This is a genomic window from Chromohalobacter sp. 48-RD10, from assembly GCF_029889785.1.
Taxonomy (GTDB): Bacteria; Pseudomonadota; Gammaproteobacteria; order Pseudomonadales; family Halomonadaceae; genus Chromohalobacter.
The window spans coordinates 1-49,343 of the sequence record NZ_JARANX010000015.1 but is presented as its reverse complement, the minus strand read 5'-3'; the positions used below and the strand labels follow the sequence as shown (position 1 = coordinate 49,343).

The following is a 49,343-nucleotide window of genomic DNA, read 5'->3' as shown; positions in this document are numbered from 1 at the left end:
TGCGAGAGTAGGTCATCGTCAGGCATTTATTTCGAACCCCGGCCATTGGTCGGGGTTCATTCATTGAGGGCCTTCCCCATGGAGAGTCCCGGATGGCCGGCCCCGTCATCGTCAGGCATTTATTCGAAAACCCCCGCTTCGAAAGAGGCGGGGGTTTTGTCGTTTGGGGCCTGAAAAACAATGGGTTTGACTCCGACGAATGAAAAGCTACTACGTCGAGTATCGTCCAGGCGCCGATAAAACCCGCCAATGTTGCGTATGTACGTTATATTCCTCCCCCTTTGGTCGTGTCGCTCCCTGATTCTCTTGATGCGCAGGGGAAGCCATCGCATCATTCAGAAAGAATCGTGATGATAACCAACAAATATCCGCAGCGCCTTCTGTCGAATTGGGAAGCAGCGGCAGGGAGCGTCTCTCACTATGACAATGAATCATACGACAGTAGCTGTCATCGATGACGACGTCGAAATTCGTGAGTTGTTGCAAACTTACCTTGAGCAGCATGGTTTCAAGGTCGTGTTGGGGAGCGATGGCGATTCCTTATCGACCTTGATACGTAATGAAGATCCCGACTTGCTGATACTCGACATCATGATGCCGGGAGAGGATGGCTTGTCGCTTTGTCGTGATCTTCGCCGCCACAGCAACTTGCCTATCATCATGTTGACCGCCAGCGTGGATGAGACCGATCGTATTCTCGGGCTCGAACTAGGGGCCGACGACTACCTGGCTAAGCCCTTTAACCCGCGTGAGCTACTGGCACGCATCAAGGCGATATTGCGCCGTGTCAAACCGTTGCCGGCTGTGGCGACACGTATTATAAGGTTTGGACCTTGGTCCTTAGACCGAATTACGCGTGAGTTGATCGATGGTGCGGGCAATCGGAGTCATTTATCGGGTGCAGATTATCAGCTGCTAGGTGTGTTTCTTGATCACCCCGAGCAGGTTCTGTCTCGCGAGCGCCTGTTCGATTTGAGTCGGGGACGTCGTGCTCCGCCTCTGGATCGATCCATCGATGTACACGTCTGCCGCTTGCGTCAGCGCCTGGGAGAAGATGCCCAGCATTCGCAATTGATCCGCACCGTACGCGGGGCAGGTTATGTCCTGGCCACTCCCGTGGAATCGGTAATGTGAAGCGGTGGTGGCGTCCACGAACCCTAAGGGGCCGCTTCGTATTGATCATGTTGCTAGGCGTTTTAGGCGCGCAGATTGCCAGCTATGGCATCTGGAGTTGGCAGGAAAACCGTGAGCGCCTGGCGAGGCTCGATACCCTATCGCGTCATCTCGCCGAGAGTCTGGCCACCACCGTACGTTACTTCAATTCCTTGCCGTATGAGTATCGGCATATCGTGCTCGATCAATTGCGCGATATGGGGGGAACCCGCTTCTTCGTCAGTGTCAACGACCACCGTATCGTCTTGCCAAGTACCAATGGAGGCAACGCGCGTGAGATGGTGGCCGCTACTTTGCGAGATGGGCTCGTGCAAGCGCTTGGGCAGCGCGAAATGTACATCGGATTTTCACGGCCCAGCGATCTGCGTGTGTTCAATAATGAAGTCCCCCTTGCGGAGCTCCCCGCCCATTGGGCACACCGTAGCTTGGCTATCACACCATTATCGACGCCCATTCTCGTCGTGCAAATGCCACTCGAAGGGGGCAATTGGCTGTTTGTCGCGACGTCCCTTCCCATGGCGGAGTCTCTTGAAGACGCCACTTGGCTATCCGCTGATCGACTTTTCGTCTCCGTCGTCGTATTGCTGACGGTCATCGCCCTATCGTTGTGGGGAATACGTTGGTCGACACGACCGCTCTCGATCCTGGCCAAGGCGGCGAGACGTCTGGGGGACGACCTTGAATCGCCGCCCCTTGCCGAACGCGGGCCACGTGAATTGCGTGATACGGCGGCGGCGTTCAATCGCATGGGTGAACGAATTCGTCATCAGGTCGAGGAGCGTGAACGCTTATTTTCCGCCATTTCGCACGACCTCAAAACACCCATCACACGCTTACGCCTGCGCGCCGAGATGCTTGACTCATCCGTTCAGCGCGAGGCGTTCGTACGCTCCCTCGATGAGATGGACCAATTAGTGAAGGGGGTCTTGGCGTCGGTGAAGGGGCTGGATCTCCATGAGACGGCCACTGCGATCGACGTGGATGTACTGGTGAAGGACATCATGGAGGATCTCGCCGTGCATGAAGCGGCGTCGATGCACCTTGAAGGGCACGCAGGATGGTTATCGGCCAAACCGCTGGCCTTCAAGCGTTGCTTGGCCAATCTCATCGAGAACGCCATTTTTTATGCGCAGTATGTGAATATCGCACTTCAACGGGATAGCGAGCATATTGTCATCGGCATCAGTGACGATGGGCCGGGCATTCCCCAGGCACAGCGAGAGCGTGTCTTCGAGCCCTTCGTGCGGCTCGAGCCTTCCCGGAGTCGTCACACGGGCGGTAGTGGTCTGGGGCTTGCCATTGCTCGGCATATCGTGCGTGCCCACGGTGGGGAGATCTACTTGAGCGAATCCGCTGAAGGCGGGTTGAGTATCCGGCTAAGCCTACCCTTGGCGCATTAAGCTTCCGGAGAAGGGAAGCGGCGTTGAATATTACAGAGCTGCAATATGTCGCCAAGACTTTGTAAGACTCGGAAACCCAAACGCATGTTGGCATGCGCTACGCTCGAAACCAGGGATCGGGGGCGTTCGATCCGCTGGCTCATAGTCGCCAACGAGGGACTGACGTAATAACGAAAACGGCCGCGGATGGCGCCATTCCTTCGAGTGTGAGCAGTGCTGGGCTTCGGGCCTTCTGTCTTCCTTCCTTGCCCCGTCGACGCTTCACTGGCCGCTCCCGAGACTGGTAAGACACGAGGACCCCCCTCGTGATTGAGCGACCCATGTCGCGATAACAACCATAAGGAGTTACGTCATGAAAACGATCCATGCGCTCGCAGCAGGTGCTTTGCTGGCTGCTGCCGTGGGACAGGCCAATGCTGCTGAAATTGAGGTTCTCCATTGGTGGACCTCGGGAGGCGAAGCCAAGGCTGCCAAGCTTCTCAAGGAAAAACTCGAGGACAAGGGACATACCTGGAAAGATTTCGCGGTTGCCGGCGGGGCCGGCGATAGTGCCATGACGGTACTCAAATCACGCGCACTCTCTGGAAACCCTCCCGCTGTGGCACAGATCAAGGGCCCGTTGATTCAAGAGTGGGGCGATATGGGGTTCCTGGGTAATATCGATAAAGCCGCCGAAGCCGATGGGTGGGACGACTTCCTTCCCGAGGAAATCGTCGCCGCCGATAAAGTCGACGGTCACTATGCCGCAGTCCCCGTCAATATTCACCGTATCAACTGGATCTGGGCCAACCCCGAGGTCCTGGAAGACTCCGGCGTCGATCACGTGCCGCAGACCTGGGACGAGTTCTTTGACGCTGCCGACAAGATTCGCGAGGCGGGCTACATTCCGCTCGCTCACGGTGGACAACCCTGGCAGGATGCGACTGTTTTCGAAGTGGTCATGATGGGGATCGGGGGCGGCGATTTCTATCGCAAGGCGTTCGTCGACCTGGACCCTGAAGCGTTGACCAGTGACACCATGATCGAGTCGCTCAAGACCTTCAAGAAGCTACGCGGCACGATGGACGACAACATCGCCGGCCGTGACTGGAACATCGCTACATCGATGGTCATCAATGGCAAGGCGGCCATGCAGATCATGGGTGACTGGGCTAAGGGTGAGTTCACCGCCGCAGGCATGATGCCGGGCGAGGACTACGAATGCGTTGCCCCGCCGATGACCGAAAGCATGTTCTCCTACAACACCGATAGCCTGGCCATGTTCGATGTCGACGATGAAGGTCAGCAACAGGCCCAACGGGATCTGGCGAGTATCGTGCTGTCGAAGGACTTCCAGGTCCAGTTCAATCAAGCCAAAGGCTCGATTCCGGTGCGCTTGGACGTCTCCCTCGACGATTTCGATGCCTGCGCCAAGGCGTCGCGTGAGGCCTTTGATGTCGCCATGGACGAAGATGCGCTGGTGCCCAGCCTGGCACATGGCATGGCGGTGTCGGACAGCCAGCAAGGTGCGGTGTTCGATGTCATCACCAACTTTTTCAATGATCCTGACATGAAGGCCGAGACCGCCTCGGAGCGACTGGTCAGCGCCATACGCGCGGCCGAGTGAGGTGAGTCTTTGCTCGCTGCCGAATCTTGAATCGGTAGCGAGCAATCGTGTCTTTTCAAAAGGATATCGTCGATGCCATCAAATGTATCTGCGCCTGCTTCCGGAGAGCGACGACACCGACGCTCTCTGGCGGGCCATATTGAACGTGTATTGCCCCGTCTGGTAATAGCACCCTCGCTCGGGGTGGCGTTGTTTTTCGTCTATGGCTACATGCTCTGGACGTTTCTGCTGTCATTGACCAACTCGCGGATGTTGCCGCAATACGATTTCGTGGGGTTCGCGCAGTACGCACGACTCTTTGCCAATGAACGCTGGCACGTGGCGGCCACCAACTTGGTGGTGTTCGGTGGCTTGTTCATCGTGAGCTGTCTGGTGATAGGGCTACTGCTCGCGATTTTTCTCGATCAACGTATCCGACAGGAAGGTACGTTGCGCACGATTTACCTGTATCCGATGGCACTCTCCCTGATCGTGACCGGTGTCGTCTGGCGCTGGTTGCTCAATCCGGGATTGGGGATCCAGGCGATGGTGCGTGGCTGGGGGTTCGAAGACTTCACCTTCAACTGGCTCGTCGATAGCGACATGGCGATTTACACCCTGGTGATTGCCGCCGTATGGCAAGCGTCCGGGTTCGTGATGGCCTTGTTCCTGGCCGGTCTAAGGAGTATCGACGACAGCCTCTTTCAGGCAGCGGCGTTGGATGGCGCCAGTTTGCCGCGTATCTACACGCGCATCGTCCTGCCGAGTCTGCGTCCTGTGGTGTTCAGCGCGGTGATGATTCTCGCCCATATCGCCATCAAGAGTTTCGATCTGGTCATGGCGCTGACGGGAGGCGGCCCCGGCTACGCGACCGACCTGCCGGCCACTTTCATGTATGCACACACCTTTACACGAGGACAGATCGGCCTGGGGTCGGCGAGCGCGATCATGATGCTATGCGGCGTGTTGGCAATCTTGGTGCCGTATCTGTATTCCGAATTGCGAGGGCAGCGACATGGCTAACATGGTACGTCGACATACGACCTCGGCACGGCTCTGGCGAACTGGGTTATATACGCTACTGATCGTGGCGGCGCTGGTGTATCTATTACCGCTCGTGGTCATGCTTCTGACATCGCTGAAGCCCCTAGATGACATTCGTGCCGGTGGCCTCTTGTCGCTACCCAGCACGATCTCCTTCGAGGCCTGGAGCAAGGCGTGGGGATCGGCCTGCACCGGTATGCGCTGTAATGGCATGTCGGGCTACTTCCTCAATTCGATAGCCATCGTCGTCCCTGCCGTGGCGATTTCCTCTTTCGTGGGCGCGCTCAATGGTTACGTGTTGACCAAATGGCGGTTTCGCGGCGCGAACCTGTGTTTTGCACTGCTGCTGTTCGGCTGCTTCGTGCCGTTCCAGGTGGTGCTGATGCCCATGGCGAGGACGTTGGGCTGGTTGGGGCTGGCCAGTTCCACCAGTGGCTTGGTGCTTGTACATGTGGTGTATGGCATCGCGTTCACGACGCTTTTCTTCCGTAACTATTACGTGTCGATACCCGATGAAATGATCGCCGCCGCCAAGCTCGATGGAGCGGGGTTCTGGCGTATTTTCTGGCGTATTCTGCTGCCGGTATCGGGTCCCATCATCACCGTGACGGTCATCTGGCAATTCACTCAGATCTGGAATGATTTCTTGTTTGGGGTGTCGTTCGCGGGCTTCGACTCGCAGCCGGTGACGGTGGCACTTAACAATATGGTCAACACCTCCACCGGCGTTAAGGAGTACAACGTCGACATGGCAGCGGCCATGATCGCCGCTTTGCCGACACTGGTGGTGTATGTGTTGGCCGGAAAATATTTCGTGCGCGGGTTGACCGCGGGATCCGTCAAGGGTTGATTACAGAGGTCATTATGTCCGCTTTGAACATCCGTCACGTCAACAAGACATTCGGTAGCACGCAGGTACTCAAGGATATTTCTCTGGCGATCGATTCCGGGGAGTTCCTGATCCTGGTCGGCCCCTCGGGCTGCGGGAAGTCGACTTTGATGAATACCATCGCAGGGCTCGAGCCCGTCACCAGTGGCGAGATCCGCATTGGTGATGACGATGTGACCTGGCATACGCCGTCCGAGCGCGATATCGCCATGGTGTTTCAGTCCTATGCGCTTTATCCGAGCATGAACGTGCGCCAGAACATTTCCTTTGGTTTGGAAATGCGCAAGATGCCCAAGGCCCAGCGCGAAGAGGCGGTCTCGCGCGTGGCTGAGCTGCTGAAAATCACGCCGCTGCTTGATCGCAAGCCTTCGCAATTATCGGGTGGGCAGCGTCAGCGTGTCGCCATGGGCCGCGCCTTGGCGCGTGAGCCGCAGATCTATCTGTTCGACGAGCCGCTCTCGAATCTGGATGCCAAGCTGCGCGTGGAGATGCGCACCGAAATCAAGAAACTGCATCAGCGTCTCGGAACCACCATCGTCTATGTCACGCACGATCAGATCGAGGCCATGACGCTGGCCGATCGAATCGCGGTGATGCGCGACGGAGAAATCCTGCAGTTGGGCACGCCTCACGAAGTATACAATGATCCCGTGGATATGTTCGTGGCAGGCTTCATGGGCTCGCCATCGATGAACTTCCTTCCCGTCACGCTCGTGAGTCATGCAAGCGGTTATGCCTTGCAAGTCCATGATGAAGAACAAGGCGGGACGGCGTTGACGTTGCCTTGGCCGGTGGAGCGTGACACTCAGGAACTATCGGCCCGCGTCGGCGAGCGTTTGATCCTGGGGTTGCGGCCTGAGCATTTTCTCGAAGACGACGCCATACAAGAAGCGTCAGGTGAGGGTGCGCGGCTGGAGGTGACGGCAACAGTGGTCGAGCCGACCGGTGCGGATACCTTGCTGCAGGCGTGGCTGGGTGGCAGTGAGGTAACGACCCGCCTCGGCCCGAAGAGTCGTGTAGTGGCGGGAGACCGAGTGGTATTGCGCGCTGACTTGAGCCGTGCCGTCTTGTTCGATGAAAAGACCCAGCGGCGCCTGGCATAGCAAGGCGTCGGACGTGGCTTGCCTCGCGTACTGTCCGCTCGTTAGACTGCCGGCCCGCCGATCCTGGAGTCCAACATGGCCGTCTGTCCGCACGAGTGGCTACTCTATTGCCGTCCCGGTTTCGAGAAGGACCTGAGCGCCGAACTCTCTGACAAGACCGCCCATATGGGACAAGAAGGATACCCCATTGCAGCGCCGGGCAGCGGCCATGTGCGTTTCGTGCTCGACCCCGCCATGCCTGCCAATGACGTGCATCGTGGCCTACCGCTCGAGTCCTTGGTGTTTGCGCGGCAATCGCTGGTGGCATTTCCGCCCCTGGAAAATTTGCCTCGCGACGACCGGCTGACGGCGATCGTCGAGCTCGTTGTCGCCAGCGGCTGGTCGTTCGAATCGGTCTGGCAAGAAACGCCGGATACCAACGAAGAGAAGGCGCTGGCCGGCTTGATGAAAGCCTTGCGCAAGCCGTTGGAAAGCACGCTCAAAAAGCGCGGTGCGCTGCGTCGCAAGGCCGGTGGTCGGCGCTTGCATCTATTCTGGACGGCGGGCAATCGTGTCCAACTGGCGATAAGCTTCCCCGCTAACCGGGCCGAGCATCTCGGCGGCATATGGCGCCTGAAGTTCCCGCATGAAGCACCGAGTCGCTCGACCCTCAAGCTCGAAGAAGCCTGGCATGTCTTCGTGCCTCGTGATGCTTGGCCGGCGCGCCTTAACGATGCCATGCAAGCTGCCGATCTCGGTGCCGCCCCAGGGGGCTGGACCTATCAGCTCGTGCGCCAAGGCATGTATGTCTACGCCATCGATAATGGCCCCATGGACGCAACGCTGATGGCCACGGGGCAAGTCGAGCACTTGCGCGAGGATGCTTTTGTCTGGGAGCCCCCGATGCGCCTCGACTGGTTAGTGTGCGACATCGTCGACAAGCCCATGCGCGTCATCGACATGGTGGAACGCTGGTTGCTCCAGAGGTGGTGCCGTGAAGCGATCTTCAACCTGAAACTGCCCATGAAGAAGCGCTGGGAAGAAGTGGCGCGCTGCCTGACACGTCTTGAGGATAGTCTGCAGCGAGCCGGCGTGCGGGCACGGATACGCGCTCGCCATCTTTACCACGATCGCGAGGAGGTGACCGTGCATGTGGTCCTTCAGGATTGAGGTCGTCACGGCGATAGCGCATCATCGAGTTTGAGCGAACACGAGGTTACGTCATTTATGTCTGATCCCGATACGTCCCTGCCTACGCCGGATGCGGTGCTGGATACTACTGGCCTGTATTGTCCCGAACCGATCATGATGATGCACAATCGGGTGCGGGACATGAACGTTGGCCAACTTCTAGAGGTCATCGCCACGGACCCCGCCACGACACGCGACGTGCCCAAATTCTGCACCTTCCTGGGCTATGAGCTCATCGCGCAGTTGGAGGAAGACGAACGCTATCGCTATGTCATTCGTCTAGCGTGACGTCTCTCTTCTTCAAGGCGATGAAGAGGGCGTCGTCATCACGGCGAGGGCCTCCATGGTGGTGGGGTCCTGCTGCTTGATCTGATTGGCGATATGACGCTGGAAGTAATACACCGTCTCATGACGACTATGGCCGGCGTAGAGGCAGGCATCGCCAGCCACGATCGGCGTCTGCTCGACACGTTTCTCGTCGACGAGTAGCGATTCTATATTGCCGTCGTTGTACAAGCGCCAGCCAAATACCTGCTTGAGTTGCCAGCTCTCGCCGTCGCCGTCGCTGGCGAGGCACAGCGCATGCGTGCCCTGAGTATCGGGTAGCTGCTGTATCAAGGTCGGGGCCGACGTTTCTTCATAGTCGAAATACGCGGCGGCATGTTCCAGTTCATGGACCTTGTGCTCGGGCGGCGCATGGAAGATCTCTTCCGTTTCAGGGTCGCGATAGCCGAAAAAGCGCCCATGATCGGGACTGTCCATCTCATGACAGGCGGTCAAGGATTCCATCCAGGGCACCAAGCCAACCACCTCGCCGCTTTCGCGGAGCCCCCAGGCCAAAAGCGGCATGCCATACAGCGTGTCCGGGTCCGACGCCAGGTGATACAGCATCTCGAGGCCATCCAGTTCCGGCGCCAAGCGTAGAATGCGGCGCTGCGCCTGACGTCGCTGCCTCATGGTGTCCAGGTCAATGACCCGGGCGGTGCGTGGGGACGAAACGTTACCCATGGCAACCTCCTTGCGCAGCAGTGATAGGCCAAGACCTAGCTTCACTATTAGCACAGGCCAGCGTGGAAAGTTAAGCACTGAGGCAGTGTTTTTTCTGTTACCACACGTCACGCCCCCGAACGGTCAAGCCGAACGGGGGCGTTTTGGGGTAGAGCGGTCTCGGGAATTTAGCGCGGCGTGGCGGGAGACGTATCATTACGAGCGCGTTGCATGGCATAAAGCCCCACACCGATCATCAGGCCGATGATATCGGTGTAGATGCCGCCATAAATCATGCACAGCGCACCTATCAGCATCACGAGGCGCTGCCAGGCCTTGACCGGCCCGAAGAGCCATGCCTGCACGGTGGCCGACAGCAGCACGATACCGAGCGTTGCGGTGACGCCGACACGCAGGATCTGTAGCCATGAGCCCTCCATCAGCATCGCCGGGCTGTAGAAGAACATGAACGGCACGATGAAGGCCGCCAGACCGATCTTGAACGAGGCCACGGAGGTGGCCATGGCATTGTCGCCCGAGATCCCCGCCGCCGCGTAGGATGCCAGCGCCACCGGCGGTGTGATCGCCGAGACGACCGCGAAATAGAACACGAAGAAGTGCGCCACTAGCGGCTGAATACCGATGTCGATCAAGCCGGGCGCTACCACGGAGGCTGCAACGGCGTAAGCGGCGGTGGTCGGCATACCCATGCCCAATAGGATGCTGATGCACATGGCGAAGATCAGCGCCAGCAATTGGCTGACCCCGGCTAGGCCGAGCAGTAAGGACGAGAAGCGTGCCCCGACCCCCGTCAGCGCGATCACACCGACGATCAACCCGGCACAGGCGCACACGGCGATGATCTGAATCGACATCGTCCCGGCCAGTTGCAGTGCCCTGAGGATGGCTCGTATTCCCATCTTGTGCGGCGAGACCCAGCTCACCACGGCGGCGGATGCCGTCGCCAGCGTACCCGCGCGAATCACCGAGTAACCCATGAACAGTGCCGCGATTAGAATGATGATCGGCGCGAACAGATAGACTTGCTTGACGAGCTTCGAGAAACGCGGGATCTCGTCTTGACGCATGCCGCGCATGCCTTTGCGAGCGGCCTCGAAATCGACCATGAAATAGACCGAGGCGAAGTACAGGATCGCCGGAATCAGTGCGGCGATGGCGATCTCGGTGTAAGGAATGCCGGTAATTTCGGCCATGATGAAGGCACCGGCACCCATGATCGGGGGCATTATCTGCCCGCCAGTGGAAGCGGCCGCCTCGATGGCCCCGGCGCTGCGTGGTGGATAGCCGACCTTCTTCATCAATGGGATGGTCAGCGAACCGGTGGACACCACGTTGCCGGCGGAGGTGCCATTGATCATGCCCATCAAGCCAGAGGCGAAAATGGAGACCTTGGCGGGTCCGCCACGCGCACGTCCGGCAGCGGCGAAAGCGAAGTTGACGAAATAGTCACCGACCTTAGAGGCTTGTAGAAACGCCGCGAAGATGATGAATAAGATGATGTAGGTCGAGGAAACGGCAGTGGTCGGCCCGAGAATACCGGCATCGGTGTAGACCTGACTAAAGAAGCGGCCCACCGAGAGGCCTGGGTAGCCGAGGAAGCCCGGTAGATGAGGCCCGACAAAGACATAGACCAGAAAGATCGTGGAGATGATGATCAGCGCGAGACCGGCGACGCGGCGCGTCAGTTCGAGAATCAGCAGCGAACCGGCAATGGCCGCGTAGGAAATCCCCATGGGCGCGAAGGGCGTACCGGTGGAGGCGCGTAGCTGGCTATTGAACATCACCAGCAGATAGCCGGCCACGGCCAGCGAACAGACCATCAACACCACATCCGCCGGCGACAGCCCGTCGCGAACCTGACGATAGCTCCATGACAGTACGATGCCCGCGACGGTGGCCAGCAGCAACGGATAGCCGTAGTGCCAGGCCTCGATCTCGGGGGCGATGCGCATGGCGCCGTCGTTCATCGTCTGATACATCATCGCCACCCGAACCAAAGCGTAGAGCGCAGGGATCAACATGGCATAGCTCAACCAACGCAGCCAGGCACTCGAGCGCGCTTGCGGGGTCTCGGCGAATTGCGTACCGGCGTAGAAGCCATAGCCCAGTATCAGGGCACCGGCAATGTGCAGAATGCGAAACGACCACGTCTCGAGCGGATAGATGTTGAGCGAGACCAGGTGAAATAGCGAATACATGATGGCCAGGGAGCCGAACAGCCACCATTGCCATCCGCCGTAGAGACGCCGATTGGACTCGACAGCGACTTCGTCGACACCGTCGGCATTGACGGATTGGACGTCGTCGGCTCCCTCGTCAGGTGATTGGGTATGTTGAGACATTAAAACACCCTTGGGTGTGAATGGGAGGACACACAAGACGTCCCGCATCGCGACGATGCGGGACGGCGTTCAGGCGATCAGCCGGTTAGCGCTTCAGTTCCTCGGGAATTTCGTAGCCATTTTCCTCGTACCAGCGTACCGCACCCGGATGGAAGGGCAGCACGGTGTTGTACTTGAGGTTCTCCGGAACACTGAATTCGGCACTGCGGTGGATATCGCGCATCTTGTCGTTGTTTTCCATGCTCAGCTTGGTGATTTCGTAGACCAAGTCCTCGGGGAGGTCGCAACCGGCGATGGTGAAGTTCCACATGGAGACCGCGCGAGCATCGTCTTCAAGGGTCTGGTAGGTATCGGCGGGAATCGAGAATGCCGAAACCGGGAACTCTTCCATCACCTTGGCCTGTTCCTCCTCGGTGAACTCGACGATATTGACGTCGGTTTGCACCTCGAGTTGGCTGACGGCGGGAATCGGAATACCGGCAGCAAAGGCGATGACGTCGATCAGGCCGTCCTGCAATTGGCCACCCAGATCATTCCAGCCGCCGTTACGACGGTCGAACTCGACGCCGAGCTCTTCGAGCATGGCCGGGAAGTAGGTATCCGAGGTGGACGCCGCCGGGCCGAAACCGATGCTGGCCCCGTCGGGGATATCGGAGATCGACTCGATACCGCTGTCGGCGAGCGTGGTGATGGAAAACGGCGTCTCGTACATTGGGAACAGCGCACAGACATTGTCCATTTTCACACCCGGCGCCAGTGAGCTCTTGCCGGCCACGGCATCGGCCGCTGGTCCCATGGTGGTCAGGCCGAACGCCACCTCACCCGTGTGTACCAAGGCCAGGTTCTGGTTGGGGCCACCAGTGACTTCGCCGCCCCCTGAAAGCCCTAGTTCGTCGGCGATCATGTTGGCCCAGCCGGAGCCATACACGAAGTAAGTGCCGCCCTGGCTGGCGGTACCCACGGTAAAGCTTTCCGGCCAATCGTCACGGTCGGCTTGTGCCACGGTGGCGAGGCACATGGTCCCTGCGAGGGTGGCGGTCAAGGCGTGTGTCTTGATGGACATGGCGAATTCTCCCGATATCGATTGTGGTTATGCGTATCCATTACCGAGCGATGCTGGGCATCAAACTCGTTAAATACGTACTATCAGTGCAACCGCCATTCCATGTTTTTATTAACCTTTAATTTTCATCAAGTTACATTTTATTCATTCAACGAAAGTGGAAAGAGAATTGGCCTGTCATGGCTGGAAGTCCGCACAAAGTGACCAAACCCTTGTGTGGATTTCCGCACAGGGAGACTGATTATAGGAAGAATGGCGATGGGGCTTATCCGAGAATCGAGAATAGGGCCGACTAAGGTAGCCGGCATTACTCCGTCTCGACGATGTGGCGGTAATCCTCGGCCTTCAAACCGTGTTTGTTCAGCTTGTCGTAAAGCGTCTTGCGAGGCACACCCAGTCGGGCGCATATATCGGTGATGCATCCCTGGTAGCGAATCAGTGCTTGGTTGATCACGCTCTTTTCGAACACTTCGACCTGCTGAGAAAGCGGTAGGTCGCCGTTATCTTTGTGTGCGCCTTGAAGTAGCGTCTCGAGGCTATAATCACAGGTTGCCCCCAGCAACACGTAACGCTCGGCGACATTGCGCAACTCGCGGACATTGCCCGGCCAATCGTGGGCCAGCAGGGCGGAAACTCCCTGACTGTCGAGCGGCGGCGCTTCCAGCCCGCTGCGACTGGCGGAGACGGCAACGAAGTGCTGAAAGAGCAGGGGAATATCCTCGCGGCGCTCGCGTAGCGAGGGAATCGGCAAGGTCACCACATTGAGCCGGTAATACAGATCCTCGCGAAATTTCCCCGCCTCGGCGGCGAGCTTGAGGTCCGTCTTGGTCGCAGCGATCACGCGTATATCGAGTGTCACCAGGTCATTGGATCCGAGCCGCTCCACGGCACGCTCCTGAAGCACACGTAGCAGCTTGACCTGCAGTGACAGCGGCATCGACTCGATTTCGTCGAGAAACACGGTGCCGCCGTTGGCATGTTCGAATTTGCCCACGCGACGTTCCACGGCGCCGGTAAAGGCGCCTTTTTCATGCCCGAATAACTCGGATTCGATGGTGCTTTCCGGCACGGCCCCGCAATTGATGGCGACAAAGGGTTTGCCACCGCGTGAACTGCGCTCATGGACAGCACGTGCGACCAGGTCCTTGCCGGTGCCCGTCTCGCCGTAGAGCAACACATCGGTTTCGACTTGGCTGATGCGCTGCACCATCGAGGCGAGTTGCTGAATGGCGGGCGCCCGCCCCACCAGGCGGGGCCCCGGAATCGATTGCTGTGCCTCGAGTTCAGCCTTCAGATGACGATTTTCCAGGCTCAGGCGACGCTTCTCGATGCCGCGCCGGACGACCTCCACCAGGCGTTCTCCCGCGAAGGGCTTTTCCAAAAAGTCCCAGGCGCCATCGCGCATGGCTTCCACGGCAGTGGAAATATCGCCGTGCCCGGTGATCAACACCACCGGCAAGTCGGGGTCGCGATGGCGGACTTCGCGAAGCAAGGCCATACCATCCATGCCGGGCATGCGGATGTCACTGACCAGCACGCCGGGGAAGTCCGTGCTCAATGCCGCGAGCGCGGATTCCGCGCTTTCATGCACGTCGGGCGTATAGCCCGCCAATTCCAGCGTCTGACTGGCGGTGATACGCAGATGGGCTTCGTCGTCGACGAGCATGACCGGGATGGCGGACGTTTCATGCATGAGAGATTTCCTCGGGGCGCGCGGGATCATCGGGGTCCGCGATGCGGGGAAGTGTGACACGGAAATGGGCGCCGCCGTCATCATGACCGCCGGCGTCGAGCTGACCACCGAGATCTTCGATGATGCGTCGCGAGATCGAAAGCCCTAGCCCCAGTCCGCTGCCCATGGTTTTCGTGGTATAGAAGGGCTCGAAAATGCGTGTCAAATGCGCTTCGGGAATGCCTGGCCCGTTATCGATGACATCCAGATGAACGCAGGTGACTTCGATGGTGATGGCGAGCGTCAGGCGTGGCTCGGGCATCTCGCTCATTGCCTGCAAGGCATTGCCGATGAGATTCACCAGCACCTGTTCGAGGCGTACCGGATCGGCACGTACCCATGCTTCCTGTGTGGGCCAATGCTGCGCGATGGTGACCTGGCTTTCCTGAATGCGCGATTGGAACAGGCGTAGCGCGTACGCGAAGCACGACGCCACGGAAACCGCCGTGAGATTGTCGCCGCTCTTGCGCGAGAACTGGCGCAGTTGCGCGCTGATCTCGGCCATGCGTTCGGTGAGCTCGAGGACTTGGGCCAGGTTGGCGTCGGCGCTCTCGATACGTTGCCGAGCGATAAAGGCGCGCGCGTTCTCGGTATAGGCACGAATCGCCGCCAGGGGCTGGTTAAGCTCATGATTGATGCCGGCAGCCAATTGCCCGAGGACGGCGAGCTTGGCAGCTTGAACCAACTCGTCCCGCGTAGCGCGTAGGTTATCCTCGGCACGCTGGCGCTCTTCGATCTCTGCCGATAGCTGGCGGTTGGTGGCGACCAGATCACGGGTTCGGCTTTCCACGTGGCGCTCGAGCTCGTCCCGTGCCTGGGCCAAGGTGCGTCGCTCGCGTTCGGCGAAGCGCTCGCGCTCACGCCGCAGACGCAGGCGCTGCCACCCTATCCCGGCCCCCAGGGCGACGAGCCCGTAAAGACCGCCGGCGAGAAGCGCCGCCAACCACTGTGCCTGGTTGACCGGCGTCAGCGGCTTGAGGATTTGGATGTGCCAATCGAAATCTGCCATGGGGCGCGTCAAGCTCAAGTAACGCTTGCCCTCTAGGGGACCGGAAGCGAAGTCCACCAAGCGTGTGCGATTATCGTGGCGTTGGCGCTCTTGCAAGCCCGAGGCCGGCAATGGCGCATCACCATAGCGCCGCGAGGCGGCGATGGTCTGACGCTGTGCCTGGGTCAGCGGTGCCATGGTGGTCAAGCGCAATTCGGGGCGGCTCGCCATGAAGATGACCCCATTGTGGTCGGTGACCAGAAGCTCTGCGTCCTGCTCAGCCCATCCGGTTTCCACCGCGTCGAGCAGTACCTTGAGCACCATGACGCCGTCCGGGCGTGCGTTCGGCGCCGTGTCGTCGAGCCGCACGGGGGCCGAAAAGTAGTAGCCGCGATCCTGGGACTGGGTGCCCAGACCGTAGAAGCTGCCGTTCTTCCCGGCCATGGCCTCCTGGTAGTAGGGCCTAAAGCCGTAGTTCTGCCCGATGAAGGTATCGCGACGATGCCAGTTGCTGGCCGCCAGGGTTTCGCCGGTATGGTCGAGCAGGTAGATATCGGAGACGTTGGCGGTGGCGCGAAAGCGATCCAGCAGGCGATTCAAGGGCATCGAATCCTGTCCGGCGGGATCATCCAGGAAGCGCTTGACCATTTCGCGTGAGGCCAGCAGTTCCGGCAGGTAATCGTGCCGCGACAAATGGCCGACGAGGCTCGCCGCCGACAAGCGCAATTCGTTCTCGGCATCTTGACGAAGCGTCTGAAGCGCTTGCTCGCGCGCCAGGCGCGACGTTTGCCACATGCAGAGAATCAAACCGGCGATGACCCCAATCACCAAGAGTGTGCGCGGGCGTAGCGGAACTGGGAAGCGGCGCTTAATGGACATGAGAACGTGCTGACTCGTGGCGAATGACGTGGCGTATCGCGGGGCCACATGGCCACATTCCCATGATGAGCGGCGGTTTGCCTAAAGTTAAGTACCAGCGCTTAGTCTTTAGTCGCGATCCCGGTCGAGGAGCTGTCGCTCACCGCCAGGCTACGCTGGACACGGTGATGCAGGCGCCAGCCCAGCAACAGGGCGGCTGCCGTCAGCCCGGCACACAAGCCCAGCCAATAGCCATGAATGCCGAAGGGCGCGAAATGGCCTTCCCAGCCGCGCCCGAGCCAATGGCCACCCGCCAGCCCGATCAGCCAATACGACAATACCGTGATCAACATGATGATCCGGGTGTCCTTGTAGCCGCGTAGCGCGCCGGCCAGATTGACCTGGAGCGAGTCGGATATCTGATAGAACATCGCCAGGGTAACCAGTGACATGGCCAGCGCGTGCACCTCCGTGTTCGACGTATACAGGGCGAGAATGGGCGATGCCGTCATCCACAGGATGGCATCGTTGACCAACGCGACCAGCAGGCATACGACGATGCCGTTCCAGGCCACAAAGCGTGCCTCGTGCATGTCACCGCGTCCCAGTGTATTACCCACCCGTACGGTGAGTGCCATGCTCAGCGACAACGGCAGCATGAACAGGATCGAGGTATAATTGAGCGCAATCTGGTGGGCGGAGACGACGACTTCCCCCAGGCGTGCGACGAACAGGGCGATCAAAGTGAATAGCGTGACTTCGACGAAGATCGCCACGCCGATGGGCACGCCGACATGCAACAGCTCGAGGATGTCGCGCTGGCGAGGCGGCTCTGGCGAATGCCACAAGGTGACGCTGCCATAGGCTCGGGCACGGTGCGTATAGATCATCATCGCCAGGCACATGACCCACATTGAAATCGCCGTGGCGACGCCGCAGCCCACGGCGCCCAGGGCAGGCAATGCGGCGATCCAGCCGGGAGTGAGGTCGCCGAGCAGCGAGACGATGCCGGGACCACCGTAGATCAGCGCATAGTTGCAGGGAATGTTGACGCCCAGTCCCAAAAGGCTGATCCACAAGGCGGGGCGGGTATGGTTCATACCGTCGGAAAAGGCGCGCAAGGCTTGATAGAGGCCGATCCCCGGCATGCCGAACGCCACGGCGGCCAGATAACCGGCGGACAGCTCGGCCACGTGGCTGGGGACCCCCATGAGCCGGAAAACCGGGCCGACACCGAACCACAGCAGCAACGCCGATAGGGTCCCCAGCAGTAGAGCGATCCACAGCGCTTGATGGACGTAAGGACGAATCGACGCCTGGCGCTGGCCTCCTAAAAGCTGCGCCACGATGGGTGTAAGCCCCATCAGAGCGCCGGTCATGAAGAGCATCAACGGTAGCCACAGGCTAGAGCCGACCGAGACGGCGGCCAAGTCGGTTGCGCTGGCGTGGCCTGCCATGATGATATCGACTGCGCTCATGCCCGACTGCGCCAATTGCGCGCCGCAGATGGGCAGCGTCAACCGCATCAACAGGCGCGATTCACGAAGGCTGTGAGCGAACAAAGCGTGTGGCGCGGTCAAACCGATCCTCCCGGATAGGCAAAAGCGGCATTCTAGCAAGGGTGCGCCGGGGATGCCTTTCATCATGCGGCCCGAGAATGTCTTTCATCGCGCAGTGCAGTGCCTATAATAGGCCCCCGCTTTTGAAGGAGGTCGCGTGACTCACCGTATCGACGATGTCATCACCGTTTTCGACGGCATCTTTGCCGCGTCGTATCGAACATGCCTGGTCAGCGGTGACGACGAGCCCTTGTACTGTCCCGCCGACAGTAAGCACGTCATGCATCGGATCATCTTCGCGCATGGTTTCTTCGCCAGTGCGCTGCATGAAGTCAGTCATTGGTGCATCGCCGGTGAGCGCCGTCGTCAACTCGAGGACTATGGCTACTGGTACGCGCCGGACGGTCGCGACGAGGCGCGGCAACGCGAGTTCGAGAGCGTCGAGATCGCCCCTCAGGCGCTTGAATCGCTGTTCAGCGAGGCCTGCGATCTGCGGTTTAACGTCAGCGTCGATAACCTGGGCGGCATCGAGGTCGACCGACACGCTTTCGCCGAGCGGGTTGCCGCCCGCGCGGCCCGCTATCGCGAGACCGGCTTGCCTCTCCGAGCGGCGGCGTTTCGCGAGGCATTGCATGCCTTTTATCGGCGAGGGCTATCGCGCGAGGCCGCAATCGCCGAGGGCCGGGCGTGCCTTGATCGGTAGCGCATGAAATAGGCAACCGACCGCGGGGCGTGGCGGACGGCGCCCCGCGTCATCGCCACCCGCGCTACTCTTCTTCGCCGCGCAGGCGCTGGTGTAGATAAAGCATGACCTGCACTTCGTGATCGGCGCGCATGGGCTCGAGCCCGAGATCGCCGAACAATTCGCCACGGGCGCGTGTCCATTCGCCCGGCTCGAGGTCGGGGTAGAGGGTTTCCGCCGGCGCCAGCTCGACGAAAGGCGTTACCGCAAAGTCCTCGAACAGGCGTGACAGTGCGGCTTCGTCATCGCCGATTCCTGCGGTATAAAGCGTCACGTTGAAGTGATCGGTCTCTAGCTCGCGCAATACGTCTAGAGGGCTGAGGCCCAGGCTGCGGAGTTCGTCCAGGCTATAATCGCCGAGTTTGAGGAGGTCCTCTTCGAGCCAGTCGTCGTCGGGCTGAATCAGCGCATGCTTGATTTGGCCATCGGGCAGGGCCCAGGAAATGGCGACGGGAATCGCGTCCTCATCGCCAGTTTCGATGGTGATGAAACCGGGGAAGTCCATGTCATTGCTCCTCATCGAGTTGAAAGAACCGGCGTGCTGTGGCGGTCGTTGCAGCGGCCAGAGTGGTCTCGCTTTCACCACGCCAATGGGCGATCTCGCGGACGATCCAAGGCAGTAACGCCGGTTCGTGGCGGCGTCCTTTGAGCTTGGCCGGCAGGTTGCGTGGCAACAAGTACGGACAGTCGGTTTCGACCATCAGACGTTCGGCGGGAATGTCGCCGACAATCTCGCGCAGGTGATGACCACGCCGCTCATCGCACAGCCAGCCAGTCAGGCCGATATGCACATCGAGATCCAGGTAGCCGTGCAGGGTCTCGCGGTCGGCGGTAAAACAGTGGATGACGGCATTGCCGATATCGTCGCGCCAGTGACGCAGAATGTCGCGCATCCGCGGGCCGGCGTCGCGCTCATGAAGAAACAGCGGCAGGCCGCTTTCGGCCGCCAGGCCGAGCTGGGCTTCGAGGGCGCGTTCCTGCTCGGTCTGGGTGGAAAAGTTGCGATTGAAATCCAGCCCGCATTCGCCCACCGCGACGACCTTGGGATCGATGTGCAGCGCACGCATGGCGGTTTCCAGCGTGGCATCCCAGTGGCTGGCCATATGCGGATGCAGCCCCGCCGTGGCGTAGAGGCCGTCGTGGCGATGCGCCAGCGCGGCGGCTTGTTCACTGTGCGCCATGTCGGTGCCGGTGAGGATCAGAGACGCTACCCGGGCCGCTTGGGCTCGCTCGAGTATGACGTCGAGATCCTTGGCGAAGCTTTCGTGCGTCAGGTTCGCGCCGATGTCGACCAGGGGGGCGGGCGACGTCATGCGCAGCGCGTCAGGTAGCGGATTGGCGTCGTCGTGTGTCACGGAAGTGCTCTCCAGCCCAATGAATCGCGAAAACCTACCATTCTACCCCCGGACCCAGGAGGCGACCATGCGTTACACTAGCGTCTTTACTACGAATGTCTGTCAACGAGGTGGTTACGCGTGACGCTGTTACGTCTGGAACAGTTGCAATTGGCTTATGGCACTCAGGTGCTGCTGGATAACGCCGATCTGACGCTGGAAAAAGGGGAGCGCTTGGCGCTGGTGGGGCGCAACGGCACAGGCAAATCGACGCTGCTCAAGTTGATTTCCGGTGAGACGTTGCCCGATGGAGGACACATCTGGCGTGCACCGGGATTGAAGGTGGGTGTGCTAGCGCAGGAGTTGCCGAATGCCAGCGGTAACACCATTTTCGATGTGGTCGCCCAGGGCCTTCCCGAAGCGGGCGCCTTGCTGAGCGCCTATCACCATCTAGTGATGAGCGATGCGCCCGACATGGACGAGCTCGAGCGGCTGCAAACCCAGCTCGAATCGGTGGATGGCTGGTCGTTTCATCAACGCATCGACACCATTCTCTCGCGTCTGGGGCTGCCGGAAGATATCGAGATGGTAAGCCTCTCCGGCGGTTGGCGACGGCGTGTGGCGCTAGCGCGTGCCCTGGTGGCCGATCCTGATGTACTTCTGCTCGACGAGCCCACCAACCATCTCGATCTGGATACCATTGGCTGGCTGGAAGAGCAGTTGCTTGCCTTCAATGGCTCTGTGCTGTTCATCACCCACGACAGGGCCTTTTTGTCGCGGCTGGCGACCAATATCCTTGAGCTCGACCGGGGCTTGCTGGGGCGTTATTCCGGTAACTACGCGACGTATCAAGAGCAAAAGCAGCACGAGCTTGAGGTCGAAGCACGCGAGCGCGCCGAGTTTGACAAGAAACTCGCCAAGGAAGAAGCCTGGATCCGTCAGGGCATCAAGGCGCGTCGCACGCGCAACGAAGGGCGAGTGCGAGCGCTCGAGAAGATGCGTGGTGAGCGCGCCGAGCGTCGTGAGCGAGTGGGCCGTGCGCAGCTCAGTGTCGACAGCGGTGAGCGTACCGGCAAGCGCGTCGTCGAGCTCACCGATGTCAGCCAGCGTTTCGGTGACGATTGGGTGGTTCGCGATCTGTCCCTTGAAATTCAGCGTGGCGATCGTATCGGCTTCATCGGCCGTAACGGCGCCGGCAAGACGACATTGCTGAAGATCCTGCTGGGCGAGCTCGAACCCAGCGAAGGCAAAGTCCGGATGGGCACCAACCTCAGTGTGGCCTACTTCGACCAGTTGCGCGCCGGGCTCGAACTCGAGAAGACGGTCTACGACAACGTGGCTCAGGGCAGCGATCGCGTGGAAGTGGGCGGCAAGGACCGGCATGTCATGAGCTACCTGCAGGACTTCCTGTTCTCGCCGGACCGTGTGCGTCAGCCAGTCAAGGCGCTCTCGGGCGGGGAATCCAACCGCTTATTGCTGGCCAAGCTGTTCACCCAGCCGGCCAACGTCCTGGTGCTCGACGAGCCGACCAACGACCTGGACGTCGAGACCCTCGAACTGCTCGAGGAATTGCTGCTGGATTTCGACGGCACCCTGCTGCTGGTCTCGCACGACCGTGCCTTCATGGACAACGTGGTCACCAGCGTGCTGGCCTTCGAGGGCGAGGGGTGCGTTCAGGAATATGTCGGCGGGTACAGCGACTGGGTGCGTCAGGGTGGCAAGTTGCCCCCGGCGCCGGGCGAGTTCGGCAATGCCGCGAACGTACTGCCGGCTCGCGAGGCCGAGCCTGCGACGCCCGAGCCTACCAAGGCCGATACTGGCAAGAACAAGGCCACAACAGCGTCAACCACGTCCAAGCGGGCCAAGCTTTCCTACAAGTTGCAGCGCGAGCTGGATCAGTTGCCGACGACCATCGAGACGCTGGAAGCCGAGGTCGCCGACTTCGAGGCGGAAGTGGGCGCCCCTGAGTTCTACCAGCAAGACGCCGAGATAGTTACCCAGCGCTTGGAAGCACTAGAGTCGAAGCAAGCCGAGTTGGATGTGGCGATGTCGCGCTGGATGGAACTGGAAGCCATGGCCGAGGGCGAGTGAGTGACCAAGTACAAGTGAGTGGCCGAGGAAAAGTAAGTGGCGTCGCGCCGGGCACTTTGATTGTGCCCGGCGCATACGCTCATTCGTCGGCTTCCCCATCTTGTCCCACGCGTACTGCGAGCACGTCGCATTGCGCGCCGTGCAGCACGCCGGTGGAGGTCGAGCCGAGCAGCAAGGCGAAACCGTGGCGTCCGTGCGATCCCACCACGATCAAGTCGACATCATGTTCGGCGGCGAAACGATGGATCTCGGTATCCGGCATGCCGACCACGACGTACTGGTTGTCCGCCGAGATCCCGTGAGGATCGGCGATTTCCGCGAGCCGCTGCTTGGCATGATCGTCGAGCTGGTCCTGGATGCTGGTCAGATCCATGGGGATATCGCCGCCATAGGCGAACCCCAGTGGCTCGAGCGTATGCATGATCGATAGCTTGGCATGGTTGCGTTCTGCGATGGGAATCGCACGCTCGAGTACCTTACGGGAATCCTTGGTCAGGTCGACGGCGACTAAAACGTGCGTGTACTCGTTACTCATGGGGCATCTCCCACCTTGTCGATGAACGCTTCCACTTTATGCGTGCCGAATCGACGAGACAATGCTTTAGATCAATCAGCGCTTACGGAGGCAGGCTTGGAGATCTTTCTATTCTTGGGGCTGGCGGTATTTCTCATCCTCTCGCCAGCCTTGTGGCTCAGGCCGGGGCTTCATGAAAAGCGCCGCAGTGCGTTGCGGGTGGCGGCGCGCGAATCGGGGGTGGATATCCGTGCCGACAAGCCGCCGCTGCAAGCGGTGGATGGTTTGGTGGGGTATCGCTGGCGTTATCCGCAGGCCGCGCCGGGGAGTGACTTCACGCTGGTGCGCGACGGCCACGCCAGTGATCGGTTGCAGGAAGCCATGGCGGGATGGCGTTGGCGTCAGGCACCGTTGCCACCGTTGAGCGAAGATAATGAGCATCGCTTGAAAGAAGTGCTGCTTGCTTTGCCCGAGGACGCGCTGGTCGTGACGTCGGCGCCGCAAGGCTTGACGCTGTGGTGGGAGGAATCGTGCGAGACTAAGGCATTCGAGCCATTACTGCGCGCACTCGATGATCTCGTCGACCAACTGGCGGGAAGTGGTCGCCATCGCAAATAGCATTGCCGACAAGTGAGTATCGCCGCACAAGAATACCGCGCGCATTAGCGCCGCGAGATGGCTCACACGGCGCTCAGATCGATAGCAAGCGAGCCCTCACTCCTCGCAAGAGCGTGACAGTAGCCGCTGCCCGTTCTGCTCGATGCGCGTCAGTATAGCGTCCAACTGGTCGACGTCGTCCTCGCTTAACCCCTCGATCATCTCGATACGCGCCTGCTCGACGACGGTCTCGATCTTCTTGAGCAGGGGCGTCGCCTTGTCGGTGAGGTAAACACGCTTGGTGCGGCGATCCTCATCGCTCGGGCGGCGCTCGATGAGTCCTTGCTCACTGAGTTGGTCGAGTGTCCTGACCAAGGACGGAGCTTCCACGCCGATTGAGCGAGCCAGATCGCATTGCGGCTGGCCATCACCCATTTTCGACAGGTGGTAGAGTGTCACCCAGCGCGTCTGCGTCAGCTCCAGAGGAGCGAGGCGTTCATCGAGGATGGCGCGCCACAGGCGTGGTACGCGCGACAGTTTGAGTCCGATATCCTGTTGCATGGGCCTTATGTTGGTTAGGAACCTAACGGGATTGTCTCGGGTGCAACGTGTTATTGCAAGTCACACCATCGTCGACCTTTCATTCATCGTCCTGAGTCGCACCGGCGACCAAGTGACGGATGTTCCAGCCAGGCAAACCCGGGGGTGAATGGATGTCGCTATCAACATGCGTGGCGTTCGAGGCGTCTTCGTCGACACGAAAACGCAGTGTACCGAGTCGCTGGTCGGTGGCCGTCATTACATCGATCTGCCAACTGCCTTGCGATGCCAAGGGAAAGTTTTGCTTATGCGTCCAGGCGCGATAGCCCTGCTCGCGTCCACCGCGGATGACCAGCGGTATGCGATCGACCACTTCGCCATCGTGCCGCCATACGTGATAGATCTCTTCGCGTAGGCCGCGTGGCGCGCGAATCGCGGTGTAAGCGTACAAGCCTTGCCCCGAGAGTGTCGATGGGGTCAGCACGCTTTCGCCGCGCGGCGCGCGCGATTCGATATCGAACCCTGGCGAGAGGGCGCTACCGGAGATCCAAAGCGTTGCCGGAGGAATCCACACTCGCCCCATCCAGGCCGTGGAAGCCAGCACCACGATCAGCCCGATCATTGCCAGCCATCGCCAGAAGCCTTGAGGCTGCATCAGGTTGATCAGGCTGGGCACACTGAAGATCGCCATGGCCACGATCGCCAGTATCAGGCTTTGACCGGTAGTCAGATGCAACATGATCGGCAACGTCACCAGCACTACCACGAACACGCACAATGCGTGGAACATGAAGTATAACCAGCGATGGCGTTGCGCGAGGCTGAAATACAAGGGATCGAGAATCGCCAGCAGGCCGCAGCCGATCAGCAACAATGTGAAGACGGCCTGACCGCTTGCCCATACCGTGGTGGCGAGAAAAAACGGCAATACGAAGAACAGCGTTTCCTGATGAATGAGCTGCGCGATGAAGGTCGTCACCATGCGTGGCAGACCGGGCTGGCCACGAAAGTTGAGCAACCGGGTCAGGAGACTTTCGGCCAACAGCAGGCACCATGCGAACAGCAGACCCAAGGCCAGCACTGCGCCGAGCCATTGCTGACGGTTGACCAGGAAAAACCCCAGCAAACCGACGACGAAGGCGGTGGGTGGCCAAAGCCAGGCAAAGCGTTTGAGCTTTTCGACAAGCGGTGTGATGCAAGCGAGCAGAGTCGCGCTAGCGGGTAAGGACATGAGGCGTGTGGATGTTCCGATGCAGCATGTAATAAAAGGCAGTGCGTAAAAAACGGCGCGATGGTTGGCGGACCGCAAAGGGGCCTATCCTATCAGGAGTCCATCGCGTCTGGGAGTTGTCTCTTTTCGATAAGACGCATTTCTACGCGACCATTCGCTAATGGAGGAAGACTTGACGACACCGTTTGACGGGCGCAAGCTGATTTGCATTCAAACGACTGTATGAAAGTGTGCGAGGAGCAGCGTCACGCCCGAGCTCGGCGCATGCCTCCTTCGTGAATCGTAAGGTCCAGGCTAACAGCAGGGAGAGCCCTGAATGATCTATCAAGGTAACGCCATCACGGTGGTGCAGCGCGATGACGGCATCGCCACGCTGACCTTCGATGTGCAGGACGAGTCCGTCAACACGCTCTCGAGCAAGATGATCGAAGAGTTTGAAGCGGCCCTGACGGCGCTCGGCGAGGCAACGAATGTCAAAGGCCTGGTCATCACCAGCGCCAAGGACGCCTTCATCGTCGGGGCAGACATCACCGAGTTCCACGGCATGTTCCGCCGTGACGAAGCCTTCCTGGTCGACATGAACACGCGTGTGCACGGTGTCTTCAACACCTTGGAGGATCTGCCGTTTCCCAGCGTGGCGGCGATCAACGGCCTGGCTCTCGGCGGCGGCTGCGAAATCACCCTGGCGTGCGATTTCCGGGTGATGAGCGACAGCGCCAAGCTGGGCCTGCCCGAGACCAAACTGGGCATCGTGCCGGGCTGGGGCGGTTGCGTGCGTCTGCCGCGTTTGATCGGTGCCGATAACGCCATCGAGTGGATCTCCGGCGGCACGGAAAACCGTGCCGATACCGCCTTGAAGGTCGGTGCGGTAGACGCCGTGGTCTCGGGAGACGCCCTGGAGTCCGCCGCGCTGGATATTCTGGCCCGCGCCAATGCTGGTGAGCTCGACCACCAGGCGCGCCGCAGCGTCAAACAGTCTCCGCTGATGCTCAACGCCATCGAGCAGATGATGGTCTTCGAGACCGCCCAGGGTTACGTGGCGGGCAAGGCGGGACCGCATTACCCAGCCCCCATCGAGGCGATCAAGGTCATCCAGAAGGGCGCCGGCGAAGGCCGCGAACGCGCGCAGGCCATCGAAGCCAAGGCGTTTGCCAAGCTTGCCAAGACCGATGTCTGCTACCACCTGGTCGGCTTGTTCCTGAGCGATCAACTGGTCAAGAAAAAGGGCAAGCAGTACGCCAACCAGGTCGCCGCCGTGAACAAGACGGCGGTGCTGGGGGCGGGCATCATGGGCGGCGGTATCGCCTATCAGAGCGCGTACAAGGGCACACCGATCCTGATGAAAGACATCAAGGAAGAGGCGCTGCAACTGGGTCTGCAGGAAGCGCGCAAACTGCTCGGCAAGCAGCTCGAACGTGGCCGCTTGAGTAGCGACCAGGTCGCCGAGGCGCTGTCCAACATTCGCCCCACGCTCTCCTATGGTGACTTCGGCGATGTCGATCTGGTGGTCGAAGCCGTGGTCGAGAACCCAAAGGTCAAGGAGGCCGTGCTGGCCGAGGTCGAAGGGTTGCTCGACGACAACGCCACGCTGACTTCCAACACCTCGACAATCTCCATCGACCGCCTGGCGGCCAACCTCCAGCGTCCCGAAAACTTCTGCGGCATGCACTTCTTCAACCCCGTGCATCGCATGCCGCTGGTCGAGGTCATCCGTGGTGAGAGAACCAGCGACGCCGCCGTGGCCGCGACCGTCGCGTATGCCCGGCAGATGGGCAAGACACCGGTCGTGGTCAATGACTGCCCAGGCTTTCTGGTCAACCGTGTGCTGTTCCCCTATTTCGGTGGTTTCAGCCTGCTGGTCGAGCAGGGCGCGGACTTCGAGCACGTCGACAAGGTCATGGAAAAGTTCGGTTGGCCCATGGGCCCCGCGTATCTGCTGGACGTGGTGGGCATGGACACCGCCGTGCACGCCCAGCAGGTCATGGCGGAAGGCTTCCCGGACCGCATGGCGCAGGAAGCCAAGAACGGTGGCAAGACGGCGATTCAGCGCATGTATGACCAGGACCGTCTAGGCCAGAAGAATGGCAAGGGGTTCTATCGCTACGAGGAAGACAAGAAGGGCAAGCCCAAGAAGGTCTCCGACGAGCAGGCGCACGCGCTGGTCGAGGAAACCGTCGACACGCGTGGCGAGTTCAGCGACGACGATATCGTCGCGCGCATGATGGTCCCGCTGTGTATGGAAGCCGTACGCTGCCTGGAAGACGGTATCGTGGCGACGCCGGCCGAGGCGGACATGGCATTGATCTACGGTATCGGCTTTCCGCCGTTTCGGGGTGGAGCGCTGCGTTATATCGACGCACTGGGTGTCGAGGCGTTCGTTGCTCAGGCCGAGACGCTGGCCGAGGAACTCGGGCCGCTGTATCGCCCTACTCAGCGGCTGCGTGACATGGCCGCCCAGGGCGAGCGTTTCTATCCCGACACGTCCGCATCCGATCAATGAGCCACCACGCAACGAGGAGCGCGAAAATGAGTTTGAATCCTAGAGATATCGTGGTGGTCGATGCCGTCCGGACCGCCATGGCCAAGGCCAAGCACGGCGCTTTTCGCAACGTGCGCGCCGAAAACCTATCCGCCTCGGTGATGCAGGCGCTGTTCGATCGCAATGCCAACCTGGACCCCGCCGAGGTCGACGACGTGATCTGGGGGTGTGTCAACCAGACCCTCGAGCAGGCCATGAACATCGCGCGTAACGCCGCCATCATGACCGGGATTCCGCGCAGCGTGCCGGCGCAGACGGTCAATCGCCTGTGCGGCTCGTCGATGAGCGCGCTGCACATCGCCACGGCCAACATCAAGGCCGGCATGGGCGACTTCTACATCATTGGCGGTGTCGAGCACATGGAACATGTGCCGATGGACCATGGCGTCGACGTCAACCCGGCGGCCAGCAAGTACGCCGCCAAGGCCGCCATGATGATGGGCCTGACCGCCGAACTGCTGGGCAAGATGCACAATGTGGGCCGTGAAGAACAGGACGCGTTCGGCGTGCGCTCGCATCAACGCGCGCTGGCCGCCAACGAAAACGGCTATTTCGATAACGAGATCGTTGGCGTCGAAGGGCATGACGCTAATGGCTTCCGGCGCCTGGTCGACCGCGACGAGGTGATCCGCCACGACGCCAACCTGGAAGACATGGGCAAGCTCAAGCCGGTCTTCGACCCCAAGGGCGGCACGGTCACTGCGGGCACCTCCTCGGCGCTTTCGGTCGGCGCCTCGGCGCTGGCGGTGATGAGCTACGAGCGCGCCCAGGCGCTGGGGCTCGAGCCGTTGGCGCGGGTGGTCTCCACGGGCGTCGCCGGCTGTGATGCCTCGATCATGGGCTACGGGCCGGTACCCGCGACGCAGAAGGCCCTCAAGAGCGCAGGCCTGAGCATCGGCGACATCCAGACCGTCGAGCTCAACGAAGCCTTCGCCGCGCAATCGCTGCCCGTGCTCAAGGATCTCGGCCTACGCGAGCGCATGGACGAGGTCGTCAACCTCAATGGCGGCGCCATCGCGCTGGGCCATCCGCTGGGCTGCTCCGGGGCGCGACTCTGCACCACGCTGCTCAACGTCATGCGCCAGCAGGACACCAAACTGGGCCTGGCGACCATGTGCATCGGCATGGGCCAGGGCGTGGCGACCGTTTTCGAACGCTTGAAGTAACGCGCCACTCCTGGCCGGTGACCTATTTTCGCCACTCATTCTCATCACCACGCGATAGCAAAGCGACACCCGTCACGGGTGTCGCTTTTTTACGTGTATGCCGTTTCAACCGGTAAATCTGATATTGCTGAGCAAAATACTGACTACACTGATAAAAACGTCGGGTCGCATCGAATCCTGAAGCGCGCCGCGACGTGATGTGTACATCGGCGATGGAGGAGGTGTTTTCTATGCTCACGCATGTCTGGGGACTCTTGGTCCACCCGAACCGTGAATGGAAGCAGATCCACGACGAAAAGGAGACCATCACCCACCTCTACAGTCACCACGTTCTGGAAATGGCATTGATTCCTGTGGTGTGTGCGTTCATCGGTACCACCCAAGTCGGCTGGGATTTCGGTGGCGGGCATACCATTCAGCTCAACTATCTGGACGCCTTCTTCGCCGGGGTCGCCTTCTATGTAGCGATCTTGATAGCGGTGGGCTTCATGGGCTCGGTGATCCATTGGATGGCGCAGCGTTATTCCAGTCCCCCGAGTCGTCGACGCTGCATCATTTTCGCCGGCTACGTCGCCACACCGATGTTCGTCGGCGGTGTCGTCGCCCTCTACCCGTTGGTCTGGCTGTGCATGTTGGCGACCATCGTCGGGCTCTGTTACAGCGCCTATCTGCTGTATCTGGGAATTCCCAACTTCCTCGACATCGGCTCTGAAGAGGGCTTCATCGTCACCGGTTCGACGCTCGGCATTGGCGTGCTGGTGCTCGAGGTACTGCTTGGCGTGACAGTGCTGCTATGGGGCTACGGCGCCAAGTTGCTGGGTATCGACTTGTAGTCTCTTCAATGAAGCAAACGCCAACGGCGCCTCCAAGGCGCCGTTGGCCGTTCAGGATCCTCCGCTCACATACTCTAACGACTCCAGTGAGTCGGTGGCGGTCACGATGCTTTCCAGCTCGTCGCAGAAGGTGACGAAGGCGTCGCTGGAGTGGCCCGGTGTGCGGTGCAGCTCGATCTCGACGTGCCCGAGTGGTGGCAGGCCTTCTTCCTCTCCGACGATGCGACAGCCCTCGGGAACGCTGCGCGGGGTCTTGACCGTGGCTGCCAGCCCAGCCTGTACTGGTAGGTTGATGCCGGTGGGGGAGCGGCTGGAATAGCGCACGTCCCAACGTCGGTCGGAGGGCCCCAGCGCCGCGAATGCATGGGCGCGGAAGATGCAACCCTCGGGGTTCAGCGCTAGGGGCAGGGTCTCCCAATCGTCGATGGCGCGGTCCTCGGCCACTACCCACACCATAGGCTCGCGGCCCAGCAGGCGGCCGGTCTGCGTGGGGCCGTGGCGTACCACCAGCACGACATCCAGCAGCCCCTCCTGGAAGTCATGCACCAGCGAGCCGCTGATGCTGCAGCTCACTTCGAGGCGCACCTCGGGAAAGCGGGCGGCGAAACGCGGCAGCAGCTCGGGCAGGTAGGTGCTCGCCTGTTCCTCCGAGGTACCCAGGCGAATCAGTTCGCCCTGGCGGTCCACCCCCATCACCCGACGTGCCTCGTCCTGGAGCTTGAGGATGTGTCGGGCGTAGGGCAGCAAGCGCCCGCCCGGTGGGGTCAGCATGACGCTGCGGCTAGTGCGCTCGAACAGCGACTCTCCCATCTGATCCTCGAGCCGTTTGATCTGCAGGCTGACCGCCGACTGCGTGCGATGCAGCACCTTGCCGGCGGCGCTGAAACCTTCGCATTCGGCGACCGTAACGAAGGCGCGGAGCAGGTCGGTATCCATGATCTATGAGCCTTTGCAATCTTTTTTATCTTAACCATTCATTTCTATTATTGAACCTGCCTCTCTACCCTGTCCATACGTTACTTGAAACGTCTTTGGATAAAGTCAGGAGCAGATCCGCATGCCAGCCAACGCTACGCAGGCAGACGACAATACACTCCACGGTTTGATCGATCTCGAGCGCTATCCCATCGACCAGTTGGATGGCGAGCGCGGCCGGATCCTCGTCGAAGAGTGCCGTGCCCAGCTCGGCGAGGACGGTTGTGTGGTACTCAAGGGCTTCGTACCCGATGAGGCCCTGACACGGCTGGAACGCGAAACCGAGCGACTCTCGCCGGAAGCGCATTACAACCAGACCGAAACCAATCCCTACAATAGCGACGGCGATCCCAGCCTGCCGGCCTCGCATCCCAAGAACCGCTTCGGTGACCGTACCAACGGCTTCGTCGCCGGGGATCGCATCGGCGCCGACACCATCATCCGCCAAGTCTACTCGCATGCCGGCTTCCAGCGCTTCATCGCTAGCGTGGTAGACATGGAGGAGATTCACCAGTACGCCGATCCGCTGGCCGACCTGGTCGTCAACGTGCTGCGCGAAGGCTGCCAGCATCCGTGGCATTACGACACCAACGAATTCATCGTCACCATGATGACGCGCCAGTCCCACGGCGGCGGTCGGTTCGAGTACGCACCGGGCATCCGTAGCCCCGAGGGCGAGAACTTCGAGGGGGTCGAGAAGGTCATCGACGGCGACCGCTCGCAGACCAAGTCGCTGGATCTCCAGCCGGGCGATTTGCAGATCTTCTTCGGCCGTTACTCGCTGCACCGCGTGACGCCGGTGGAAGGCGACCGCGAGCGCCATACCGTGATCTTCGCCTATGCCAAGGAGCCGGGCTTCATCGGCCGTCCCGAGCGCGCCAAGCGCATCTTCGGGCGCATGGCGCCGGTGCATGAGCGCTTGCTGGAAGAAGGCATGCAGCGCAGCGACAGCCTGGCCGACTGACGAGCTTGAACGGCTAGGTAGAACGACTCCTCTGGTCGCTTTCGCCGACGCCTCGTCAAGTATATGCACCCCGATTTTCCCAAGGAAACACCATGAGCATCGTCGATTTCGAAAACCTGACCGATCACGAACCCAACGCCATTCCGGTGGTGCCTTCCAGCCCGATGGCCAACGGCGACAGCATTCCCACCGCCTTCGACCCGGTCCAACTGCGCGCCGGCCGTCTCGAGCGTCTACGCGCGATGATGGCCGAGCAGGGCTACGCCGCGCTGGTACTTTTCGATCCGTACAACCAGCGCTACGCTACCGGCTCGCGCAACATGTTCGGCTATTTCCTGCGCAACTCCACGCGCTATATCTACGTGCCGCTCGAAGGCCCGGTGATCCTATTCGAATATCCGGGCAGTGCCCACGTCTCCACTTGGTTGGAGACCATCGACGAATCGCGCACCTCCAAGGTGGTGTGGTCCGCCGTCAACCAGCGCGACAACATGTCCTCCGACCCGTTCGGCATCGAGATCGCCGAGCTGATGGAAGAGCACGGCAAGGGCAACAAGAAGATCGGTCTCGACCGCTGCATGCTGAACCTGGCGCGCTCGCTGGAAGCCCAGGGGCTGGATGTCTATGACTGCATGCAGGACACTCTGCATTGCCGGCGTATCAAGACACCGGAAGAGATCGCCTGTCTGGCCCAGTCGATGGCCGGCAGCGAAGCCGCTGTGTCCGCAGTGGAAGCCGCCATCAAGCCCGGCGTCACCGAGAATGAGCTGTTCGCCATCATGTACGGCGATGTCATCCGCCAGGGCGGCGAGTTCATCGAGACGCGGCTGCTGTCCTCCGGCCCGCGCACCAACCCCTGGTTCAACGAAGCCAGCAACCGAGTGGTGCGTCCTGGCGAGTTGGTGGCGCTGGATACCGACACCATCGGCTGCCACGGCTACTATTCCGACTTCTCGCGCACCTTCCATGTCGGGCCGGGCCGCCCCAGTGCCTATCAGCAGAGCCTCTATCAGATGGCCTATGACCAGGTGCACCACAACATGTCGATCCTCAAGCCGGGCATAAGCTACCGCGAGATTGCCGAAAACGCCTGGAAAATTCCCGAGCGCTTTCTCGACCGTCGCTACCCCTCGGTCATCCACGGCGTGGGCATGCACGGCGAGACTCCGCTGGTCGCCCACCACATGGACTTCGACCGCTTCTCCAAGGACGGCGTCCTCGAGCCCGGCATGGTGGTCTCGGTGGAAAGCTACATCGGCGAGGTCGACGCCGCCGACGGCGTCAAGCTCGAAGAAGAAGTGCTGGTGACCGAGACCGGGATCGAGAAGCTGTCGCGCTATCCGTTCGATGAGGCCTTACTGGGCCGCCAATTCTGATCCGGTGCGACACCCCGATACCGCGAACACGACCCAAGGTTGGAGTCATCTCTAGATGCATACCCTGAATCATCATATCGCCGGTGACGCCGTCGGCGGCGAGCGTACCCTCGAGGTCGTCAACCCGGCGACCGCCGCGCCGGTGCGCCGCCTGGCGATGGCCGATACCGCCACCGTGCAACGCGCCATCGACGCCGCCCGTGAAGCCCAGCCTGCCTGGCGCGACATGCCGCCGGCCAAGCGCGCCCAGGTGATGTACCGCTTCAAGACCCTGCTCGAGCGCGACGCCGACGAGATCTGCGCGCTGGTCAGCGAGGAACATGGCAAGGTGCTCGAGGACGCCATGGGCGAACTCAAGCGCGGCATCGAGAATGTCGAGTACGCCTGCGGCGTGCCGGAGCTCTTGAAGGGCGAGTACTCCCACAACGCCGGGCCGGGGATCGATACCTGGTCCAATCATCAGCCGCTGGGCGTCGTCGCCGGCATCACGCCGTTCAACTTCCCGGCCATGGTGCCGCTGTGGATGTACCCCATGGCGCTGGCCTGCGGCAATGCCTTCATCTTGAAGCCCTCCGAGCAGACGCCCTCGGCCGCCGTGAAGATGGCCGAACTGCTCGACGAAGCCGGGTTGCCCAAGGGACTGTTCAGCGTGATTCATGGCGACCGCGAGGCCGTCGACGCGCTGATCGAGGCACCCGAGGTGAGGGCGCTTTCTTTCGTCGGCTCCACCCCCGTGGCCCGCAAGATCTACGAGGGCGGCACCCAGCAGGGCAAGCGCGTGCAGGCCCTCGGCGGAGCCAAGAACCACGCCGTGGTACTGCCGGACGCCGATCTCGACAACGCCGCGAGCACCCTGATCGGCGCCGCGTTCGGTAGTGCCGGCGAACGCTGCATGGCGATCTCCGTCGCCGTGTGCGTGGGTGATGCCACCGCCGACGCCCTGGTCGAGCGTCTCGCCGTCCAGGCCCGGGAGCTCAAGATCGGACCCGGCACCGAGAAGGGCCTCGACATGGGCGCGCTGATCAATGCCGGGCAGCGCGACAAAGTCGCCGACTACATCGGGCAGGGGGAACGTGCCGGCGCCGAACTGGTGGTCGACGGCCGCGAGCATCCGCTGGTGGAAGGCTCGCCCGGCTACTTCCTCGGCGCCACGCTGTTCGACCGCGTCACGCCGGAGATGAGCATCTACCGCGATGAAATCTTCGGCCCGGTACTGTGCGTGGTGCGGGTCGAGACCTTCGAGGACGCCATCGCCCTGATCAACGCTCACCAGTACGGCAACGGCACCTGCGTGTTCACCCGTGACGGTGAAGCCGGGCGCCGCTTTGCCGACGCCATCGAAGTCGGCATGGTCGGCATCAACGTCCCGCTGCCCGTCCCGGTCGCCTTCCACAGCTTCGGCGGCTGGAAAGACTCACTATTCGGCGACCTGCACGCCTACGGCCCCGATGCCGTGCGCTTCTACACCCGCCGCAAGGCTATCTCCCAACGCTGGCCGAAGCGCAGCGTTCAGGAAACCGCCCAGTTCAGCTTCCCCTCCTGAACCCCTCCGCACGGCTGAACCCCACGCCCGCGCCGCTCACACCGGCGCGGGCGTTTTTGTGTCTACGCCTTTCGTGTAGCGCTATGTTAATCGACGTTAAATTAAGCTAGGTTAGGAATACTTAAGGGCTTACCTACTTAGAAAGCGCAAATAAGCCCCGGTACATCGACAGCGAAATGGTGGAGCATACAACGCTGCGCCTTGCATACGAGATCTAGGCGAGAGTGGGGAAGGCTGTTATCGACCCAAAGAGGACTAAAGCGTAGAGATTCCTTTGCCAGCCTCGGATTCGCTGCGGTCAGGACTAGTGTGTAATTGTTATCACTTAGTTGTAACGGAGGGATGTGTTGATAAACAAAATAAAGATTTACGGGTACCGCGTTTATAACCAGTTCATATTGGAGCCGAACCAGAAGCTAAACCTAATCGTCGGCGCAAACGAGGCCGGAAAGTCGACGCTCATGGAAGCGATCACGCTGGCTCTAACAGGACGTGTAAACGGTCGTTATGCCTCAGAAGATCTCAATCCGTACTGGTTCAACACGACCATGGTTAACGATTTTCTGTGCAAGCTTCAAAGTGGCACGAACTCCCCACTTCCAGAAATACGAATTGAGTTGTTCTTCGACGATCGCGCAGAGCTACAGCAGCTATGCGGGGCAATTAATACCGATGTACCAACCACCGCTTGTCCTGGCATTGCCATGAGAGCATATCCAAATCCAGATTATGCTTCAGAAATTGACGTATGGAAGAAAAATCCATCGCACCTTCTGCCAGTAGAATATTACGCTCTTGATTGGCGTTCTTTTGCCGACGAAAAGATTACGCGCCGCCCAAGGCAGCTATCAACTGCAGTGATTGATTCTCGTACCGTACGATCGTTATCTGGCGTTGATTATCACATGCGCCAAATTCTTGGCGACCATCTAGAGCCAGCGGAGCGAGCCGAGATATCGCTAGCTTTTAGACAAATGAAAGCTTCAATGTCAGAAATTTCGCTGAGTGGCGTCAATGATCGTATAGGCGGGCTCCATGCCGCCCTTCACGACCGGCCAATGGCATTAGCTATGGATCAAGGTGCTCGCACTTCGTGGGAGAGCTCAGTCATCCCGCACGTCGATAATGTGCCGTTTTCCATGTCGGGACAAGGCCAACAAGCAGCTATCAAGATATCGCTGGCCATGAGCCGTCATTCAGGGGCGACAAACTTTGTGATGGTAGAGGAGCCCGAGAATCATCTTACACACACTAGTCTTACAACTCTGATTTCACGAATACGCTCTTTAGCGAGCGATGAACAGCAACTGTTCGTGACAACACATAGTTCTTTCGTACTCAATCGCTTGGGACTCGATGCTCTCTTACTCGTGGAAAACAGCCTGCAAAGCAGAATTCCCGACTTAGATCCAGAGACTGTTTCGTACTTCCAAAAACTCCCAGGCTACGACACTCTTCGTATGATACTGGCCAAGAAAGTTGTGCTAGTAGAAGGCCCCTCAGATGAAATAATTTTCGAACGCATTTTTAGTGACTTGCACGGAAAGAAACCGATGGAGTGTGGAATTGACGTGCTTAGCATGCGCGGCTTATCGCTGAGGCGTTGCCTAGAATTATGTGCCTCAGTCGACAAAAAGGTAGCAGCACTAAGGGATAATGATGGGGGCTCTCCAGAAGAGCTGCGTCAAGCTGTTCAGTCATGGCTGAAGGAAGGTAAGCGTGAAATATTCATTGGCGAAGTTGAGCACGGTGAAACACTTGAGCCGCAACTCATTCATCACAATGGTGAGTCTTTACTTCGAAAAATTCTTGACATTAGAGCGGATGCTGACCTTGCGACTTGGATGAAGCGCGAAAAGACGGAGGGTGCAATCAGGATCGCGAGTACGGCGGAGGACGTTCAGCCTCCGGAATATATGGTGGATGCAGCTCGTTTTATCTATGGTTAATTATCTAACGCTCGCGGTTGCCGGATCGCGAAAGACACAAGGCGTAGTAGAACACTGCGCATCGCTTTCTCGCGATCGACGTGTATTAGTTTTGACGTATACGCAAACTAATCAGGCCGAGTTGCGCAATCGACTCGCGCAGCATGCCGGTGGCCACCTTGGAGTGGAAGTGTTGGGATGGTTTACTTTTCTTTTGCGCCATTTTGCTCGCCCGTTCGTACCATTCAAATTTCCTTCCGAGAGGGTTCTTGGCTTTAATTTCGATGGTCGTCCCCACAGAATGGCAAAGGGCAAGAGTCGCTTTATCGATTCGAAAGGCGCTGTCTATGGTTGTGAACTCGGCCGCTTATCTCATGAGCTAGTTGCGGCTAGTGCTGGCAAGCTAGTGAAGCGACTGGAATGTCTCTACGATGAGATTCTAATAGACGAAGTGCAGGACCTCAGCGCTTATGACTGGGAAATCGTCGACGTACTGCTCACTTCGTCAGTAGATGTTCGGATGGTTGGTGATATTCGCCAATCTGTGCTCGCGACGAACCCTCGTAGCAGCAAGAACAAAAGATATGCTTACGCCGAAGCCATCAATTGGTTTCGTGAGCGCGAGGAAAAGGGGGTGTTAGAGATCGCGGAGAGCGTCATTACTTGGCGTTGCCACCCCAAGATTGCGGCATTTTCCGACACGATTTTCGATCCAAGTTGGTCGTTTCCGGTAACTGAGTCCAGAAACGAAAGAGTGACTGGGCATGATGGAGTATTTCTCATTGAGAGCAAGAATATCGATGAATATATCACTAAGTTCGATCCGCAATGTCTGCGTAGCACGGCGAATTCCGGCAAAGCCTTAAGTCTCGACTATTTGAATTTCAAGCTCGCAAAGGGGACGACGCATGAGCGCATTTTAATAGTACCAACTAGTGGTATCACCAAGTTCTTGCGAACGGGTGCGTACTTGCCTCCCACGCCAGCAGCTAGTTTCTACGTCGCTGTAACACGGGCGGCACAAAGCGTGGTGATCGTCATGGATAATCCCGGTGAATCTACGCTTCCCTATTGGCAACCTTAGCGTAAAGCCAATAGCTTTGAGGCAGTAAGTTGCTGCTTTCAAAGTCCGCTTCTGGCCGAAAGCAGGCATTCCCATCTTATGTTTGCTGATGCTAGATAAATCATCCTGGCAGAGACCCGATCTCTACGACTGACTGCTAATTAGTGTAACCGACTCCATCGACGCTCGCTGGGAGGTAATATCTGTCTTTTGCTGCCGGTGATGATACTTTTTTTACCATGCGATGAGTTCCCTGAGCGCAGGTTAATCCGAAATTCGATAGATAACCGTTTGCGATTTGCGCCATATCTCAGCTGCTTCAGCATCACGTAGTAATAGTAAAGCCATCAAGAAGAAGCGGTGGCTACCGCGTAAAAGTTTGTATTTGCAGCCCAAGAAACGGTGGGGCGTTATCAATCCTGACCTGATGCCCTGGGAGACGTTATTACTGGAGCGCTTCCCGACCTAAGGCTAGCGCTATCATGCGTGCGTTCTGGGAAATCACCGCAAGTCCATCCATCGCCGTAATGAAGGGTTGGCAGTCGAGGTGTCCTGAATTCTTTACCAGGCGGGTTGCCAATCACCCAGCCCCAGCATGTAAAAGCCACCAGATGTTGAACAACTGTTATTCGTTGATCTAATCCTTGATCAACTTAAACTTTGGTTTAAAAGTGCGTCTGAATTGATTATTGATAATGACATTAAGCTCTTGATTTTAATGGTTTTTTTAAATTGATGATGGTATCAATGTGAGTAGTGATAACGCGTTTGTTGCCGTGCTTCGCGTCCTCGCTAGAGTAAGAGTTCTTAGATACGGAGGGAGCACGAATACACATGCAGTCCACTGATGACGTACTGGTGAGTTACAACCCGGCCAATGGAGATGAGATCGGCCGCGTTCGTATGACGAGTTGCCAAGAGCTTGACCGGATCGTCGCCGATGCTCGCGCGGCCTATCGTGATTCAGGCTGGCAGTCGTTGTTACCCCACAAGCGTGCGCTCATTTTGCATGCGGTTGCCGACGGACTGACGGCTGAGAAGGAGTCGTTGGCCAAGTTACAGATGCGCGATAACGGCAAGCCGATGGGTGAGTGTCTCGGCATGGTCGATTCCGCAGTCGGCACCTTTCGCTATTATGCCGGTGTATGCGAAACCCTCGAGACCGATGTCACTCCCTCGCGCGGTGATTACGTGTCGTTCACCGTGCTTGAACCCTACGGTGTTGTCGCTGCCATCACCCCCTGGAACTCGCCGCTGATGAACGATGCTACCAAGGTGGCACCCGCGCTTGCGGCGGGGAATGCGGTGATTCTGAAACCGTCGGAGGACTCGCCTCTGTTGGCTCCAGAGCTAATGCGCATTGCGCGAGAGGCGGGCCTTCCGCAAGGCCAGCTACAGGTTGTTCAGGGACGGGGCGCGGACATTGGTGCCGCGCTAGTGGAGCATCCCGACGTTCGGATGGTGTCTTTCACCGGCGGCACCGTTGCTGGCCGTGTCATTGGCCGTACAGCGGGCGAGCGCCTGATCCCGGCGGCGCTGGAACTAGGCGGTAAATCACCACACGTCGTGTTCGCCGATGCCGATCGCGAGCATGCCATCGCTGCCGTGGTTGCAGGGATCTTCGGTTCCGCTGGCCAATCTTGCGTTGCCGGCTCAAGGGTTTTTATCCAGCACGACATCTATGATGAGGTTCTTGAGCGTATCGTCGAACGCGCCAGTGCGCTGCGTGTGGATTTCCCCGATGTAGATGGCGTGGAAATGGGCCCGCTTTCTTCTCTGCATCATCGACGCCGTGTGATCGACTTTGTGGATCGCGCACGCACCGAGGGTGGCCGGATACTGTGCGGTGGTCAAATACCGGATGATCCCAGGTTCGCTGCTGGAGCTTTCTATCTGCCGACCGTGATCGATGGCTTATCACCGCGATCGCGTACCTGCCAGGAGGAGGCGTTTGGTCCCGTGCTTGTCGCGCTGCCCTTCGACGATGAGATCGATCTGGTCGAAAAGGCCAATGATACGGACTTTGGCCTGGCGTGTGGTATCTGGACGGAGAACTTCAAGAAAGCCTGGCGCATCGGGCGCGCGTTGGATGCGGGCTCCGTATGGATTAATACCTATAAGCAGTCCGTGACCAGTACCCCCTTCGGTGGTTTCAAAGATAGCGGTATCGGTCGTGAGAAAGGTATCGATGGTCTGCGCCTCTATGCACAGGTCAAGAGCCTGTACCTCGGGTTGCACGAGCAGCCCATGAAAATCGCCAAGTAAGCCTTTCCCATTTTGTAAAGTCGGCCGTTCATGAGCCGCCGTCACCGGCATCCTTGTCGGTGCGTGTCACGGAGAGAACCATGCAAGCTATAGACAATGTTGTCGTTTACGGCCTCGGAAATATGGGATATCTCGTCGCTGAGAGAATTGCCAAACAATTTCCCGTCACGGTTTTCGATATCGATGCTGAAAAAATGAAGAAGGCAGAAGCATCGTTTGGGGCGAAGGCCTTCGATTCGCAGAAGACATTACCGGGCAAGAGCATCATCGTGTTGTCCCTGCCGCGTCCCGATATCTCGCAAGCCGTTCTGGAAACGCTGACCGGCAGTCTTGAGCACGGCAGCGTCGTCGTGGAAACGAGTACGGTTAATCCCGAGCACGTTAAAAAGAGCCAAGAGATACTCGAGCCGCACGGTATTTCTATTGTCGATGCATCGGTGTTGGCCGGGGTCAGCCAGATGGAGGCCGGTAGTGCCACCTTGCTGCTGGGGGGCGAGCGGAAGGCCATTGACGATAGTCAGACGGTCCTGGATGCGATTGCCGAGAGGCAGATCTACTTCGGCGACGCCGGCGCCGGCGCCGCGGCCAAGGTCATCAACAATGCCGTCGCCCACGCCGTGATGGTGGTGGTCGCCGAAGCGGGCTCCATGGCCAAGGCGGCCGGTGTCGACCGGGACAAACTGGTCGGTTTGCTATCCGATGCCCAGATGGGGTTACACCGTCCATTGACGCATCGCTATGTCGATCGAATCGCTCACGACCATTACGAAGGTGGCATGCCACTGGGAGCGGCTCGCAAGGACTCGACGCTGGCCCTGGAGATGGCGCAGACGCTGGGCGTTCCCCTCTTCGCCATACAGGGCTCACATAGTGTCTACGAGATGGCCAACTCGGCCGGTTACGGTCGAGAAGACTATGCCGCCATCGCCAGGCTTTGGGCGGACTGGGGGTGTCCGGCGGCCTGACAAACGGTGGGCCACCTGGTACGAAGATGCGGGCTTCCTCGCATGAATCCGTGTGCGATTGCGCACACATTGAGTGACTCAATACAAAGACAGAACGGAGTACGACCATGCTGAAAGCAACGACAATCACGTTTGCCGCTACGAGCGTTCTATTGGGAGCACCCATGGCACAGGCTGATTGGCCCGAGAAACCGATCAAGTTGATCGTTTCCTACAGTGCTGGCGGTGGTACGGACACGACGGCGCGAATCCTCGCCCCGATGCTGGAGGATAAGCTGGATACCGATGTTGTCGTCGTCAATCGTCCCGGTGCGGCGGGTGAAACTGGCCATACTGCGATCGCCGATGCCAAGTCCGATGGCTATACCATGGGCATTTTCAATATTCCGCCGGCGATCACCATCCCCATTACACGGGATGCGGGTTTCACGCTGGATGACTTCGAACCGGTCGCGGACCTGATCGTCGATCCTTCGGCCATATCGGTTGCCAAGGACAGCCAGTTCGATGATCTGGGCGAGTTGGTCGCCTACGCGAAGGAAAACCCGGCAGCCGTGACGGTAGCTACCACCGGAGTGGGCACCGACGATCACTTGGCCGTTGTCGCTCTGGAGGAAGCCGCCGATATCGACCTGACGCCTGTTCCGTTCCCGGGTTCCGGTCCGGCCCGTACCGGTCTACTGGGCGGTCACGTCTCGGCTGCGGCGATCAACCTCGGCGGGATGATGCCCTACACCGACAAAGTGCGGATCCTGGCACACTTCTCCGAGAAACGCTCGGACCTGGCGCCGGACGTCCCGACTGCCAAGGGACAGGGCTGGGACATCGACATGGGCTCGGAGCGTGGCCTCGTATTTCCTGCAGGTGTCTCCCAGGAGATCGTGGACAAGACCGCGCAGGCGGTGGAGGAAATCGCCCATTCTGACGCCTGGAAACAAGCGTTGGAGAAACAGTTCACCGGTGAAAATTACATGGGGCCTGCAGATTTCAAGGCTCACATTCAGGAACTGAATGAGCGTTATCGCGAGACCTGGAAGAACGATCCCTGGCAGTGATCGGCTTTACGAGAATGGATGACGTTCTATGCGCCGACGGTGTGTCGACGTCATCTCATTTCATGATGAACGTCATCCCGTCAGGGTATTACTCGAGGCGGGATGGCGTCGGCGTCATGGTTTTCGACGAGATATTGAGCCGCAGTCGTGGGGCGTGAAGAAGAGGAAGGACGATGTTGATGGAAATCGTGGTATTTCTGGCGATAGCCGGGTTCGGCGTGTACGCCGCTGTCGATGGTCATTCCATCGGCGGACAATCGGGCGACTTTCCCTTGGTTCTGGGGATCGCCTTGCTGCTGCTTGGAGCCATCGGCGCCGTACGCGGACTTTATCGATATTATCGTTGCAATGACGTTGAGTCCGGGAGTCTGTGGGTTCCGGTTCTTGGTCTGCTCGTCTTTCTGGGCTACCTGGTCCTGAGTGACATGATCGGTCTGGTTCTCGGGGCCGTTCCCTTCATGCTGATTCTGGCGTTATGCGTGTCGCGAGATATGCGCTGGAAGATGATTCTGACCTCGACCCTGGGCTTCAGCGTCTTCATCTACTTGGTCTTCGACAAACTTCTCAACGTTCCCCTGCCTTCCAGCAGTTTGCTCGGGTGATGACTCATGGACCAACTACTCGCTGCACTTCCCTCGGTCATTGAACCGAGCGTCATCCTGGCGATGATCGTCGGCGTCATCGCCGGCACCGTGATCGGTGCGTTACCGGGCCTGACGGCTACCCTGGGTATCGCGCTGCTTTTACCGTTTTCCTACACGATGTCTCCCATTATCGCTCTCGGGCTGATGGCAGGTATCTACAATGGCTCCATGTACAGTGGTGCCATTCCAGCCATCCTGGTCAACATTCCCGGTACTCCGTCCGGGGTGGCGACGACCTTCGACGGCTATCCACTGGCAAGAGCAGGACGTGCCAAGCTGGCGCTGCATGCTGCCTTGGTTTCCTCCTGCATGGGCTCCGTGGCGAGTGCCTTGGCGTTGATGCTGTTAGCGCCAGTGCTTGTGGATTTTGCCCTTCGCTTCGGCCCGGCGGAATACTTCTGGGTTGCCATCTTCGGTATGTGTTCCATCGCCGTCCTGCTGAGCGACAATCCCGTGAAGGGACTGACGGCCTCGATTCTCGGCGTCCTGATCGGCCTGGTCGGCATCGATCAGATCAGCGGGGCGGAGAGAATGACCTTCGGTATCAATGCGCTGAATGGCGGCATCAACCTCCTGATTCTGCTGACGGGGCTCTACGCTGTGCCTCCCGCGTTGGATCTGTTGAGTACCAGTGCAACCGGTGGGCGCATCAAGGAAAGCGGTCCGCGCATCCGCCTGAAGGAGGTGCTGAGTCTGATACCGACTTGGATACGCTCGAGCACGATCGGCATTCTCATCGGAATTATTCCCGGGGCGGGAGGTAACCTCGCCAGCTTTCTGAGTTGGACCCAGGAAAAGCGCGGTGCTGCGGATGACAGCAAGTTCGGCAAGGGAGACATTCGCGGTGTTGCTGCGTCGGAATGCGGAAACAATGCCGACAATTCGGCCTCCATGATTCCAGCACTTGCATTGGGTGTGCCTGGTAACTCTGTGGCCGCCATGATTCTTGGTGGCCTGCTGATACAGGGATTGCAGCCGGGACCGGCCCTGTTTCAGAACAATCCCGACATCGTTTATGGCTTCATGTGGGAGATGCTGCTGACGGCGCCGATATTGCTGGTCGTCGGTTATTTTGGCGCGGGCGCCTTCTCGCACGTGTTGCGCATTCCACCAAGCATCCTCGCGCCAATGATTCTGGTGGTGACGACCATTGGCGCCTATGCCGCACAGAACGCTTTTACCGATGTGTGGCTGATGTATGTGTTCGGCATCCTGGGATTTTTCTTGACCAAGGCCAACATTCCCTTGGCACCGATTATTATTGGGGTGATTCTCGGCCCTTTGGCCGAAAGCAACTTCCGCCGCGCTTTGCTGTTGAGAAATGCTGATCCCAATATATTCTTCGGTTCGCCCATCACTTGGGTGTTGATTGCCATGACAGTCTTCGTTTTCCTTTTCCCGCTTCTCAGAAAAGGGTGGGCGAGACGTACCAAAGACGTCGCACGGTAACAGCCGTTCAGTGAGAGACAGCGCTTCTGCACGGGGCTTGGAAGCGCTGGTACGTTATCGGCCGATACTCATCTGAGAAATTTCTTTTCGTAAATGCTGCGCGCTCGCTCCATGTGATCCAGCGATAACGCCTCAAGGCGATCACGAGCCTGATCATGGAGCGCCTCTACCATGGCAGCGTGCTCTCGGCATGCACAATCCAGTGCCTCTACGTCGGCAACGCCATAGGCGCGAGCTGGAAAGCTCAGCCAATCATGACGACGAATCGACTCAGCTAGATAGGGATTGTTGCAAAGACCGTAGAGCAGTCGGTGAAAGGTCATGTTTGTACGATGTATGCGAACCAGGTCGCCGGTCTGAGCAGCTCGGGCATGGGCTTCCATGGCCATCGAAACCTCGTCTAGACGATCAGGCGGAATGGGGAAGCTCATGACGCGTACCGCAGCACGATAGAGTACTCGACGCATGTGATAGAGATCCTCGAGATCCTGCTCATCGAAGCGACGGATATAGGCCCCCAAGTGGGGAGGCTTGACCACGACGCCGAGTCGCTGCAGTTCGGCCAGTGCAGCACGCACTACATGACGCTTGGCGTCGTAGTCGTACATCAGATTATCTTCAAGAAGACGGTCGTGGGGGAGAATGCGGCTACGGATGATATCTCTCTCAATAGCCTCGATCACCTCGACGACAGGCTCCGAGACATCCAATTCCGATTGCAAAGGATTGGTGGCTGTGGCGCTTTGCTTCCGCATGGTGGAGACCTTCATGACCTAATTCCAAGCCAATCAATATACCGGCCCACATGTTGAGTGGAAAAGAGGCGACAACATGCAAATGTCAGTTTGGTAGCTGTGGAAATCGGCGTGGCGGGTGTGTGTCTCAAAGATTCGACGGGGAATCCGAATGTGCCGCTACGAGACATCAATGAATCGACGGAACGCATGCAAGCCGCGCGTTCGATTGCGGAGGAGGGCCGATTCGCTGGCTTTGCGAATGCTCCCACCGGGTGGAACTCAACGCGCTATTCGATAAGTAGACCGCCTTATACGGTCAATCAGCCCTTAAGCGTGTCCTTGAGCCCTTGCCTAGCCTTGAAGGCGGGAGCGGTCGACGTTGAACAGTCCTGCGATCTCTTCGGGCGGTGCGGCGGCACCGAGCATGGTCAGAAACTGGTTTGCGATCTCGAGGTTCTTCTGTTCACTCATAATTGGTAAGTCTTCGGTGGGGTGAATTTTTTAATCGATAAAGGCCCACGCTTTTTAGACACAGCGTGGGCCCGCTAGCAGCATCAAATTTGCGCGAAGCCGCCATCGACGAATACTTCTCCGCCGGTCATGAAACGACTGTCGTCGGAGGCGAGAAACGCAGCTACCGCAGCGGTGTCAATAGGGTCTCCCATCCGCCCCAACGGGGTTGCCTGCACCTGACCGGTAAGGATGTCGTCGTCCAACATCTCCTTCACTTTTTCCGTCTCAGTGAGACCGGGAGATAGGACGTTGACGCGGATGCCGGTTCCTCGGAGATCCTGAGCCCAGCTTCTGGCGAAGTTGCGAACGGCCGCCTTGGAAGCGCTATAAACGCTCATCGCCGGCGTACCCATCACACCTGTCGTTGACCCCGTCAAAACGATCGAGCTGCCGGATGACATCAAAGGCAACGCCTTTTGCACCGTGAACAGCGTTCCTTTGACGTTGATATCGAAAGTACGGTCGAAATGCTCGGGCGTGATGGCATCCAGAGCAACCAGCTCGCCAAGCCCCGCATTCGCGAACAAGATATCGAGACGACCTTTTTCGGATTTCACCGCTGCGAACAGGCGATCGAGATCTTCTGATTTGGAAATATCGCCCTGAATGGCACACGCATTGGAGCCGAGTTCGGCCAATGCCTCATCGAGAGCTTCCTGCCTGCGCCCGAAGAGATAGACGAACGCACCCTCTGCTGTGAAGCGCTTTGCCGTGGCCAGGCCTATTCCCGATGCGCCACCTGTAATAACCGCGATTTTTCCCTGTAGCTTACCCATCTGTCTGCTCTCCTGATGTTGAGATGGAGGCAGGTTAAGAAGTAACATTCTTTTCTACAAGTATGCACCTTTAGGTAAGTGCCAAGATGAACGAGAAGACACCGGCATCCTCACCTTTTATCTGTGGACTCGATGCCACTCTCCACGTCATAGGTGGCAAGTGGAAGCCGCTTATCCTTTACTTTCTGGCTGGTGGCTCCCAGCGCTACGGCGAGCTAAAGCGCAGTGTCCATGGCGTCAGTCATAAAATGCTGATTCAGCAGCTCAAGATGCTGGAGCGGGATGGCGTCGTATCGCGAACGGATCACGGAGAGATTCCGCCCCGCGTGGATTACGCACTGACACCGCTTGGTTACAGCTTATGCGAGGCACTGAGGCCACTGTGTAGCTGGGGGGATCAACATACCGAAATGATTTCCGACATGATCGAAAAGCGCGAAGAACAGGAAAAGGCATAATATAACGATCACTTAAACGTCTGCTTCTGGCCCATTAAGAGGCCTTAGCCCGTGCCGACAGGATGGTTGAGAAAGTTGAGCACTCAAAGAAGCCATGGCAGCCAACACTCTTGGTGTGATGTTGAAGCCGGTCGGCTGCTTCACCGACGCCATCGAAGTCGGCATGGTCGGCATCAACGTCCCGCTGCTGGTCCCGGTCAGCCTTCCGGCTGAAAGGATTCGCTGTTCGGCGACCTGCACACCTACGGCCCCGACGCCGTACGCTTCTACACACGCCGCAAGGCCGTCTAACAATGCTGGCCGCAGCGCTCCGCCCAAGAAACTGCTCAGTTCAGCTTCCCCTCCAACTGATGTTGCTCTGCTCCTTGTGTCCGCCCATCTTTGGTGATGGGCGGTACTGCTTCGATTCTCTAGAGCGGCACTCGCCGTATCGTTTTTTACCACTCTAGGCGCGGCCCTGCGCTTCTAGTGCTTTATATCAGGCACCGAGTCAATTCCCGAGCATTTCGTTCACGCGCTCGCGGTTATCTTCGATCCATGCGGCGGCGGAATCCTCGAATGGGACGTCGTCGTTCTCGTACGCGGCCATCATCGCTTCCAAATCGGCCACGCTAATATGCCACTGGGACATGATGTCGTAAGCACGCGGATACTTGTCTTCCATACCTTTATAGGAAAGCACGAAAACGCTGTCATACTTGAAGTGTTCTTCCGTATCTTCCAAGAACTTCAAGTCGTATTGCGAGAACATGGAGTGCGGGCGCCAGCCAGTGATGATAAATGGCTCCTGCTTGGGCACCTTGTCTTTGATTACGCCCATCATGGCGGCTTCGCTGGTATAGGCGAGCTGGTACCCATCGAGGTCATAGTCTTCATCTGCCATCACCTGCTCGGAGAGGTCGACGATGCCCGCTCCGGCGCCAATGGTTACTATTTGGCCGCCGAACTTCTCTGCCTTGCCCGCCAGATCTCCGATTGTCTCTTCTTCGACATAGGTAGGAACCACCCAGCCTAGCGGTACGTTTTCATAGCTGGTGGCGACTTTCTGCAGATCATCTTGGTATTCACTCCACAGTGCCTGCTCGGTGTAGGGCAGCCAGGCGTCCATGAAGAAATCGATCTGCTCGGCTTGCATCCCTTGGAAGATCGCTGGTTGAGCAAGCAGCTTCTTTTCGACGTTGTAGCCTGCCTCTTCCAGGATCAGTTCGGCGATGGCCGTTGGTGCTTCGGTACTAGTCCAGGCCGGCATACCGAAAGTGATGGTCGTGTCTTCGACCCCTTCAGCGACCAGCGGACGCTGATCGGTGGCATGGGCACCTGCAGCGATCAATGTAGAAGTTAGCAGCGTCGTGGATAAGGTTATTAATTTCATATTTTCTCCAGTCTCTGTGGCCAAACTCGCCCTGGTTACTGCTCAGTGGTAGGGGATGTTAGCGTGGCGAAGGTTTCGCGTAGGGTGTCCGGGGTAAACTGCAAGGCATCGACCTTGTTTGCATGCCAGGCGGCATACTGGTGTCCTTCCAGACACTGGATCATGTTGTCGGTATCCAGCACTTCCAGGGAGTAGACCCAGTTCGCCATGAGGGTCATCGCAGCCATGTGGGCGCCCTCGTTAGAGGCGGTACACATGTCGTGGACCAAATGGATGCGGTAATCGCGGAAGTAAGCGTCGAACACGGATGTCATCAAGCAACCGTCCGTTACTACACCGCCGATGATCAGCCGCTTGACGCCGAGGCTTTTCAGCATCAGGTCCAGGCTGGTTTCAAAGAAGGCGCTCCAGCGATATTTGTCGATCACAATGTCCGTGTCTTGAGGCTGGACCGCCTCGATGATCTCGATGCTATCGTGGTTATCGGCGTAGAACTGCGGTTCGCCGTTGGCATGGCATGGCTCATCCAGCGAGAGTCCGACACCGTCGTGTCGGTTGATTTGGCGTGTGTAGATGACCGGGATACCAGCCGCTCGGCAGGCTTCGATCATGCGCTGAGTGTTGCGCACGACACCATCCAGCCCGAGCAGACCAAAGCCGCTCTCCTTCTGTAGATCAATCACTACCAGGGCGGTTTCACTTGTCTTCATGCTTGACGTTCTCTTGGAGGGATTTGTGGTCCGGTAGCGGCTCATCGCGCTCGGGCCGGGGGAAATGTTCGAAGATCTCTCCTGATTCCATGGCATTGGCCAGTTGCGTGATCCAGTTCAGGTAAGCTTTCGAACCGCTTACCAGTGCCTGGTCTTTTGCAGCTACTTCTCTGGTCTCGCTGTCCGTCCCGTGGTCAGCGATCTCGCGCATTACTGGCTCGGTTTGCTCCACCGCCTTGTTAATGATTCCGCGCTCCAGGCGCAGCATCTTGACCATGAAGCTCAGGAAATTCTTGAAGAAGTCCTTTTCGGCAATGTAATGGTCCTTGCGATCACCTTTCTTCCACACCTTCACCACCATGCCGGTGTCGATCAGTTCGCGGACACCGGTACTGACGCTCGCCTTGCTCATGGCGACTTCGTCCTTTATGTCGTCCAGCGTCAGCGGTGATGCAGAGAAATAGAGCACGGCGTAGATCCGTCCCACTGAGGGTGTGACACCGTAGGCCACCATGCTCTGGGCAAGGGCGCTGATCATTACATCGCGCGCTTCTTCCAGGCGCTGTGTGTCCGTCTTCTGCATGGCATGCTCGGATGTTTTGTGTGTATTGAACGTTTTGAACAAAGTAAACAAGAATGCGGAAGTCGTCAAATCGACATACCTACCTGGTCACAGGTCGCGGTATGGAAGCTAAGCGATGGAATAAAGGAAAAGGGCACCGCGTTGATGGTCGACGACCGCCTTCCTCAGCCTCGGTGGCTGGAAGGACTCGCTGTTCGGCGACCTGCACGCCTACGGCCCCGACGCCGTGCGTTTCTACACCCGCCGCAAGGCCATCTCCCAACGCTGGCCGAAGCGCAGCGACCAGGAAACCGCCCAGTTCAGCTTCCCCTCCTAAGCCACACCCACCGCTAAACCCCACGCCCGCGCCGCTCACTGAACTGACCCCCGATTGTTGGACGGTTGGTTCCCTTAACCGGTGGCTATGGCCTGAGCCCTGTATTGCACGGGGCTCAGGCCTTTTAGTTTCTGCCTGATCCGGTGATGA

The 49,343-nt window shown here is 58.9% G+C and carries 42 protein-coding genes and 2 pseudogenes; 27 read left to right on the top strand and 17 right to left on the bottom strand.

Annotated features, from left to right (window positions below):
- The first annotated feature begins 420 nt into the window (after window positions 1–420).
- The 8 genes from OP496_RS13685 to tusA all read left to right on the top strand — a co-directional run bounded on the left by OP496_RS13685 (window position 421) and on the right by tusA (window position 8,652).
- Window positions 421–1,134, top strand: coding sequence for a response regulator (locus tag OP496_RS13685; protein ID WP_280564274.1), 714 nt, complete (start codon window positions 421–423; stop codon window positions 1,132–1,134).
- Window positions 1,135–1,181: 47 nt separating this feature from the next.
- Window positions 1,182–2,573 carry an ATP-binding protein gene (locus tag OP496_RS13680; RefSeq protein ID WP_280564272.1) on the top strand — a complete coding sequence of 464 codons (1,392 nt, stop codon included), beginning with the start codon at window positions 1,182–1,184 and terminating at the stop codon, window positions 2,571–2,573.
- 352 nt (window positions 2,574–2,925) lie between these two features.
- The gene (locus OP496_RS13675) at window positions 2,926–4,179 is read left to right on the top strand and encodes an ABC transporter substrate-binding protein (protein ID WP_280564271.1); all 1,254 of its coding nucleotides are present in this window, start codon (window positions 2,926–2,928) and stop codon (window positions 4,177–4,179) included.
- 72 nt (window positions 4,180–4,251) lie between these two features.
- Window positions 4,252–5,181, top strand: coding sequence for a sugar ABC transporter permease (locus tag OP496_RS13670; protein ID WP_280564270.1), 930 nt, complete (start codon window positions 4,252–4,254; stop codon window positions 5,179–5,181).
- On the top strand, window positions 5,174–6,052 hold the full coding sequence (locus OP496_RS13665) for a carbohydrate ABC transporter permease (protein ID WP_280564269.1): 879 nt from the start codon (window positions 5,174–5,176) through the stop codon (window positions 6,050–6,052). Before OP496_RS13670 ends, OP496_RS13665 begins: the two co-directional genes overlap by 8 nt.
- Before the next feature lie 14 nt (window positions 6,053–6,066).
- Window positions 6,067–7,194, top strand: coding sequence for a sn-glycerol-3-phosphate ABC transporter ATP-binding protein UgpC (ugpC, locus tag OP496_RS13660; protein WP_280564268.1), 1,128 nt, complete (start codon window positions 6,067–6,069; stop codon window positions 7,192–7,194).
- A 75-nt stretch (window positions 7,195–7,269) separates the two neighbouring features.
- On the top strand, window positions 7,270–8,343 hold the full coding sequence (rlmM, locus tag OP496_RS13655; protein ID WP_280564267.1) for a 23S rRNA (cytidine(2498)-2'-O)-methyltransferase RlmM: 1,074 nt from the start codon (window positions 7,270–7,272) through the stop codon (window positions 8,341–8,343).
- 57 nt (window positions 8,344–8,400) lie between these two features.
- Entirely contained in the window at window positions 8,401–8,652 is a 252-nt protein-coding gene (tusA, locus tag OP496_RS13650) for a sulfurtransferase TusA (protein WP_280564266.1), read from the top strand.
- 12 nt (window positions 8,653–8,664) lie between these two features.
- On the opposite strand, the gene OP496_RS13645 is transcribed toward tusA, so the two are convergent.
- The 6 genes from OP496_RS13645 to OP496_RS13620 all read right to left on the bottom strand — a co-directional run bounded on the left by OP496_RS13645 (window position 8,665) and on the right by OP496_RS13620 (window position 17,881).
- Window positions 8,665–9,372 carry a hypothetical protein gene (locus tag OP496_RS13645; RefSeq protein WP_280564265.1) on the bottom strand — a complete coding sequence of 236 codons (708 nt, stop codon included), beginning with the start codon at window positions 9,370–9,372 and terminating at the stop codon, window positions 8,665–8,667.
- A 167-nt stretch (window positions 9,373–9,539) separates the two neighbouring features.
- Complete coding sequence (locus OP496_RS13640) at window positions 9,540–11,714, bottom strand: TRAP transporter fused permease subunit (protein ID WP_280564264.1); 2,175 nt, start codon at window positions 11,712–11,714, stop codon at window positions 9,540–9,542.
- An 85-nt stretch (window positions 11,715–11,799) separates the two neighbouring features.
- Window positions 11,800–12,777, bottom strand: coding sequence for a TAXI family TRAP transporter solute-binding subunit (locus tag OP496_RS13635; protein WP_280564263.1), 978 nt, complete (start codon window positions 12,775–12,777; stop codon window positions 11,800–11,802).
- A gap of 307 nt (window positions 12,778–13,084) precedes the next feature.
- The gene (locus OP496_RS13630; RefSeq protein ID WP_280564262.1) at window positions 13,085–14,470 is read right to left on the bottom strand and encodes a sigma-54 dependent transcriptional regulator; all 1,386 of its coding nucleotides are present in this window, start codon (window positions 14,468–14,470) and stop codon (window positions 13,085–13,087) included.
- Window positions 14,463–16,376 carry an ATP-binding protein gene (locus OP496_RS13625; RefSeq protein ID WP_280564261.1) on the bottom strand — a complete coding sequence of 638 codons (1,914 nt, stop codon included), beginning with the start codon at window positions 16,374–16,376 and terminating at the stop codon, window positions 14,463–14,465. The genes OP496_RS13630 and OP496_RS13625 overlap by 8 nt, the downstream gene beginning before the upstream one ends.
- Before the next feature lie 101 nt (window positions 16,377–16,477).
- On the bottom strand, window positions 16,478–17,881 hold the full coding sequence (locus tag OP496_RS13620) for an MATE family efflux transporter (protein WP_280564276.1): 1,404 nt from the start codon (window positions 17,879–17,881) through the stop codon (window positions 16,478–16,480).
- Between the two features lie 190 nt (window positions 17,882–18,071).
- Between OP496_RS13620 and OP496_RS13615 the strand changes: the two genes are divergently transcribed.
- Window positions 18,072–18,617, top strand: a complete 546-nt coding sequence (locus OP496_RS13615) for an elongation factor P hydroxylase (RefSeq protein WP_280564260.1) — start codon at window positions 18,072–18,074, stop codon at window positions 18,615–18,617.
- 64 nt (window positions 18,618–18,681) lie between these two features.
- Here the strand turns inward: OP496_RS13615 and OP496_RS13610 are convergent, their stop codons facing one another.
- Both OP496_RS13610 and OP496_RS13605 read right to left on the bottom strand, forming a co-directional pair.
- A complete protein-coding gene (locus OP496_RS13610; protein ID WP_280564259.1) occupies window positions 18,682–19,161 on the bottom strand; it encodes a hypothetical protein in 480 nt (159 codons plus the stop codon).
- Window position 19,162: 1 nt separating this feature from the next.
- Window positions 19,163–19,969, bottom strand: a complete 807-nt coding sequence (locus OP496_RS13605) for a TatD family hydrolase (RefSeq protein ID WP_280564275.1) — start codon at window positions 19,967–19,969, stop codon at window positions 19,163–19,165.
- A gap of 162 nt (window positions 19,970–20,131) precedes the next feature.
- Between OP496_RS13605 and OP496_RS13600 the strand changes: the two genes are divergently transcribed.
- Window positions 20,132–22,081 (top strand): ATP-binding cassette domain-containing protein, encoded by a 1,950-nt coding sequence (locus tag OP496_RS13600; RefSeq protein WP_280564258.1) that lies wholly within the window; start codon window positions 20,132–20,134, stop codon window positions 22,079–22,081.
- A 79-nt stretch (window positions 22,082–22,160) separates the two neighbouring features.
- Here OP496_RS13600 and OP496_RS13595 read toward each other — a convergent pair whose 3' ends face one another.
- Entirely contained in the window at window positions 22,161–22,616 is a 456-nt protein-coding gene (locus OP496_RS13595) for a universal stress protein (protein ID WP_280564256.1), read from the bottom strand.
- A 96-nt stretch (window positions 22,617–22,712) separates the two neighbouring features.
- Here OP496_RS13595 and OP496_RS13590 point away from each other — a divergent pair, with 96 nt between their 5' ends.
- Window positions 22,713–23,213: a preprotein translocase subunit YajC gene (locus OP496_RS13590; protein ID WP_280564255.1), complete on the top strand. Its 501-nt coding sequence runs from the start codon at window positions 22,713–22,715 to the stop codon at window positions 23,211–23,213.
- A 96-nt stretch (window positions 23,214–23,309) separates the two neighbouring features.
- On the opposite strand, the gene slyA is transcribed toward OP496_RS13590, so the two are convergent.
- Together slyA and OP496_RS13580 are read right to left on the bottom strand one after the other, a co-directional pair.
- A complete protein-coding gene (slyA, locus tag OP496_RS13585) occupies window positions 23,310–23,753 on the bottom strand; it encodes a transcriptional regulator SlyA (protein ID WP_280564254.1) in 444 nt (147 codons plus the stop codon).
- Between the two features lie 79 nt (window positions 23,754–23,832).
- The gene (locus OP496_RS13580) at window positions 23,833–24,963 is read right to left on the bottom strand and encodes a DUF5924 family protein (RefSeq protein WP_280564252.1); all 1,131 of its coding nucleotides are present in this window, start codon (window positions 24,961–24,963) and stop codon (window positions 23,833–23,835) included.
- Between the two features lie 316 nt (window positions 24,964–25,279).
- Between OP496_RS13580 and fadB the strand changes: the two genes are divergently transcribed.
- From fadB to OP496_RS13565, 3 genes are all read left to right on the top strand, one after another.
- Window positions 25,280–27,463 (top strand): fatty acid oxidation complex subunit alpha FadB, encoded by a 2,184-nt coding sequence (fadB, locus tag OP496_RS13575; RefSeq protein ID WP_280564251.1) that lies wholly within the window; start codon window positions 25,280–25,282, stop codon window positions 27,461–27,463.
- Between the two features lie 26 nt (window positions 27,464–27,489).
- Window positions 27,490–28,668, top strand: a complete 1,179-nt coding sequence (gene fadA / locus OP496_RS13570) for an acetyl-CoA C-acyltransferase FadA (RefSeq protein WP_280564250.1) — start codon at window positions 27,490–27,492, stop codon at window positions 28,666–28,668.
- A gap of 230 nt (window positions 28,669–28,898) precedes the next feature.
- Window positions 28,899–29,501, top strand: coding sequence for a Yip1 family protein (locus OP496_RS13565; protein ID WP_280564249.1), 603 nt, complete (start codon window positions 28,899–28,901; stop codon window positions 29,499–29,501).
- A 51-nt stretch (window positions 29,502–29,552) separates the two neighbouring features.
- On the opposite strand, the gene OP496_RS13560 is transcribed toward OP496_RS13565, so the two are convergent.
- A complete protein-coding gene (locus tag OP496_RS13560; RefSeq protein WP_280564248.1) occupies window positions 29,553–30,437 on the bottom strand; it encodes a LysR family transcriptional regulator in 885 nt (294 codons plus the stop codon).
- A 121-nt stretch (window positions 30,438–30,558) separates the two neighbouring features.
- Between OP496_RS13560 and OP496_RS13555 the strand changes: the two genes are divergently transcribed.
- The 10 genes from OP496_RS13555 (at window position 30,559) to OP496_RS13510 (ending at window position 43,728) form a co-directional block, all read left to right on the top strand.
- Window positions 30,559–31,440: a hypothetical protein gene (locus OP496_RS13555; RefSeq protein ID WP_280564247.1), complete on the top strand. Its 882-nt coding sequence runs from the start codon at window positions 30,559–30,561 to the stop codon at window positions 31,438–31,440.
- Between the two features lie 92 nt (window positions 31,441–31,532).
- Window positions 31,533–32,816, top strand: a complete 1,284-nt coding sequence (locus OP496_RS13550) for a Xaa-Pro peptidase family protein (protein WP_280564246.1) — start codon at window positions 31,533–31,535, stop codon at window positions 32,814–32,816.
- 55 nt (window positions 32,817–32,871) lie between these two features.
- On the top strand, window positions 32,872–34,359 hold the full coding sequence (locus tag OP496_RS13545; RefSeq protein WP_280564245.1) for a CoA-acylating methylmalonate-semialdehyde dehydrogenase: 1,488 nt from the start codon (window positions 32,872–32,874) through the stop codon (window positions 34,357–34,359).
- Window positions 34,360–34,703: 344 nt separating this feature from the next.
- Complete coding sequence (locus OP496_RS13540) at window positions 34,704–36,308, top strand: AAA family ATPase (protein ID WP_280564244.1); 1,605 nt, start codon at window positions 34,704–34,706, stop codon at window positions 36,306–36,308.
- The gene (locus tag OP496_RS13535) at window positions 36,283–37,371 is read left to right on the top strand and encodes a UvrD-helicase domain-containing protein (protein ID WP_280564243.1); all 1,089 of its coding nucleotides are present in this window, start codon (window positions 36,283–36,285) and stop codon (window positions 37,369–37,371) included. The genes OP496_RS13540 and OP496_RS13535 overlap by 26 nt, the downstream gene beginning before the upstream one ends.
- A gap of 813 nt (window positions 37,372–38,184) precedes the next feature.
- Window positions 38,185–39,615 carry an aldehyde dehydrogenase gene (locus tag OP496_RS13530; RefSeq protein WP_280564242.1) on the top strand — a complete coding sequence of 477 codons (1,431 nt, stop codon included), beginning with the start codon at window positions 38,185–38,187 and terminating at the stop codon, window positions 39,613–39,615.
- 80 nt (window positions 39,616–39,695) lie between these two features.
- The gene (locus OP496_RS13525; RefSeq protein ID WP_280564241.1) at window positions 39,696–40,580 is read left to right on the top strand and encodes an NAD(P)-binding domain-containing protein; all 885 of its coding nucleotides are present in this window, start codon (window positions 39,696–39,698) and stop codon (window positions 40,578–40,580) included.
- A 164-nt stretch (window positions 40,581–40,744) separates the two neighbouring features.
- On the top strand, window positions 40,745–41,635 hold the full coding sequence (locus OP496_RS13520) for a tripartite tricarboxylate transporter substrate binding protein (protein ID WP_280564240.1): 891 nt from the start codon (window positions 40,745–40,747) through the stop codon (window positions 41,633–41,635).
- Window positions 41,636–41,808: 173 nt separating this feature from the next.
- A complete protein-coding gene (locus OP496_RS13515; RefSeq protein ID WP_280564239.1) occupies window positions 41,809–42,237 on the top strand; it encodes a tripartite tricarboxylate transporter TctB family protein in 429 nt (142 codons plus the stop codon).
- Between the two features lie 6 nt (window positions 42,238–42,243).
- Entirely contained in the window at window positions 42,244–43,728 is a 1,485-nt protein-coding gene (locus tag OP496_RS13510) for a tripartite tricarboxylate transporter permease (RefSeq protein WP_280564236.1), read from the top strand.
- 68 nt (window positions 43,729–43,796) lie between these two features.
- Here OP496_RS13510 and OP496_RS13505 read toward each other — a convergent pair whose 3' ends face one another.
- Entirely contained in the window at window positions 43,797–44,498 is a 702-nt protein-coding gene (locus tag OP496_RS13505; RefSeq protein ID WP_280564235.1) for a GntR family transcriptional regulator, read from the bottom strand.
- A 521-nt stretch (window positions 44,499–45,019) separates the two neighbouring features.
- Window positions 45,020–45,754: an SDR family oxidoreductase gene (locus OP496_RS13500; protein ID WP_280564234.1), complete on the bottom strand. Its 735-nt coding sequence runs from the start codon at window positions 45,752–45,754 to the stop codon at window positions 45,020–45,022.
- Between the two features lie 86 nt (window positions 45,755–45,840).
- Here OP496_RS13500 and OP496_RS13495 point away from each other — a divergent pair, with 86 nt between their 5' ends.
- Together OP496_RS13495 and OP496_RS13490 are read left to right on the top strand one after the other, a co-directional pair.
- Complete coding sequence (locus tag OP496_RS13495) at window positions 45,841–46,212, top strand: helix-turn-helix domain-containing protein (RefSeq protein WP_280564233.1); 372 nt, start codon at window positions 45,841–45,843, stop codon at window positions 46,210–46,212.
- A 139-nt stretch (window positions 46,213–46,351) separates the two neighbouring features.
- Window positions 46,352–46,503: pseudogene (locus OP496_RS13490) on the top strand (methylmalonate-semialdehyde dehydrogenase (CoA acylating)); the annotation flags it as partial.
- 199 nt (window positions 46,504–46,702) lie between these two features.
- On the opposite strand, the gene OP496_RS13485 reads toward OP496_RS13490, so the two are convergent.
- From OP496_RS13485 to OP496_RS13475, 3 genes are read right to left on the bottom strand one after another with little or no spacing between them, the layout of a single operon-like run.
- A complete protein-coding gene (locus tag OP496_RS13485; protein WP_280564231.1) occupies window positions 46,703–47,584 on the bottom strand; it encodes a glycine betaine ABC transporter substrate-binding protein in 882 nt (293 codons plus the stop codon).
- A 35-nt stretch (window positions 47,585–47,619) separates the two neighbouring features.
- Entirely contained in the window at window positions 47,620–48,294 is a 675-nt protein-coding gene (locus tag OP496_RS13480) for an isochorismatase family cysteine hydrolase (protein ID WP_280564229.1), read from the bottom strand.
- On the bottom strand, window positions 48,281–48,877 hold the full coding sequence (locus tag OP496_RS13475; protein ID WP_246976854.1) for a transcriptional regulator: 597 nt from the start codon (window positions 48,875–48,877) through the stop codon (window positions 48,281–48,283). Before OP496_RS13475 ends, OP496_RS13480 begins: the two co-directional genes overlap by 14 nt.
- A 157-nt stretch (window positions 48,878–49,034) precedes the next feature.
- Here OP496_RS13475 and OP496_RS13470 point away from each other — a divergent pair.
- A pseudogene (locus tag OP496_RS13470) lies at window positions 49,035–49,193 on the top strand (methylmalonate-semialdehyde dehydrogenase (CoA acylating)); the annotation flags it as partial.
- Between the last annotated feature and the right edge of the window lie 150 nt (window positions 49,194–49,343).

Excerpts from the sequence above, each read along its gene's own strand:
- OP496_RS13685 (WP_280564274.1), top strand. The coding sequence starts at position 421 with ATGACAATGAATCATACGACAGTAGCTGTCATCGATGACGACGTCGAA.
- OP496_RS13680 (WP_280564272.1), top strand. The coding sequence starts at position 1,182 with ATGTTGCTAGGCGTTTTAGGCGCGCAGATTGCCAGCTATGGCATCTGG.
- OP496_RS13675 (WP_280564271.1), top strand. The coding sequence starts at position 2,926 with ATGAAAACGATCCATGCGCTCGCAGCAGGTGCTTTGCTGGCTGCTGCC.
- OP496_RS13670 (WP_280564270.1), top strand. The coding sequence starts at position 4,252 with ATGCCATCAAATGTATCTGCGCCTGCTTCCGGAGAGCGACGACACCGA.
- OP496_RS13665 (WP_280564269.1), top strand. The coding sequence starts at position 5,174 with ATGGCTAACATGGTACGTCGACATACGACCTCGGCACGGCTCTGGCGA.
- ugpC (WP_280564268.1), top strand. The coding sequence starts at position 6,067 with ATGTCCGCTTTGAACATCCGTCACGTCAACAAGACATTCGGTAGCACG.
- rlmM (WP_280564267.1), top strand. The coding sequence starts at position 7,270 with ATGGCCGTCTGTCCGCACGAGTGGCTACTCTATTGCCGTCCCGGTTTC.
- tusA (WP_280564266.1), top strand. The coding sequence starts at position 8,401 with ATGTCTGATCCCGATACGTCCCTGCCTACGCCGGATGCGGTGCTGGAT.
- OP496_RS13645 (WP_280564265.1), bottom strand. The coding sequence starts at position 9,372 with ATGGGTAACGTTTCGTCCCCACGCACCGCCCGGGTCATTGACCTGGAC.
- OP496_RS13640 (WP_280564264.1), bottom strand. The coding sequence starts at position 11,714 with ATGTCTCAACATACCCAATCACCTGACGAGGGAGCCGACGACGTCCAA.
- OP496_RS13635 (WP_280564263.1), bottom strand. The coding sequence starts at position 12,777 with ATGTCCATCAAGACACACGCCTTGACCGCCACCCTCGCAGGGACCATG.
- OP496_RS13630 (WP_280564262.1), bottom strand. The coding sequence starts at position 14,470 with ATGCATGAAACGTCCGCCATCCCGGTCATGCTCGTCGACGACGAAGCC.
- OP496_RS13625 (WP_280564261.1), bottom strand. The coding sequence starts at position 16,376 with ATGTCCATTAAGCGCCGCTTCCCAGTTCCGCTACGCCCGCGCACACTC.
- OP496_RS13620 (WP_280564276.1), bottom strand. The coding sequence starts at position 17,881 with ATGCGGTTGACGCTGCCCATCTGCGGCGCGCAATTGGCGCAGTCGGGC.
- OP496_RS13610 (WP_280564259.1), bottom strand. The coding sequence starts at position 19,161 with ATGGACTTCCCCGGTTTCATCACCATCGAAACTGGCGATGAGGACGCG.
- OP496_RS13605 (WP_280564275.1), bottom strand. The coding sequence starts at position 19,969 with ATGACGTCGCCCGCCCCCCTGGTCGACATCGGCGCGAACCTGACGCAC.
- OP496_RS13595 (WP_280564256.1), bottom strand. The coding sequence starts at position 22,616 with ATGAGTAACGAGTACACGCACGTTTTAGTCGCCGTCGACCTGACCAAG.
- slyA (WP_280564254.1), bottom strand. The coding sequence starts at position 23,753 with ATGCAACAGGATATCGGACTCAAACTGTCGCGCGTACCACGCCTGTGG.
- OP496_RS13580 (WP_280564252.1), bottom strand. The coding sequence starts at position 24,963 with ATGTCCTTACCCGCTAGCGCGACTCTGCTCGCTTGCATCACACCGCTT.
- fadB (WP_280564251.1), top strand. The coding sequence starts at position 25,280 with ATGATCTATCAAGGTAACGCCATCACGGTGGTGCAGCGCGATGACGGC.
- fadA (WP_280564250.1), top strand. The coding sequence starts at position 27,490 with ATGAGTTTGAATCCTAGAGATATCGTGGTGGTCGATGCCGTCCGGACC.
- OP496_RS13565 (WP_280564249.1), top strand. The coding sequence starts at position 28,899 with ATGCTCACGCATGTCTGGGGACTCTTGGTCCACCCGAACCGTGAATGG.
- OP496_RS13560 (WP_280564248.1), bottom strand. The coding sequence starts at position 30,437 with ATGGATACCGACCTGCTCCGCGCCTTCGTTACGGTCGCCGAATGCGAA.
- OP496_RS13555 (WP_280564247.1), top strand. The coding sequence starts at position 30,559 with ATGCCAGCCAACGCTACGCAGGCAGACGACAATACACTCCACGGTTTG.
- OP496_RS13550 (WP_280564246.1), top strand. The coding sequence starts at position 31,533 with ATGAGCATCGTCGATTTCGAAAACCTGACCGATCACGAACCCAACGCC.
- OP496_RS13545 (WP_280564245.1), top strand. The coding sequence starts at position 32,872 with ATGCATACCCTGAATCATCATATCGCCGGTGACGCCGTCGGCGGCGAG.
- OP496_RS13535 (WP_280564243.1), top strand. The coding sequence starts at position 36,283 with ATGCAGCTCGTTTTATCTATGGTTAATTATCTAACGCTCGCGGTTGCC.
- OP496_RS13530 (WP_280564242.1), top strand. The coding sequence starts at position 38,185 with ATGCAGTCCACTGATGACGTACTGGTGAGTTACAACCCGGCCAATGGA.
- OP496_RS13525 (WP_280564241.1), top strand. The coding sequence starts at position 39,696 with ATGCAAGCTATAGACAATGTTGTCGTTTACGGCCTCGGAAATATGGGA.
- OP496_RS13520 (WP_280564240.1), top strand. The coding sequence starts at position 40,745 with ATGGCACAGGCTGATTGGCCCGAGAAACCGATCAAGTTGATCGTTTCC.
- OP496_RS13515 (WP_280564239.1), top strand. The coding sequence starts at position 41,809 with ATGTTGATGGAAATCGTGGTATTTCTGGCGATAGCCGGGTTCGGCGTG.
- OP496_RS13510 (WP_280564236.1), top strand. The coding sequence starts at position 42,244 with ATGGACCAACTACTCGCTGCACTTCCCTCGGTCATTGAACCGAGCGTC.
- OP496_RS13505 (WP_280564235.1), bottom strand. The coding sequence starts at position 44,498 with ATGAAGGTCTCCACCATGCGGAAGCAAAGCGCCACAGCCACCAATCCT.
- OP496_RS13500 (WP_280564234.1), bottom strand. The coding sequence starts at position 45,754 with ATGGGTAAGCTACAGGGAAAAATCGCGGTTATTACAGGTGGCGCATCG.
- OP496_RS13495 (WP_280564233.1), top strand. The coding sequence starts at position 45,841 with ATGAACGAGAAGACACCGGCATCCTCACCTTTTATCTGTGGACTCGAT.
- OP496_RS13485 (WP_280564231.1), bottom strand. The coding sequence starts at position 47,584 with ATGAAATTAATAACCTTATCCACGACGCTGCTAACTTCTACATTGATC.
- OP496_RS13480 (WP_280564229.1), bottom strand. The coding sequence starts at position 48,294 with ATGAAGACAAGTGAAACCGCCCTGGTAGTGATTGATCTACAGAAGGAG.
- OP496_RS13475 (WP_246976854.1), bottom strand. The coding sequence starts at position 48,877 with ATGCAGAAGACGGACACACAGCGCCTGGAAGAAGCGCGCGATGTAATG.